The 57671-nt window shown below is 60.2% G+C and carries 48 protein-coding genes and 3 pseudogenes (1 of these 51 running past the window's edge); 28 read left to right on the plus strand and 23 right to left on the minus strand.

Features of this window, described 5'->3' with window-relative positions; genetic code table 11:
• Positions 1-21: 21 nt before the first annotated feature.
• Both fadD1 and fadD2 read right to left on the minus strand, forming a co-directional pair.
• Positions 22-1722, minus strand: coding sequence for a long-chain-fatty-acid--CoA ligase FadD1 (gene fadD1 / locus ACM6IT_RS00060; protein ID WP_056725937.1), 1701 nt, complete (start codon positions 1720-1722; stop codon positions 22-24).
• A 356-nt stretch (positions 1723-2078) separates the two neighbouring features.
• On the minus strand, positions 2079-3767 hold the full coding sequence (gene fadD2 / locus ACM6IT_RS00065) for a long-chain-fatty-acid--CoA ligase FadD2 (RefSeq protein WP_056725939.1): 1689 nt from the start codon (positions 3765-3767) through the stop codon (positions 2079-2081).
• 245 nt (positions 3768-4012) lie between these two features.
• Between fadD2 and ACM6IT_RS00070 the strand changes: the two genes are divergently transcribed.
• Together ACM6IT_RS00070 and ACM6IT_RS00075 are read left to right on the plus strand one after the other, a co-directional pair.
• Positions 4013-4957, plus strand: a complete 945-nt coding sequence (locus ACM6IT_RS00070) for a lysophospholipase (RefSeq protein WP_414917229.1) — start codon at positions 4013-4015, stop codon at positions 4955-4957.
• A gap of 42 nt (positions 4958-4999) precedes the next feature.
• Positions 5000-5470 carry a MaoC family dehydratase gene (locus ACM6IT_RS00075; RefSeq protein ID WP_056725943.1) on the plus strand — a complete coding sequence of 157 codons (471 nt, stop codon included), beginning with the start codon at positions 5000-5002 and terminating at the stop codon, positions 5468-5470.
• A 129-nt stretch (positions 5471-5599) separates the two neighbouring features.
• On the opposite strand, the gene ACM6IT_RS00080 is transcribed toward ACM6IT_RS00075, so the two are convergent.
• A complete protein-coding gene (locus tag ACM6IT_RS00080; protein ID WP_056726325.1) occupies positions 5600-6067 on the minus strand; it encodes a ferritin-like domain-containing protein in 468 nt (155 codons plus the stop codon).
• 202 nt (positions 6068-6269) lie between these two features.
• Here ACM6IT_RS00080 and ACM6IT_RS00085 point away from each other — a divergent pair, with 202 nt between their 5' ends.
• Together ACM6IT_RS00085 and ACM6IT_RS00090 are read left to right on the plus strand one after the other, a co-directional pair.
• The gene (locus ACM6IT_RS00085; RefSeq protein ID WP_003227425.1) at positions 6270-6506 is read left to right on the plus strand and encodes a DUF3820 family protein; all 237 of its coding nucleotides are present in this window, start codon (positions 6270-6272) and stop codon (positions 6504-6506) included.
• 18 nt (positions 6507-6524) lie between these two features.
• Positions 6525-7706 carry an aminotransferase class V-fold PLP-dependent enzyme gene (locus ACM6IT_RS00090; protein WP_414913162.1) on the plus strand — a complete coding sequence of 394 codons (1182 nt, stop codon included), beginning with the start codon at positions 6525-6527 and terminating at the stop codon, positions 7704-7706.
• Between the two features lie 2 nt (positions 7707-7708).
• Here the strand turns inward: ACM6IT_RS00090 and ACM6IT_RS00095 are convergent, their stop codons facing one another.
• The 4 genes from ACM6IT_RS00095 to zwf form a co-directional block, all read right to left on the minus strand.
• The gene (locus ACM6IT_RS00095) at positions 7709-8434 is read right to left on the minus strand and encodes an intradiol ring-cleavage dioxygenase (RefSeq protein WP_056725946.1); all 726 of its coding nucleotides are present in this window, start codon (positions 8432-8434) and stop codon (positions 7709-7711) included.
• Positions 8435-8633: 199 nt separating this feature from the next.
• A complete protein-coding gene (locus tag ACM6IT_RS00100; protein WP_414917230.1) occupies positions 8634-9299 on the minus strand; it encodes a bifunctional 4-hydroxy-2-oxoglutarate aldolase/2-dehydro-3-deoxy-phosphogluconate aldolase in 666 nt (221 codons plus the stop codon).
• 17 nt (positions 9300-9316) lie between these two features.
• Positions 9317-10030 carry a 6-phosphogluconolactonase gene (gene pgl, locus ACM6IT_RS00105; protein ID WP_414917231.1) on the minus strand — a complete coding sequence of 238 codons (714 nt, stop codon included), beginning with the start codon at positions 10028-10030 and terminating at the stop codon, positions 9317-9319.
• Positions 10017-11486: a glucose-6-phosphate dehydrogenase gene (gene zwf / locus ACM6IT_RS00110; RefSeq protein WP_056725950.1), complete on the minus strand. Its 1470-nt coding sequence runs from the start codon at positions 11484-11486 to the stop codon at positions 10017-10019. Before zwf ends, pgl begins: the two co-directional genes overlap by 14 nt.
• A 228-nt stretch (positions 11487-11714) precedes the next feature.
• Between zwf and ACM6IT_RS00115 the strand changes: the two genes are divergently transcribed.
• Positions 11715-12575, plus strand: a complete 861-nt coding sequence (locus tag ACM6IT_RS00115) for a MurR/RpiR family transcriptional regulator (RefSeq protein WP_170948639.1) — start codon at positions 11715-11717, stop codon at positions 12573-12575.
• Positions 12576-12613: 38 nt separating this feature from the next.
• Here ACM6IT_RS00115 and ACM6IT_RS00120 read toward each other — a convergent pair whose 3' ends face one another.
• The 12 genes and pseudogenes from ACM6IT_RS00120 to edd form a co-directional block, all read right to left on the minus strand.
• On the minus strand, positions 12614-13534 hold the full coding sequence (locus ACM6IT_RS00120) for a D-hexose-6-phosphate mutarotase (RefSeq protein ID WP_414913159.1): 921 nt from the start codon (positions 13532-13534) through the stop codon (positions 12614-12616).
• Between the two features lie 113 nt (positions 13535-13647).
• A complete protein-coding gene (locus ACM6IT_RS00125; protein WP_414913158.1) occupies positions 13648-14994 on the minus strand; it encodes a carbohydrate porin in 1347 nt (448 codons plus the stop codon).
• Positions 14995-15086: 92 nt separating this feature from the next.
• Positions 15087-15176 (minus strand): annotated as a pseudogene (locus ACM6IT_RS00130) (metal ABC transporter ATP-binding protein); the annotation flags it as partial.
• 12 nt (positions 15177-15188) lie between these two features.
• Complete coding sequence (locus ACM6IT_RS00135; protein ID WP_056725954.1) at positions 15189-16349, minus strand: ABC transporter ATP-binding protein; 1161 nt, start codon at positions 16347-16349, stop codon at positions 15189-15191.
• 4 nt (positions 16350-16353) lie between these two features.
• On the minus strand, positions 16354-17199 hold the full coding sequence (locus tag ACM6IT_RS00140) for a carbohydrate ABC transporter permease (RefSeq protein WP_007995997.1): 846 nt from the start codon (positions 17197-17199) through the stop codon (positions 16354-16356).
• Complete coding sequence (locus ACM6IT_RS00145; protein WP_008032969.1) at positions 17192-18100, minus strand: carbohydrate ABC transporter permease; 909 nt, start codon at positions 18098-18100, stop codon at positions 17192-17194. Before ACM6IT_RS00145 ends, ACM6IT_RS00140 begins: the two co-directional genes overlap by 8 nt.
• A 146-nt stretch (positions 18101-18246) precedes the next feature.
• Entirely contained in the window at positions 18247-19545 is a 1299-nt protein-coding gene (locus ACM6IT_RS00150) for an ABC transporter substrate-binding protein (protein ID WP_414917232.1), read from the minus strand.
• Between the two features lie 117 nt (positions 19546-19662).
• Positions 19663-20922 carry an AGE family epimerase/isomerase gene (locus ACM6IT_RS00155; RefSeq protein WP_056725959.1) on the minus strand — a complete coding sequence of 420 codons (1260 nt, stop codon included), beginning with the start codon at positions 20920-20922 and terminating at the stop codon, positions 19663-19665.
• 188 nt (positions 20923-21110) lie between these two features.
• Entirely contained in the window at positions 21111-22538 is a 1428-nt protein-coding gene (locus tag ACM6IT_RS00160) for an ATP-binding protein (protein WP_201783892.1), read from the minus strand.
• 31 nt (positions 22539-22569) lie between these two features.
• Positions 22570-23301 (minus strand): response regulator, encoded by a 732-nt coding sequence (locus ACM6IT_RS00165; protein ID WP_056725962.1) that lies wholly within the window; start codon positions 23299-23301, stop codon positions 22570-22572.
• A 178-nt stretch (positions 23302-23479) separates the two neighbouring features.
• On the minus strand, positions 23480-24439 hold the full coding sequence (locus ACM6IT_RS00170; protein ID WP_056725964.1) for a glucokinase: 960 nt from the start codon (positions 24437-24439) through the stop codon (positions 23480-23482).
• Positions 24436-26262, minus strand: coding sequence for a phosphogluconate dehydratase (edd, locus tag ACM6IT_RS00175; protein ID WP_056725966.1), 1827 nt, complete (start codon positions 26260-26262; stop codon positions 24436-24438). The genes ACM6IT_RS00170 and edd overlap by 4 nt, the downstream gene beginning before the upstream one ends.
• 220 nt (positions 26263-26482) lie before the next feature.
• Between edd and gap the strand changes: the two genes are divergently transcribed.
• From gap to ACM6IT_RS00215, 8 genes are all read left to right on the plus strand, one after another.
• Positions 26483-27484: a type I glyceraldehyde-3-phosphate dehydrogenase gene (gap, locus tag ACM6IT_RS00180; protein ID WP_056725969.1), complete on the plus strand. Its 1002-nt coding sequence runs from the start codon at positions 26483-26485 to the stop codon at positions 27482-27484.
• Between the two features lie 144 nt (positions 27485-27628).
• Entirely contained in the window at positions 27629-28093 is a 465-nt protein-coding gene (locus ACM6IT_RS00185) for a methylglyoxal synthase (protein WP_056725971.1), read from the plus strand.
• A gap of 77 nt (positions 28094-28170) precedes the next feature.
• Positions 28171-28689 carry an RNA polymerase sigma factor gene (locus tag ACM6IT_RS00190; RefSeq protein ID WP_056725973.1) on the plus strand — a complete coding sequence of 173 codons (519 nt, stop codon included), beginning with the start codon at positions 28171-28173 and terminating at the stop codon, positions 28687-28689.
• A 121-nt stretch (positions 28690-28810) separates the two neighbouring features.
• Positions 28811-29776 carry a FecR family protein gene (locus ACM6IT_RS00195; protein WP_223541249.1) on the plus strand — a complete coding sequence of 322 codons (966 nt, stop codon included), beginning with the start codon at positions 28811-28813 and terminating at the stop codon, positions 29774-29776.
• 122 nt (positions 29777-29898) lie between these two features.
• Entirely contained in the window at positions 29899-32463 is a 2565-nt protein-coding gene (locus ACM6IT_RS00200; protein ID WP_414917233.1) for a TonB-dependent receptor, read from the plus strand.
• Between the two features lie 114 nt (positions 32464-32577).
• Positions 32578-33186 carry a biliverdin-producing heme oxygenase gene (locus tag ACM6IT_RS00205; RefSeq protein WP_056725978.1) on the plus strand — a complete coding sequence of 203 codons (609 nt, stop codon included), beginning with the start codon at positions 32578-32580 and terminating at the stop codon, positions 33184-33186.
• A 188-nt stretch (positions 33187-33374) separates the two neighbouring features.
• Positions 33375-33764, plus strand: coding sequence for a YbaN family protein (locus ACM6IT_RS00210; protein ID WP_056725980.1), 390 nt, complete (start codon positions 33375-33377; stop codon positions 33762-33764).
• Positions 33765-33911: 147 nt separating this feature from the next.
• Positions 33912-34646 (plus strand): hypothetical protein, encoded by a 735-nt coding sequence (locus ACM6IT_RS00215; protein WP_414917234.1) that lies wholly within the window; start codon positions 33912-33914, stop codon positions 34644-34646.
• A 61-nt stretch (positions 34647-34707) separates the two neighbouring features.
• On the opposite strand, the gene ACM6IT_RS00220 is transcribed toward ACM6IT_RS00215, so the two are convergent.
• Positions 34708-35574, minus strand: a complete 867-nt coding sequence (locus ACM6IT_RS00220) for a hypothetical protein (protein ID WP_156385801.1) — start codon at positions 35572-35574, stop codon at positions 34708-34710.
• A gap of 645 nt (positions 35575-36219) precedes the next feature.
• Here ACM6IT_RS00220 and ACM6IT_RS00225 point away from each other — a divergent pair.
• The 3 genes and pseudogenes from ACM6IT_RS00225 to ACM6IT_RS00235 all read left to right on the plus strand — a co-directional run.
• Positions 36220-37188: pseudogene (locus ACM6IT_RS00225) on the plus strand (chemotaxis protein); the annotation flags it as partial.
• A 375-nt stretch (positions 37189-37563) separates the two neighbouring features.
• A pseudogene (locus tag ACM6IT_RS00230) lies at positions 37564-38094 on the plus strand (methyl-accepting chemotaxis protein); the annotation flags it as partial.
• 81 nt (positions 38095-38175) lie between these two features.
• Positions 38176-39522 carry a CoA transferase gene (locus ACM6IT_RS00235; protein ID WP_414917235.1) on the plus strand — a complete coding sequence of 449 codons (1347 nt, stop codon included), beginning with the start codon at positions 38176-38178 and terminating at the stop codon, positions 39520-39522.
• Between the two features lie 103 nt (positions 39523-39625).
• On the opposite strand, the gene ACM6IT_RS00240 is transcribed toward ACM6IT_RS00235, so the two are convergent.
• Together ACM6IT_RS00240 and arcD (ACM6IT_RS00245) are read right to left on the minus strand one after the other, a co-directional pair.
• Positions 39626-40489, minus strand: coding sequence for a DNA-3-methyladenine glycosylase family protein (locus ACM6IT_RS00240; protein WP_414914652.1), 864 nt, complete (start codon positions 40487-40489; stop codon positions 39626-39628).
• Positions 40486-41913: an arginine-ornithine antiporter gene (gene arcD / locus ACM6IT_RS00245; RefSeq protein ID WP_414914651.1), complete on the minus strand. Its 1428-nt coding sequence runs from the start codon at positions 41911-41913 to the stop codon at positions 40486-40488. Before arcD (ACM6IT_RS00245) ends, ACM6IT_RS00240 begins: the two co-directional genes overlap by 4 nt.
• 440 nt (positions 41914-42353) lie before the next feature.
• Between arcD (ACM6IT_RS00245) and arcD (ACM6IT_RS00250) the strand changes: the two genes are divergently transcribed.
• The 12 genes from arcD (ACM6IT_RS00250) to ACM6IT_RS00305 all read left to right on the plus strand — a co-directional run bounded on the left by arcD (ACM6IT_RS00250) (position 42354) and on the right by ACM6IT_RS00305 (position 56999).
• Positions 42354-43781, plus strand: coding sequence for an arginine-ornithine antiporter (gene arcD, locus ACM6IT_RS00250; RefSeq protein ID WP_056725997.1), 1428 nt, complete (start codon positions 42354-42356; stop codon positions 43779-43781).
• A gap of 51 nt (positions 43782-43832) precedes the next feature.
• A complete protein-coding gene (gene arcA / locus ACM6IT_RS00255) occupies positions 43833-45089 on the plus strand; it encodes an arginine deiminase (protein ID WP_056725998.1) in 1257 nt (418 codons plus the stop codon).
• Between the two features lie 81 nt (positions 45090-45170).
• The gene (locus ACM6IT_RS00260; RefSeq protein WP_056726000.1) at positions 45171-46181 is read left to right on the plus strand and encodes an ornithine carbamoyltransferase; all 1011 of its coding nucleotides are present in this window, start codon (positions 45171-45173) and stop codon (positions 46179-46181) included.
• Between the two features lie 136 nt (positions 46182-46317).
• Positions 46318-47247, plus strand: coding sequence for a carbamate kinase (gene arcC, locus ACM6IT_RS00265; protein ID WP_414917236.1), 930 nt, complete (start codon positions 46318-46320; stop codon positions 47245-47247).
• Between the two features lie 63 nt (positions 47248-47310).
• Positions 47311-47673: a DUF5064 family protein gene (locus ACM6IT_RS00270; RefSeq protein ID WP_056726002.1), complete on the plus strand. Its 363-nt coding sequence runs from the start codon at positions 47311-47313 to the stop codon at positions 47671-47673.
• A 174-nt stretch (positions 47674-47847) separates the two neighbouring features.
• Positions 47848-49356 carry a sigma-54-dependent transcriptional regulator gene (locus ACM6IT_RS00275; protein WP_414917237.1) on the plus strand — a complete coding sequence of 503 codons (1509 nt, stop codon included), beginning with the start codon at positions 47848-47850 and terminating at the stop codon, positions 49354-49356.
• Between the two features lie 456 nt (positions 49357-49812).
• Positions 49813-50196 (plus strand): glycine cleavage system protein GcvH, encoded by a 384-nt coding sequence (gene gcvH, locus ACM6IT_RS00280; protein WP_008047373.1) that lies wholly within the window; start codon positions 49813-49815, stop codon positions 50194-50196.
• 11 nt (positions 50197-50207) lie between these two features.
• The gene (gcvP, locus tag ACM6IT_RS00285) at positions 50208-53075 is read left to right on the plus strand and encodes an aminomethyl-transferring glycine dehydrogenase (RefSeq protein WP_414917238.1); all 2868 of its coding nucleotides are present in this window, start codon (positions 50208-50210) and stop codon (positions 53073-53075) included.
• A gap of 186 nt (positions 53076-53261) precedes the next feature.
• Positions 53262-54638, plus strand: a complete 1377-nt coding sequence (locus tag ACM6IT_RS00290) for an L-serine ammonia-lyase (RefSeq protein WP_414914650.1) — start codon at positions 53262-53264, stop codon at positions 54636-54638.
• Positions 54639-54674: 36 nt separating this feature from the next.
• Positions 54675-55799 (plus strand): glycine cleavage system aminomethyltransferase GcvT, encoded by a 1125-nt coding sequence (gene gcvT, locus ACM6IT_RS00295; protein WP_414914649.1) that lies wholly within the window; start codon positions 54675-54677, stop codon positions 55797-55799.
• Positions 55800-56202: 403 nt separating this feature from the next.
• Positions 56203-56415 carry a cold-shock protein gene (locus tag ACM6IT_RS00300; RefSeq protein ID WP_007977299.1) on the plus strand — a complete coding sequence of 71 codons (213 nt, stop codon included), beginning with the start codon at positions 56203-56205 and terminating at the stop codon, positions 56413-56415.
• Positions 56416-56510: 95 nt separating this feature from the next.
• Positions 56511-56999 (plus strand): RDD family protein, encoded by a 489-nt coding sequence (locus ACM6IT_RS00305; RefSeq protein WP_414917239.1) that lies wholly within the window; start codon positions 56511-56513, stop codon positions 56997-56999.
• A gap of 97 nt (positions 57000-57096) precedes the next feature.
• Here ACM6IT_RS00305 and nadA read toward each other — a convergent pair whose 3' ends face one another.
• Positions 57097-57671 carry the 3' portion of a quinolinate synthase NadA gene (gene nadA, locus ACM6IT_RS00310; RefSeq protein ID WP_056726017.1) on the minus strand. It continues 484 nt past the right edge of the window, so 575 of the gene's 1059 nt are visible here — the last part of the coding sequence; the start codon falls outside the window, past its right edge; its stop codon occupies positions 57097-57099.

The raw sequence follows: 57671 nt of genomic DNA on the forward strand, positions 1-57671 counted from the left end.
ATCTGCGGGGCTTTTTGTTGATTACGCGGTGGCTTTCTTCGCGTTGATCTTCTTCAGCTCTTCATCGCGCAATTCACGACGCAGGATCTTGCCGACGTTGGTGGTCGGCAGTGCATCGCGGAACTCCACGGAGCGCGGGACCTTGTAGCCGGTGACGTTGGCGCGCATATGCTCCATCACCTGTTCCTTGGTCAGGGTAACGCCCGGCTTGGCGACGATGAAAATCTTGATCGCCTCGCCCGACTTCTCGTCCGGTACACCGATGGCCGCGCATTGCAGCACGCCCGGCAGTGTCGCCAGCACGTCTTCGAGTTCGTTCGGGTACACGTTGAAGCCGGACACCAGGATCATGTCTTTCTTGCGATCGACAATGCGCATGTAGCCATCGGTCTGGATCAGGGCGATGTCACCGGTCTTCAACCAGCCTTCGCTGTCGAGGATTTCATCCGTGGCTTCCTGGCGCTGCCAGTAACCCTTCATGACTTGCGGCCCCTTCACGCACAGCTCGCCGATTTCGCCCAGCGGCTGCTCGACACCGGCATCGTTGATGACTTTGCACAGGGTCGACGGCACTGGAATGCCGATGGTGCCGATCTGGATGTGCTGGATCGGGTTCACCGTCGCCACCGGGCTGGTTTCGGTCATGCCGTAGCCTTCGCAGATAGCGCAACCGGTCACCGCTTTCCAGCGTTCGGCCGCGGCCAGTTGCAGGGCCATACCGCCCGACAAGGTGACTTTCAGCGCGGAGAAATCCAGCTTGCGGAAGCCTTCGTTGTTGCACAGGGCCACGAAGAGCGTGTTCAGGCCGACGAAGCCGCTGAACTTCCACTTTGACAGTTCCTTGACCATCGCCGGCAGGTCGCGCGGGTTGCTGATCAGGATGTTGTGGTTGCCGATCAGCATCATCGCCATGCAATGAAAGGTGAAGGCATAGATGTGGTACAGCGGCAGTGGCGTGATCAGGATCTCGCAACCTTCATTGAGGTTGGAGCCCATCAGCGCCTTGCACTGCAGCATGTTCGCCACCAGGTTGCGGTGGGTCAGCATCGCGCCCTTGGCCACGCCGGTAGTGCCGCCGGTGTATTGCAGTACCGCGACATCGCCACTGGCCGGACTGGCTTCCGCCACTGGCTGGCCCATGCCTTTGCTGAGCACGTCGTTGAACTTGACGGCCTTGGGCAAGTGATAGGCCGGCACCATCTTCTTCACGTACTTGATGACGCTGTTGATCAGCAGACGCTTGAGCGGTGGCAACAGGTCGGCGACTTCGGTGACGATCACGTGCTTGACGCCGGTTTTCGGCACAACGGTTTCCGCCAGGTGCGCCATGTTGGCCAGGCAGACCAGGGCCTTGGCACCGGAGTCGTTGAATTGGTGTTCCATTTCCCGCGCGGTGTAGAGCGGGTTGGTGTTGACCACGATCAGCCCGGCGCGGATTGCACCGAAGACGGCTACCGGGTACTGCAACACGTTGGGCAGTTGCACGGCGATTCGATCGCCAGGCTGCAAATCGGTATGCTGTTGCAGATAAGCGGCAAACGCACCGGACAATTCGTACAGTTCACCGTAGGTGAGTGTCTTGCCCAGGTTGCTGAATGCCGGCTTGTTGGCGAAGCGTTGGCAGGATTGCTTCAACACTGCCTGAATATTCGGATACTCGTCTGGATTGATGTCGGAAGCAATCCCAGCTGGGTACTTATCCTTCCAAAAGTCTTCGATCATGGAAGCCCACTCCTCAGCAACGCGAATTCAGCACCGCATTTGATGCGATTATTATTGGTGTTTGGTCATTGGTGAATCTGGCTGATAGAAGGCCGAGAAGTCACAAAGCGCGCCGAGAGTAGCAGCTTTGCCAAGGGTCGACTAGAGCCAAAAGCGGCCTCTACGGTCACAATTGTGACTCAAGACTTGCAAGCAGTCATTTTAGAGCAAAAAACCTATAAAGCCCTGTAGCCCGCTAAAACCGGGGCTCAAAGCAAAAGATCGCAGACTTCGACAGCTCCTACAAAGAAATGCGTTCCCTGTAGGAGCTGCCGAAGGCTGCGATCTTTTGGAGCCGCGCCGGTCCCTACGACCTGCTACGCGATATCACGCAACTCCCGCCGCAAAATCTTGCCCACCGGCGTCATCGGCAGCGACTCACGCAGCACGATGTGCTTCGGGACTTTGTACGCCGTGAAGTTTTCCTTGCAGTAAGCCTTCAGCTCTTCAAGGCTGACCCCTGCTTCACGGGCCACCACGAACAACTTCACCGCCTCCCCCGACCGCTCGTCGGGCACACCGATGACCGCACAGTTGGCGACATTCGGGTGAGCCATCACCACGTCTTCGATCTCGTTCGGGTACACGTTGAAGCCCGAGACAATGATCATGTCCTTCTTGCGGTCAACGATGCGCACGAAACCGTCCGGGTCGATCACCGCAATGTCACCGGACTTGAACCAGCCCTCGGCATCCAGCACTTCGGCCGTGGCATCGGGTTTCTGCCAGTAGCCCTTCATGATCTGCGGGCCCTTGATGCACAACTCGCCGCGTTCGCCCAAAGGTTGCTCGACACCGTCATCATTGATGACTTTCAGCGTGGTGCCCGGCACTGGCAGGCCGACCGTGCCGATCCGCGACTGGTCGCCATAGGGGTTGGTGCAGGCCACCGGGGAAGTTTCGGTCAGGCCGTAACCTTCGGTGATGCGGCAACCGGTCAGTTGCTCCCAACGCTCGGCGGTGGCCTTGACCAGCGCAGTGCCACCGGAGTTGGTGAGCTTGAGGCTGGAGAAGTCCAGGGTCTTGAAGTCCGGATGATCCATCAGCGCGACGAACAGTGTGTTCAGCCCCAGCAACGCCGAGAACCGCCAGTTCTTCAGTTCCTTGATGAAGCCGGCGATGTCCCGCGGATTGGTGATCAGCACGTTGTGGTTGCCGGTCACCATCATGCACATGCAGTTCGCTGTGAAGGCATAGATGTGGTACAGCGGCAGCGGCGCGATCATCACCTCCTGGCCTTCGCGCAGCAGCGGTTGCCCGTCGCTGGCCGACTGACTGAGGCAGGCCCGTGCCTGTTGCATGTTCGCCACCAGGTTGCCGTGGGTCAGCATCGCGCCCTTGGCCAGGCCCGTGGTGCCGCCGGTGTATTGCAGCACGGCGATGTCGTCGAGGCCGACCTTCAGTGGCTTGATACCCAGGCCACGGCCCATGCGCAGCGCACTCTTGAAGGAAACGGCCTGGGGCAAAGAGTAGTCCGGGACCATCTTCTTGACCTTGCTCACCACCGTGTTGACCAGCCACCCCTTGGCGGTGGGCATCAGGTCGCCCATCTTCGCTTCGATCAGGAACTGGATATCGGTGTCGGGCAGCACTTCCTGGACTTTCTGGCCGAACATGTTCAGGTACACCAGCGCCCGGGCACCTGAATCCTTGAACTGATGACGCATTTCCCGCGCGGTGTACAGCGGGTTGGTGTTGACCACGATCAATCCGGAGCGCAAGGCTCCGAACACGGCAATCGGGTAATGCAGGACGTTGGGCATCTGCACCGCAATGCGGTCACCCGGTACCAGGTCGGTGTGGGCTTGCAGGTAGCCGGCGAAGGCTGCGCTCTGGCGTTCCAGCTCGGCGTAGGTCAGGGTCACGCCCATGTTGCTGAACGCAGGGCGGTCAGCAAACTTCTTGCAGGAACGCTCGAACACCTCGATTACCGACTTGTAGGCTCCCAGATCGATATCCAGGGGGACGCCGGCCGGGCGTTTGTCATTCCAGAAATCAGGTTGCATTGTTGTTGTCCTCTTTACCTGAATCTATCCGGGGCCACTTCTCTGTCACTTTTCAAAAAAAATGCAAAAAGCGGAGCTTCACGGACACTAGCAGTTATGACGTAGCAGGCAAATATGCCCACGGCCGTCATTGACCGTATGAATCTACTCGCCGTGGCGTAGGCTGATCAGACGCCCGGCCAAGGATGCGCTATAAACTGCAACGAGCTGTTTCAGACCAAGCAGCCTCATGCAAAGGAACCGCCATGATCCATGACACTTTCTGGCTGACCACGAGCGACCACAGCCGCCTCTTCGTCAACCAGTGGCTCCCCGACGGCAGCCTCAAGGCAATGATTCTGCTGGCCCACGGCATGGCCGAACACAGCGGTCGCTATGGTCCCCTGGCGGAAAAACTCTGTGAGCAGGGCTATGGCGTGTGTGCCCCTGACCTGCGGGGACATGGCAAAACTGCCGAAAACGGGACACTCGGACATTTCGCCGATGACGATGGCTGGTGCAAGGTCGTGAGCGACCTGGCCAGCCTCAACCAGCACATCGGCCAGCAGCACCCTGGCGTCCCGATCGTGCTGCTCGGTCACAGTATGGGCAGTTACATCGCCCAGGCCTATCTGCTGCACCACAGTGCCAGCCTGCATGGGGCAATTCTCAGCGGCTCGAACTTCCAGCCTGTGGCGCTTTATCGTGCGGCAAGGCAGATCGCCCGTCTCGAACGCCTGCGCCAGGGCCGCAAAGGACGCAGCGCCTTGATCGAATGGCTGTCGTTCGGCTCGTTCAACAACAAATTCAAACCGGTACGCACGCCGTTCGACTGGCTCAGCCGTGATCCGGCGCAGGTCGATCTGTACGTCAAAGACCCGCTCTGCGGCTTTCGCTGCACCAATCAACTGTGGATCGATTTGCTCGGCGGCTTGCAGCAAATCAGCAAAGCGTCCAATCTCGCGCAGATCGACCCGGGCCTGCCGTTGCTGGTGATTGGCGGCGAATGTGATCCGGTGAGCGAAGGCAAACGTCTCAAGGATCTGGCCGACGCGTTGCGGGCGGCCGGCAGCCAGCACCTGCAACTGACCGTTTACCCGCAGGCGCGGCACGAACTGTTCAATGAGAGCAATCGCGATGAAATCATCGCCGATTTGCTGAACTGGATCGCACAGGCCTTGAGCGCTCCTCGGCCGCACCGGTCCGAATAGTTTTTTTGTGGATTTTTTAATTCGTCACAGGAATTGAGACAGATGACCCAGGTTACCAACACCCCTTACGAAGCCCTCGAAGTCGGCCAGACCGCCAGTTTCAGCAAGACGGTCGAAGAGCGCGACATCCAGTTGTTCGCTGCGATGTCCGGCGACCACAACCCGGTACACCTGGATGCCGATTACGCCGCCAGCACCATGTTCAAGGAGCGCATCGCCCACGGCATGTTCAGCGGTGCGTTGATCAGCGCTGCGGTCGCCTGCGAATTGCCTGGGCCGGGGACCATCTATATCGGCCAGCAAATGAGCTTTCAGAAGCCGGTGAAGATCGGCGACACCCTGACCGTGCGCCTGGAGATCCTCGAAAAACTGCCGAAGTTTCGCGTGCGCATTGCCACTCGCGTGTTCAACCAGCGAGATGAACTGGTGGTCGATGGCGAGGCGGAGATCCTCGCGCCACGCAAGCAACAGAGCGTGACGTTGACGGAACTGCCGGCCATCAGCATCGGCTGATTGACGGGGCAAAAACAAACACTGTGGGAGCGAGCTTGCTCGCGATGAGGGCCTGACATTCAACATTGATGTTGACTGAACTGGCGCTATCGCAAGCAAGCTCGCTCCTACAGTTGTTTCAACCAGGCATTACGAACGCGCACGCGCCTGGTTACGCAGAGCCTTGACCTGATCGTGATTTCGTTGCGCGCCGTGGTACTGACGCTCAACCAGATCGCGAATGCCCACCAGGTTGTGCTTGTTGATTTTCTCCATGGCGTCCCGGTAAGCCTTCAGCGCATGGTCTTCACCGCGCTCGGCTTCATTGAGTACAGCCTCCTCGCCCTTGCCGGTGAACATCGACTTCACGTCGACCCAACGACGATGCAGGTCACCGCTGACACTGGTGGAGGTTTCCGGATCGCCACCCATCGAGCGTACGGCAGACTGCAATTCCGCAGCGGCTGTCGCACAATCGGCCGAACGCTTGATGAACAGGCTCTTGAGTTCAGGGTGCTTGATGTCTTCAGCGCAAGTCTTGAACCCGGCCTGACCGTCCTTGCTGGTTTCAATCAGGTCGTTGAGTACAGAAATCGCTTCTTTATTCATGTCGGTCATTTTCAGTTCCTCGCGGTTGATGAAAGATGCAATGAGTCGTGCACCCTGCATGCCAGCCTGGAACTGTTTACTTATTCATTATTTTTCAATCAGTTAGCCATTATCAGAAAATCTGTATCCGTTTTATTTGCATGATCTGTCATTTGGCCTGCATGCAGAATGCCTGTATTTTCCAGACTGACTGAATCAAGACGACCGATTGATGAATCCTGAAAAGCTCGAACTGCTGATCACCCGCGAAATGCCCTTTGGCAAGTACAAGGGTCGAATCATTGCCGACCTGCCCGGCCCTTACCTGAACTGGTTCGCCCGGGAAGGCTTTCCCCATGGCGAGCTGGGTGGCCTGCTGGCCCTGATGCAGGAGATCGACCACAACGGTTTGTCGGACTTGCTCGAACCGCTGCGCGCCAAACACGGCAAACCTGCCCCGCGCCACTGAACACCTACCGAGTCCCCCATGCCCGACAACACCCGCCGCGCCCGTGATGAAGCCTTCTGGCAAACCTTTGCCGACCGCTACGATGTCGAACCCGGCCCGCTCAACCTGGAGAACGGTTACTTCGCACGCATGTCGCGCACGGTGGTCGAGGAATACCAGCGCAACATCGAGCTGATCAACCGCAGCAATTCGGTGTACGTGCGCCAGCGTTTCGAACAAGGCGACAGCCTGAAGATCCGTGCGCAACTGGCCAGGTTGATTGGCGTCCCCGCCGACAGCATCGCCCTGACCCGTAACGCCTCGGAAGGTTTGCAGTCACTGATCCGCAACTACAACCGGCTGCAGCCCGGCGATCAGGTACTGATTTGCGATCTGGAATACGACACGGTCAAAGGCGCCATGCGCTGGCTGGCGCGTAGTCGCGGCGTTGAAGTGATCGAGATCGAACACGCACACCCGGCCACCTTCGACAGCCTGCTCGATACCTATCGGCAAGCCTTCGCGCGGTATCCGCGGCTCAAGCTGATGGCCCTGACCCACGTCACCCATCGCACGGGCCTGGTGATGCCGGTGCAGGCGATTGCAGCGGCTGCGAAGGAGCATGGCATCGACGTCATCCTCGACGGTGCCCATGCCCTCGGCCAGCTTGAATTCGACCTGACCGAGCTCGGTATCGCCTTCGCCGGCTTCAATCTGCACAAGTGGATCGGCGCACCGCTGACCCTGGGTTTTATCTACATCGCCCCCGAACGCCTGGCCGACATCGATCCGGACATGGGCGAGATGCATTTTCCGCCCACTGACATTCGCGCCCGTACCTCGTACAGCACCCCCAATATCCCGGCGCTGATGACTCTACCGCTGGTGCTTGAAGAACATTGGGCGATGGGGGGTGCCGCGGCCAAGGGCGCGCGGCTTAACTATCTGCGCAACCGCTGGGTCGCGGCGGCGCGGCAGTTGCCGGGTGTCGAAGTCCTGACACCGGATGATCCGCGCCTGTATTGCGGTATCACTTCGATGCGTTTTACCCGGCATGCCGACCAGCAACTCATGGTCGAGCGCCTGCTCAATGAATACAACCTGTTCACCGTGGCCCGCAGTGGCGCCGCATGCGGTCCGTGCATCCGCATTACACCGGGGCTTACCACCACCGCATCTGACATGGATGTGCTGGCCAGGGCACTGACCGAACTGGGCTGACGTCAGACGGTGTATTTGTCAAAGTCCTCGGGCCTGATCTGTGTCGACACGGCGAACGTGTCGATGCCGATGGTCATCTGCCCGAAGTAGCCGTCTTCAGCCGAATCCCGCCCCAGGGTGTGCACGCTCAAGGTCGATTTTTCACCGCCCATGGTTGTATAGATAAAGTCCTGGTCGTTGGCCAGGACCGGCACCGTTCGGCCGCTGTACGGGCGACTGCCGAGTACCGAGCGCGAGGCCACCTCAGGCAGGTAAAGCTGCCCGACCCAGGCGACATGCCGTTCTTGCAGATAGTTGTTGCCGGCCGTGATGCGCACGGCGACGTGAATGTGCAAGGCGCGGCCGGCGTAAAAACCCGGATAGATCGTGGTGAAGCGCACGATGCCCGACTTGTCGGTGAACTGCCCGCCGCGCAGGTAGGTATCGTCATCGGTGCGCGGCACGGCGCCGATGTCTCCGGTATCGACCTCGACGTCCGGGTTGATCTTGCTCCAGCCCGAATAGGCACCGCGGGCATTGCAGTGCCAGATGTCCACCAACGCATCGGGGACCGGCTCACCGGTCATGGCATCGACAATGGTCAACCGCAATACCAACGGAACGCCTTCGGCGCCTTCGCTGATGTTCCTGCGGATCAGTTTGGGGTTGCGGAAATACGGGCCGGCAATCTGCTCGGGAGACAGCAGGCAGACCGGTGCCGGGGGTGCAACTGAGGTGTTGGCGTCCATGACGTTCTCTCTTCCATAAGATGAACGCAGGCTAGCACCGGTCAATTTTCGTTATGCGGTAACTATGTATCGCAGGATGTCCTTGTCCCTGTGGGGATATGAGTCGATCCAGGCAACTTTCTTCAGGCAAAAAAAACGGTGCACCGACCAAGCGCACCGTAAAGCCGTAGAACACACAACGAGGTGTAGGGTGAAGCGATCAGTCCAGCAGCGCCAAAGCCTCGGCGGTGCACTCCTGAATGCGGGCCCAGTCGCCGTTCTTGATCCACTCCGGATCAAGCATCCAGCTACCGCCCACGCACATGACGTTTTTCAACGCCATGTAGCTCTTGATGTTGGCAGGTCCGACGCCGCCGGTCGGGCAGAATCTCACTTCGCCGAACGGACCGCCCAAAGCCTTGATGGCCGCGACGCCGCCGCTGACTTCCGCCGGGAACAGCTTGAAGCGGCGATAACCCAGGCCGTAGCCTTCCATGATGCCCGAGGCATTGCTGATGCCTGGCAACAGTGGAATCGGGCTGGCGACACTGGCTTCCAGCAGGTCACGGGTGATGCCCGGGGTGACGATGAATTGCGAGCCGGCCGCTTCCGCCGCCACCAGCATATGGCGATCCAGCACGGTGCCGGCACCGGTCACCAGCTCCGGACGCTGCTCGCGCAGAATCTGGATGGCCTTGAGGCCCAATTGCGAACGCAGGGTCACTTCCAGGGCTGTCAGGCCACCGGCCGCAAGGGCGTCGGCCAGCGGCAGAACGTCTTGCTCGCGGGCGATGGTGATCACCGGCAGGATCCGCGCTTTCGCACAGATGCTGTCGATCAGGGCAACTTTATCCGCCATGGAAACGGTCGGGGATGGGTTTGTCATAGCGGCTGTTCCTTGGCTCATGGGCACCAGTAAATCTCTAACGTGGGTTGCAGAAACGCGCGAATCGGCATTGCGGCGACATCATCACCGGCCAGTGCGGTACTCAGGGTGGTCAGCTTGGACTGACCGGAAATCGATAGAACCTTGTGCTTGGCCGAGGCCAGCAGCGCACGGCTCATGGTCAGGCGCTGATGCGGCACGGTCGGCGCCAGCATCGGCCAGCAGCGACGAACGCCATCGGCCTGCAATGCCTCGGCAAGGTTCGGGCTGTTGGGGAACAGCGACGCGGTGTGGCCGTCATCGCCCATGCCGAGAATCAGCACGTCGATCACCGGCAACTCCGACAGCAAGCGGTCGGCCTGCTCGGCCGCCTGTTCCAGGTTGGCACTGGCGCTGTACAGGCTCAGGAACTGCGCCTTGGCCGCCGGGCCTTGCAACAGATAGCGCTTGATCAGGCCGGCGTTGCTGTCGGCGTGCTCCACCGGTACCCAGCGCTCGTCGGCCAGGCTGATCACCACGTTCGACCAGTCCAGCGTCTGCTTGGCCAGGTGCTGGAAAAACGCCACCGGGCTGCGGCCACCGGACACCACCAGGGTCGCAGTGCCCTGGGCTTCGATTGCGTCGCTCAGTTGTTTCGCCACGTTCAGTGCCAGGCTTTCAGCCAGCAGCACCGGGCTCTTGAACCCATGGGCGCTGACGCCCTGGGGCAGTTTCAAATCAGATATCGCCATACCACGACCTCCCGTCCCGCGTGATCAGAGCAATGGAGCTCATCGGCCCCCAGGACCCGGCCGCGTACGGCTTGGGCGCATCACCGGATTTTTTCCACCCGGCGATCAACTGGTCACACCACTTCCACGCGGCTTCGATTTCATCTTTACGGACAAACAGGTTCTGATTGCCGCGCATCACTTCCAGCAACAACCGCTCGTAGGCATCGGGAATCCGTGCGCTGCTCCAGGTGTCGGAAAAATTCAGCTGCAACGGACCGCTGCGCAGCTGCATGCCCTTGTCCAGGCCTTGGTCTTTGGTCATGACACGCAAGGAAATGCCTTCGTCCGGCTGCAGGCGGATAATCAGCTTGTTGCTGATTTGCAGGCGCTGCTCGGGAGCGAAGATGTAGTGCGACGGTTCCTTGAAATGGATGACGATCTGCGACAGCTTCTGCGGCATGCGCTTGCCGGTACGCAGGTAAAACGGCACGCCGGCCCAGCGCCAGTTGCGGATGTCGGCACGCAGGGCGACAAAGGTTTCGGTGTCGCTCTGGGTGTTGGAATTGGGTTCTTCCAGGTACCCCGGCACCGCTTTGCCTTCGCTGTAGCCAGCGATGTATTGGCCGCGCACCACCTGGGTGGTCAGGCCTTCCGGGCTGATCGGCGCCAGGGCCTTGAGCACTTTGACCTTCTCGTCGCGGATGCTGTCGGCGGACAGGTCGGCCGGCGGGTCCATGGCGATCAGGCAGAGCAGTTGCAGCAGGTGGTTCTGGATCATGTCCCGCAGCTGGCCGGCCTTGTCGAAGTAACCCCAGCGGCCTTCGATACCGACCTTCTCGGCCACAGTGATTTCCACGTGGGAAATGTAGTTCTGGTTCCACTGGGTTTCGAACAGACTGTTGGCGAAACGCAAGGCGATCAGGTTCTGGACGGTCTCTTTACCCAGATAGTGGTCGATGCGATAGGTGCGGTTCTCCGGGAAGAACTGTGCCACGGCGTCGTTGACCTTGCGCGAGGATTCCAGGTCCGAACCGATGGGTTTTTCCAACACCACGCGGGTGTTTTCCGCCAGGCCGACCTTGGCCAGGTTCTCGCAAATTGCGCCGTACACGGCGGCCGGGGTCGCAAAGTAGGCGATGACCCGCTGCGAACTGCCGGCGGATTCGGCCAGGGCCACATAATCATCGGGATTGAGGAAGTCGACGTGCAGGTAGCTCAGGCGCGCCAGAAAACGCTCGACCACGGCTTCGTCCAGCTCTTTGGCGCCCACATAGCGGCGCAGCTCGGAGGTGATGAACGCCAGGTGTTCCTGCTCGCTGCCCGGCTCACGGGCCAGCGCGATGATCCGCGTATCCTCGTGCAGGAGGCCTGCACCATCGAGTTGATAGAGGGCAGGAAACAGCTTGCGCAGGGCGAGATCGCCAAGAGCGCCGAACAAGGCAAAGGTGCACGGTTCAACCGTAATCGAGAGCATGATGTTTGTTCTTTTATCAAGTTAAGCTACAAATACCTTTTTTCAAGGCATCACTCAAGGGAAAATGTAGTAATAACCACAACATTTTCGCAAAATACAGATTCCGAGTGGTGGTCGGTCGGAGCCATCAGTAGGATAGGCCACCGTTACGGGCCTCACCAAAGGCCCTTTTTGCATTAGCCGCGCGCTTATCGGCGCCGGTGAATCAAGGAAACTTATATGGACCGCGTGCGAAATTTACTGGAGCAAATCCAGAATCGCCTTGAAGAGCTGAACAAGGCCGAACGCAAAGTCGCCGAGGTGATCCTGCTCAACCCGCAGCAGGCCACCCGCTTCAGCATCGCCGCCCTCGCCCAGGCCGCTTCGGTCAGCGAACCGACGGTCAACCGTTTCTGCCGTTCGTTCGGCGTCAGCGGCTACCCCGAGCTCAAACTGCAACTGGCCCAGAGCCTGGCCAGTGGCGCCGCCTATGTCAGCCGCGCGGTGGAGGCCGATGACAATCCGGAGGCCTACACCCAGAAGATCTTCGGCAGCGCCATCGCCTCCCTGGACAGCGCCTGCCAGGCACTGGACCCGAACCTGATCAGCCGTGCCGTCGACCTGCTGATCCAGGCGCGGCAAATCCACTTCTTCGGCCTCGGCGCCTCGGCCCCGGTGGCACTGGATGCGCAGCACAAGTTCTTCCGTTTCAACCTCGCCGTCACGGCCCACGCGGATGTGCTGATGCAGCGCATGATTGCCTCGGTGGCCCATACCGGCGAGTTGTTCGTGATCATTTCCTACACCGGCCGCACCCGCGAACTGGTGGAAGTGGCCCGCATCGCCCGGGAAAACGGCGCCTCGGTGCTTGGGCTGACCGCCGAGAACTCACCACTGGCCAAGGCCAGTACCCTGAGCCTGAATATCCCGCTGCCGGAAGACACCGACATCTACATGCCGATGACGTCGCGGATCATCCAGCTGACCGTGCTCGACGTGCTCGCCACCGGCATGACCTTGCGTCGCGGGGTGGATTTCCAGCCGCATTTGCGCAAGATCAAGGAGAGCTTGAACGCCAGCCGGTATCCGGTGGGTGACGAGTTTAATTAGGACGCTTCGCGCAAAAGATCGCAGCCTCGTTTCACTCGTCAGCTCCTACAGGTATACGCGCTTGTGTAGGAGCTGCCGAAGGCTGCGATCTTTTGATCTTCTTTACACCCCCCCACCCGCGCCTGCAAACTCAAATGCGCCCGCTCCCCCGGTTTCAGGCACAGGCTGTCGGTGCCTCCACTCGCCGCTTCCACACAGACAAATTCGGATATCTCGTTCCAGGTCACGCCGAGCAGCGGACGTGAACCGGGATGCCACACCACGGTGTCGGCCGTATCCCCGGTATCGATGCACAACGCCCGGTCCCAGGCATGGTCGTTCAACTGCAATTCGCCGTCGTGCTGGAACACCCGCTGGCATCCGCCGTCCACGCGTAACTCGCCTTCCTGCTGACAAACCTGCCGGCTCAACTGGTCGTAACCCTGCGCGCCTTCGAGCCCAGACAGCGCTATCTCACTGACATCGCCAATACGCCAGTAAGCATGCAAAGCCTGGCTCAACTGGCACGGCATGTCGTCCTGATGCTCGGTGCTCAGGCGCAGTTCCATGCGTTCACCCAGGTGCGCGTGCAGGTCCACCTGCCAGTCGCACAGCTTCAGTTGCCAGTGCAATCGCACGCCATCGTCGTCACTGTTGCTGTCGAGCAGCTTCCAGTCGAGCAACCGCGCCCAGCCATGGGACGGCCAGGCGTTCTCGCTCGGATGCCGGCCATACCAGGGCCAACACACCGGCACGCCGCCACGAATGGCGCCGACCTGCGGCCACTTTGCCGCGCACCACAGCCAGGGTTTCTGGCCCTTGGGCTGGAAGTGCAGCAACTGCGCGCCCTGACGGCTGAACACCGCCTGACACAGCGGATGGTCGATCACCAGCACGTCGCGCGTCTGATAGCGCTCCCACGCGAACACCGGACGTTCGCGCAAGGATTTGAAGAAGCGTTGTAGCGGATGCTCAAGCATGTGCCACGGTCCTGAAATCAACTGTCACCGGGGTGCGCGGCCCGCAAAAAAAAGCGGACAGCCATGGCTGTCCGCAAATATGCGCACATGGAGAGAAGCTTATCGCAGACGCGTTAGAACACCGACTGAATTTTCAGGCCGGCCACCAGCGCGTTGTCGACTTCATCCACACCACCCGGGTGCGTGACGTATTGCAGGTTGGGACGTACGGTCAGCCAGTTGGTCACGTGGAAGCCGTAGTTGATCTCGTAGTTGTATTCGGTTTCACGAATCGGCGAGAACAGCGGATTGTCGTATTCCGAAACACCGTTGGCCACGTTGGTCAGCTCGGCGTTTTTCTTCACGTCATCGTTGACATGGATACGGGCGAAACCGATGCCCACGTCATCCTTCGGACGCGCGTCGAACGGGCCCTTGTACACGAACATCAGCGACTGGTAGTTGTCGATGAAGTTGGTGTCCTTGTCGTGGAACGTGGCGTTGGCCGCGATGTTCAGACCACGGGAAGCATCGCCATTGTGGCTGGTGAGTTGCTGCTGCGCGACGAACCAGTAGCCGTGCTTGCTATCGTGGACGCGATAAGGGTTGCCGCTAGTCGCTGCGTTCTGGCCGTTGTCGTCTTCGAGAACGTCGTCTGCCGGGGCTGTGCTTTTGTAGTAACCGACACGGTACTCGCCCGGCAGGTTGTTGACCCTCGGCGACCAGACCAGTTCGACCGGCAACACGGTGCCCTCAGTGCCACTGCCGCTGAGTTTGAAACCGTTACCGTGTTCCAGTTGCGTCGGGTTCTGGTTGTACGCACCAATCTGAGCGTAGAGCTCGTCATTGATGTTGTACTTCACGCGGATCGCCGCCTGGCTGACCGGCCAGTTGTACCAGATGTTGGTGGCCCAGTTACCGACCTGGGATCCGCAGAACGCCAGGTTCTGGAATTCGCACGGGAAGGTGTTGAAGTCTTCACCTTCACCGAAGTAACCGGCCTTGACGTCCAGCTTGTTGTCGAAGAACTGGTGCTGAATCCACAGCTGGGTCAGACGGACCATGTGGCCGCGACCATAGACTTCCTGGGAGGAACTCAAGGTGCCGGCACGTGGATCGCCAATACGGTCGTTGGAGATGTTTTCACCGTTACGGTTGGTGAGCTGGATCTTGGCCTGGGTGTTATCCCAGCCGAACAGTTTCTCCAGGTCCAGCGCCGCGCCCAGGCCAAACTGGTCGGCATAGCGCGCGGTCTTGTCATCGTTGAACCCGCCATGCAGGTTGCCACCGACTTCACCAACGTAGTCCATCTTGATGTCGATACCCTGCTCGATCAGCTTGGTACGCTCGCCACCCCAGTCGCCCGTCATCCATTTGGAGTCTGAGCTGAACGCTTCATCGGCCATCGCATTGCCGGCCAGAACCAGTGCTGCCGCTGCTGAAACCTGGCAGATCAACCGGGCCTTGTTCTTCATCTTCATCCCTACTTCCTCGTTTTATTGTTATTAACTTTTCTTCTTTAACGCGGTTACATCAGTTGCGATGCGCGACAGGCCGCGCACCACGGATTCCCCTGTGGGAGCGAGCTTGCTCGCGAATGCGGTGTGCCATTCAACGCAGATGTCGACTGATCCACCGCTTTCGCGAGCAAGCCCGCTCCCACATTTCTTGATCTTCAGCGGCCTTTGAACTGTGCGACGTTGGCAGCGTGTGATTCGGTTTTCGCTACGCCAGCGACCCCCAGTCGCTCACCCGTTTTCGCATCGAACAGCAGCACTTTCGCCGGATCGAATTGCAGGGTCAGGGTCTCGCCCACCGCTGGCGCCACATCCGGTGCCAGGCGGCAGCAGACCTTGGTGTCGTTGAGGTTGACGAAGACCAGGGTGTCCGGCCCGGTCGGTTCGGTGACCTGGACTTCGGCGCGAATGGTCGGCAAGCCATTCGCTTCGCCATTGGCCAGGATGATCTGCTCAGGGCGCATGCCGAGGATCACTTCGCGGTCCTCAAGACCGGCGTCCTGCATGCCCAGCGGCAGCTCGCAACGGGCCTGGCCGCTGTCGAGCAGCGCCAGCAGGCGACCGTCCTTGCGCTGCAGGCGCAGCGGGATGAAGTTCATCGGCGGCGAACCGATGAAGCTCGCCACGAACAGGTTGGCCGGGTTGTTGTAGATGTCCTTCGGCGTACCGAACTGCTGGATGATCCCGTCTTTCATCACCGCCACTTTGTCGCCCAGGGTCATGGCTTCGATCTGGTCGTGGGTCACGTAGACCGTGGTAGTTTTCAGGCGCTGGTGCATCAGTTTCATTTCGGTGCGCATCTCGACCCGCAGCTTGGCGTCGAGGTTGGACAGCGGCTCGTCGAACAGATAGATCTTCGGCCGCCGCGCCAGGGCACGGCCCATCGCCACGCGCTGTTGCTGGCCGCCGGAGAGCTGGCCGGGCTTGCGGCTGAGCAGGTGTTCGATCTGCAACAGCTTGGAAACCCGAGCGACTTCTTCGTCGATTTCGGCGATCGGCATTTTGCGGATCTTCAGGCCGAAGGCGATGTTGTCGCGCACGCTCATGGTCGGGTACAGCGCGTAGGACTGGAACACCATGGCAATGTCGCGATCCTTGGGGCTCATGCCGCTGATATCGGCATCGTCCACCAGGATCGCGCCGCCGCTGATGGTTTCCAGGCCGGCGATGCAGTTCATCAAGGTCGACTTGCCGCAGCCCGACGGGCCGACCAGGATCAGGAACTCACCGTCATCGATCTTCAGTTCGATGTTTTTCAGGGTGTCCGGCAAGCCGGGGCCGTAGGTCTTGTTGACGTTGCGTAATTCGAGAGTTGCCATGTTTCTACCCCTTGACCGCGCCGGACGTCAGCCCACGCAGGAAATACTTGCCAGCGAATATGTAGACCAGCAGTGTCGGCAGCCCGGCGATCATCGCGGCGGCCATATCAACGTTGTATTCCTTGGCCCCGGTGCTGGTGTTGACCAGGTTGTTCAGGGCCACGGTAATTGGCTGGGCGTCGCCACTGGCGAACACCACGCCGAACAGGAAGTCGTTCCAGATCTGGGTGAACTGCCAGATCAGGCAGACCATCACGATCGGGATCGACATCGGCAGCAGGATCTTCAGGAAGATCGTGAAGAAGCCCGCGCCATCGAGCCTTGCGGCCTTGACCAGCGCATCCGGAATGCTCACGTAGTAGTTGCGGAAGAACAGCGTGGTGAACGCCAGGCCGTAGACCACGTGCACCAGCACCAGGCCGGTGGTGGTGTTGGCCAGGCCGAACTTGCCGAGGGTGAACGAGGCCGGCAGCAGCACGGTCTGGAACGGCAGGAAGCAGCCGAACAGCAGCAGGCCGAAGAACAGCTGTGAACCACGGAAGCGCCACATCGACAGCACGTAGCCATTCATCGCACCAATAAACGTGGAAATCAGCACCGCTGGCACGGTGATCTTCACCGAGTTCCAGAAGTAGCCACCGACCACGTCCCAGGCCTTGATCCAGCCGATGCCGTCGATCACGGTCGGCCAGCTCAACAGGTTGCCGGTACGGATGTCTTCCGGGGATTTGAAACTGGTCAGCAGCATCACCACCAACGGAATCAGGTACACCGCCGCTGCCAACAGCAGGGTGGCGTAGATCGCGATGCGGCTGAAGCTCAATGCTGGTTTGCCGAGTTGATTAGTCATGGCGTTTGCCTCGCAGCTCGGAGTACAGGTACGGCACGAGGATGGTCAGCACGGCACCGAGCATCAGCATGGCGCTGGCCGAACCGATGCCCATCTGGCCACGGCTGAAGGTGAAGGAATACATGAACATTGCCGGCAGGTCGGAGGAGTAACCCGGACCGCCCGCGGTCATCGCCGCGACCAGGTCGAAGCTCTTGATCGCGATGTGCGCCAGGATCATGAAGGCACTGAAGAACACCGGGCGCAGGCTCGGCAGGACGATCTTCAGGTAGATGGTCGGCAGGCTCGCACCGTCGACTTGCGCGGCACGGATGATCGATTGATCGACACCGCGCAGACCGGCAAGGAACATCGCCATGACAAACCCGGAGGCTTGCCACACGGCGGCGATCACCAGGCAGTAAACGACGCGATCCTGATCCACCAGCCAGTCGAGACGAAAGCCCTCCCAGCCCCAGTCACGCAGCATCTTGTCCAGGCCCAGGCCTGGGTTGAGCAGCCATTTCCACGCGGTACCGGTGACGATCATCGACAGCGCCATCGGGTACAGGTAGACGGTGCGGATGAAGCCTTCCTTACGAATGCGCTGGTCCAGCAGCACCGCGAGGAACACGCCCAGCACCAGGCTGATGCCGATGAACATGCCGCCGAACAGCGCGAGGTTCTTGCTCGCGACCCACCAGCGGTCGTTGTCCATCAAGCGCATGTATTGCTGCAGGCCGACCCACTTGTAGCTCGGCATGAAGCTGGAGTTGGTGAAGGACAGAATGAACGTCCAGATGATGTAACCGTAGAAACCAACCAACACGATCAGCATGCTCGGCGCGAGTACCAACTTGGGTAGCCAGCGTTGCAGCGCATCGAACGGTGAGGCTTTGCTGAAAACCGCCACAGAGCTCATCGGGATAATCCAGGTTTAGATGTAAGGATCGGAGTGCGATCCCTTGTAGGAGCTGCCGCAGGCTGCGATCTTTTGATCTTGATTTTAAAAAACAAAATCAAAAGATCGCAGCCTGCGGCAGCTCCTACAGGGGGGATGCCAGGGAATTACTGGGCAGCTTTGACAGCCGAGGCCAGTTGGGCGCTGGCCTTGGCCGGGTCAGCATCCTTGTCGTTCATGAAGTTGGTGACCACGTCGAAGATCGCGCCTTGCACCGCCAGGGAAGTGGCCATGTTGTGCGCCATGCTCGGTTGCAGGCCGCCGGTCTTGTCGTCCGCGATGAAGTCCTTGGCCGCCTTCTGGGCGCACTCGTCGAAGCCGAGCTTGTCCATTTCGTTCAGCATGTCGTTACGCACCGGGATCGAGCCCTTGTTCATGCTGAAGACTTTCTGGAAATCGGTACCCAAGGCGACCTTGGCCAGGTCTTGCTGGGCAGCGATGTCGCCCTTGCGATCGGCCTTGAGCTTGAACACCGCCAGGGAGTCGATGTTGTAGTTGAAGGCTTTTTCAGTGCCCGGGAACGCTACGCACAGGTAGTCCTTGCCCGCGACTTTCTTCGCCGCCGTCCACTCGCTTTTCGCCCAGTCGCCCATCATCTGCATGCCGGCCTTGCCGTTGATGACGTCGGCGGCGGCGATGTTCCAGTCACGACCGGCGCGGTTCGGGTCCATGTAGCCGGTGATCTTTTTCAGCTCGGCGAACGACTTGGTCATCTCCGGGCCGGACAGGGTTTTCTGGTCCAGGTCCACCAGGGCTTTCTTGTAGCCGTCAGCACCCATGACCGAGAGCACGATGTCTTCGAACACGGTGCTGTCCTGCCAAGGCTGACCGCCGTGGGCGAGCGCGATGAAGCCGGCGGCCTTGAGCTTGTCGCCGGCGGCATAGAATTCTTCGAGGGTGGTCGGGGCTTTTTCGATCCCGGCTTTCTTGAACACCTGCGGGTTGATCCACAGCCAGTTGACGCGGTGGATGTTCACCGGCACGGCGACGTAGTCACCTTCGTACTTCACGGTGTCGGAGACTTTCTTCGACAGCAGGCCATCCCAGTTTTCGGACTTGGATACTTCTTTCAACGCGTCGGTGCTGAGCAGGCCGGTGCTGCCCCACTCCTGGATGTCCGGGCCCTTGATCTGTGCAACGCCCGGCGGGTTGCCGGCTACGGCGCGACTCTTGAGTACGGTCATGGCCGTGGAACCGCCACCGCCGGCGACTGCGCCGTCCTTCCAGGTGAAGCCGTCTTTTTCGACTTGAGCCTTCAGGACATCGACCGCTGCTTTTTCACCACCGGAAGTCCACCAGTGAACGACTTCAACGGAACCTTTGGATTCGGCGGCCAGGACACTGAGGGGAAGTGCAGACAGGGAAGCGAGAGAAATGACAGTAGCGAGGCGAGAAATCGCATTCATCTAGGAGCACCTTTCTTGTTGTTATGCATGCAAGTCTGTTGCTTGCGCTGCATAGGATTCTAAACAGGGGATATCCCTTCGCAGGTAACGAAGGGATGCGCGAATGTCACCGCATGGTTACATAGAACCGCTCTGGGACAACTGCGCCAGCGCCGTAGCCATGCTTGGCGCCAACGCCAGGCGCGGAATCAGCACGGCTTGCCAGGCGTGGTAAAGGTCAGGCTTGCCGGGCCAGATATCGGCACTCGGGCGGTTCAGCGGATCGAGTTCGTGATGCCAGCTGCCGCCTTCGCGGTCGATGAAATGACTGTCAGAGAATTCCCAGAACAGTCGGTACCAGTGTTCGTATTGTTCATCGCCGGTGCGCTTGAGCAAGGCACTGGCGGCGGCGCTGGCTTCGCAATGGGTCCAGTGCAGGCGATGGCGGACCACCGCTTTGTTGTCCCAGTCCAGGGTGTAGACGATGCCCGGCGCGCCATCGACATCCCAGCCGTGGAGGCAATTGTGCTCGAACAGTTTTTGCGCATCGGTGACCAGCCAGCCCGGCGTGAGCATCCCCGCTCTCACCCGCGAAGCTTCGAGGTGCAGCAACAGCCGCGCCCACTCGAAACCATGGCCAGGCGTGGTGCCGTAAGGGCGGAAGCCGTCGGCCGGATTGTCGTGGTTGTAGTCCCGCAGTGGCTGCCAGGCGCGGTCGAAATGCTCGATCACCAGGTAATCGTTGGCGGCGGCGTGGCCATGGATCACTCGTTCGACAATCCGTTGGGCGCGGCTCAGCCAGCGGTTGTCATCGGTGACATCGGCCAGGGCGAGGAAGGCCTCGGTGGCGTGCATGTTGCTGTTGGCGCCCCGGTACGCCTCCTCTTCGCTCCAGTCGCGCCTGAAAGACTCGCGCATCGCGCCTTCTTCTTCGCACCAGAAATAAGTGTCGATGATATCGATCGAGTCATCGAGCAAGGCTTGCGCACCGGGACGCTGCGCGACCACCGCAGAACTGGCGGCCAGCGCGACGAAAGCGTGCAGGTAGGCATTCTTGCCGGTATTGCCGTCGCGGTGTTCGGCAGTCGCGAACCAGCCGCCATGCAGCGCATCACGCAATGGTCCGCGCAGGGCGGCAACACCGTGATCCACCAGCTCGGCAAAACCCGGCAAGCCCTGAATATGGGCCATGGCAAAGCTATGGGTCATGCGCGCGGTGTTCATGGTGTGGGCTTGCGCATCAGCTGGGAGACGGCCTTTTTCATCGAGGTTGCCGAAGCCTTCAGGCAGTTTCGAAGCCTTGGCAAAGGCCAGCAGGCGCAAGCCTTCGGTGGCGAGCCATTGCTGATGGGCAGGTGCATTCAGCCAACTGCTGAAGGCCGGTTGGAAGGTGTCCATGGCGTACCTTTTTTGTTGTTATGACTGAGGGGCAGCATAAACAACGGACGAAGGCGGGCTTGTAACGAAGGGGGTGGGTTATGTCACCAGGCTGTGACAATTGCATAGCAAGATCAAAAGATCGCAGCCTTCGGCAGCTCCTACAGGGATCCATGCAGGAGCTGCCGAAGGCTGTGATCTTTTGACTTTCAATCCATCGAGCGGGGTAACTGCAGGGTCACCCGCAACCCGCCCTCACGCAAATTCTGCAAGCTGACCTCACCGCCATGGCTATGGGCAATGTTGCGGGCAATCCCCAGCCCCAAGCCATAACCCTGCTGCTGCCCGGCCAGGCGGAAGTGCGGTTCGAACACCTGCTCCAGGCGCTGCTCCGGCACGCCCGGCCCCTCATCATCGACATGCAGGATGAACGCGCTTTCATCGTCATCGATGTGCAGGTGCGCGTTCTGCCCGTACTTCAACGCATTGTCGATCAGGTTGCCGATGCAGCGCTTGAGCGCCAGCGGCTTGCCCGGATAGGACGCCAGCGCCCGCCCCTGCTGGGTAACGCGGCCGTTGCCGTTCGGCGCGAGATAGGGTTCCACCAGGCAATCGAGCACATGGTTGAGGTCCACCGGCTCGATGTTCTCGTGGATGTCGGTGTCTTTCACGCATTGCAGCGCACCCTTGACCAGCAATTCGAGCTCGTCCAGGTCGCGCCCGAACTTGGCTTGCAGTGTTTCGTCTTCGAGCAATTCAACCCGCAGGCGCAAGCGGGTGATCGGCGTGCGCAGGTCGTGGGAAATGGCGCTGAACAACTGGCTGCGCTCGGTCAGGTAACGACTGATGCGCTCGCGCATGGTGTTGAAGGCGCGCCCGACCTCGACCACTTCGCTGCCACCGCCCTCGGCCACCGGTTCCACATCGGCCCCCAGCGACAGGTCCCGCGCCGCCCGCGCCAGGCGCTTGAGCGGACGACTCTGCCAGTGCACCAGCAGGCCGATGAACAACAGCAAAAAGCTGCTGGTCAGGACAATGAACCACACCTGCTGCGCCGGCAGGCCCTGCTCTTCAAGGCTGGTGTAGGGCTCGGGCAACAGCGAGGCGATGTACAGCCATTCGCCCGGCGCCATCTGGATCTGTGTGACCAGCACCGGCGGATTCACCGGCTCCAGGGTCAGCGCGTAGTGCGCCCAGGAGCGTGGCAACTCATCAAGCTTGAGGCCGCCATTGAAGATGCGCAGGTCTTGCGGGCTGACGAAAGTCACCGAGATGTCGGTGTCCTGGCCGAGAGACTGGCGCAGCACTTCGTCCACCGCCTTGAGCACCGCCTCTTTGCGTGGAGTAATGGGTAACACTTCCATGCCCAGCGGCTTGTCGTTGAGCGTCACCACGAACCGGGTGCCGCCCATGCTGCGCAACTGATCGAGCACCAAGGGGCGAAACGCCACCGGCAACGAACGGAAATAACTGACGCTGGCGGTCATTGAATGGGCCAGGCTGCGGGCGCTGGTGACCAGGCCCTCGAGTTGCGTGGCACGCAGTTGCGACACCCAGATCACACTCGACAGTGCTTGGGCGAACAACACCGCCAGCAGGGTCAACAGCAACATCCGCCCGAGCAGCGAACGCGGCATCGGCACCTTGTCGGCGAGCTTGCGTAAAGTCTCAGTGACCATTGCTGGCAACCACGTTGGCTGCCAGTTGGTAACCGCTGCCACGCACGGTGCGGATCAGCCGTGGCGGTTTCTCGGTGTCACGCAGGCGCTGGCGCAATCGGCTGACCGCCATGTCGACGATGCGATCCAGGGGCATCAGATCACGGCCACGGGTGGCGTTGCCGATGGTGTCGCGGTCGAGGATTTCCTGCGGATGATCGAGAAACAACTTCAGCAGCGCAAAGTCGGCGCCCGAGAGAATCACCTCTTCGCCGTCGATGTGGAACAGCCGATGGCTGACCATGTCCAGCCGCCAGTCATCGAAGGCCAGCACCTCACCGCCACTGCGCTCCTGACCGAACTGCGCGCGGCGCAGCAACGCCTTGATCCGCGCCTGCAATTCCCGTGGGCTGAAGGGCTTGCCGAGGTAATCGTCGGCACCCAGTTCCAGGCCGATGACGCGATCGGCTTCATCGGAACTGGCGGTGAGCATGATGATTGGCACCTGCGCCTGACGCGGATGCTGGCGAATCCAGCGGCACAGGCTGAAGCCGTCTTCGTCGGGCAACATCACATCAAGGATCACCAGATCACTCGGCGCCTCGTTCAGCGCCTGGCGAAAGCCGGCACCGTCGGGCGTGGTACGGACCTGAAATCCGGCGCGGGTCAGGTAGGTATCCAGCAACTCGCGTATCTCTTGATCGTCATCGACCAACAAAATCGACTTGTTGACTGAGCTCACAGGAAGGCGTCCTTGTTGTTTGAATTGGGCGGATTATGCCTTAAGCACTGATTTTACAAACACCACAGAAACAACTGTGGGAGCGGGCTTGCTCGCGAAGGCGTCGTAACATTCAACATATTGGTTGACTGACACACTGCTTTCGCGAGCAAGCCCGCTCCCACATTTTGATCGTATTTCAGGCTGGGAGAGATTGCTCCAAAGCCACACCCGCACCCATCAATCCCGAATACGGCGCCGTCACCAGCCACACCGGAATCCCCTTGAAGTAATCGCTCATGCAACCCTTGTCGGCGAAGCAGCGGGCGAAACCGCTTTCGAGGAAGAAATCGGCAAACCGCGGAATCACCCCGCCCACGATGTACACGCCACCGCGTCCACCGGTGGTCAGCACGTTGTTGCCGGCCACGCGACCGAGCCAGCAGCAGAACTGCTCAAGCACTTCCACGGCAATCGGGTCGCCCGCCAGCCCGGCAGCAGTAATCGCTTCCGGCGTATCGAGCACAGGCGTGTGCCCGTCCACCGCACAGATCGCCCGATAGACACGGGGCAAGCCGCCACCGCTCAGGGCTGTTTCCGCACTGACATGGCCGATTTCGTTGAAGATGTGCTGCCAGAGCTGGGTTTCACGTGCACTGCTCAATGGCAGATCGACGTGACCACCCTCCCCCGGCAATGCGGCAAAACGGCCCTCGCCCAGATCGAGCAAGGTGCCGACGCCCAGGCCGGTGCCCGGGCCAATCACCACCGCCGGGCGCAACGGCTCGGGCGTGCCCGCGCAGACCACGCGGAATTCGCCGGGCTGCAAACGGGTCATGCCCAGGGCCATGGCCGAGAAGTCGTTGACCAGCAACAGCTGATCCACCTGCAAGGTCTGGCAAAAGCCCTTGCGGCTCAGGCGCCAGTGATTGTTGGTGAATTTGAATTCATCACCGCTCACCGGGCCTGCCACCGACAGGCACACCGAACCGATCGCACCCGGCGCCAGCCCCAGGCCATTCAAATAGAAGCTGATCGCATCGATAGGGCTGGGGAAATCTGCCGTTGCCAGCACCTGGACCGATTCCAGTTGCTGGTTTTTCCACAACGCGAAACGTGCGTTGGTCCCACCGATGTCACCGACCAAAGCCAGTTTCAATTAAGCGTCTCCAGGGCAGAAGTGAAGGCGCTGGCGCCCTGCTCCGCCGAGCTGAAGGCCATGCGCATGAAACCGAACAGCTCGCGACCGGTGCCGATGTTGTTGCCCAACAGGCCTTTGGCCGGCGTGCGCGCTGCGAATTCTTCGGCGTCCACCATAAGCTCCAGGGTGCCTTTGACGCCATCGACGCGGATGATATCGCCCTCTTGCACCCGCGCCAAAGCGCCACCGACATAAGCTTCGGGGCTGACATGAATGGCCGCCGGGATTTTCCCCGACGCACCGGACATGCGCCCGTCGGTCACCAGCGCGACTTTGAAGCCGCGATCCTGCAGCACGCCGAGGAACGGCGTCATCTTGTGCAGCTCCGGCATGCCGTTGGAGCGCGGGCCCTGGAAGCGCATCACCGCGACAAAATCCTTCTCCAGCAAACCGGCCTTGAACGCATCGGCCAGGTCCTGCTGATCCTGGAACACCATGGCCGGCGCTTCGACGATCTGGTTTTCCACGGCCACGGCGGAGACTTTCATCACGCCACGACCGAGATTGCCTTCCATCACCCGCAAGCCACCTTCGGCCGAGAATGCACGGGCGACCGGACGCAGGATGCTTTCATCGAGGCTGTCGGTCACGCCTTCGCGCCAGACCAGTTGGCCATTGTCGAGGAACGGCTCCTGGGTGTAGCGGCTCAGGCCATGGCCCATCACGGTATTGACGTTTTCATGGAGCAACCCGGCTTCCAGCAGCTCACGGATCAGGAACGACATGCCCCCCGCGGCCTGGAAGTGGTTGATGTCGGCTTTACCGTTCGGGTAGACGTGGCTGAGGGTCGGCACGACTTCGGAGAGGTCGGCCATGTCCTGCCAGGTCAATTGAATGCCCGCTGCCATGGCGATGGCCGGCATGTGCAGGGTGTGGTTGGTCGAGCCGCCGGTGGCGTGCAGCGCGACAATCGAGTTGACCAGCGAACGCTCATCGACGATTTCACCGATCGGGATGTAGTCACCGTTCTGCTTGGTCAAACGCGTGACCTGATGCGCCGCTTCGCGGGTCAAGGCATCGCGCAACGGCGTGTTCGGGTTGACGAAGGACGCGCCCGGCAGGTGCAAGCCCATGACTTCCATCAGCAACTGGTTGGTGTTGGCGGTGCCGTAGAAGGTGCAAGTGCCAGGGCTGTGGTAGGACTTCATTTCCGATTCCAGCAACTCTTCGCGAGTTGCCTTGCCTTCGGCGTACTTCTGGCGCACGTCGGCTTTCTGCTTGTTGGAAATGCCCGAGACCATCGGCCCACCCGGCACGAAAATCATCGGCAGATGGCCAAAGCGCAGCGCGCCCATCATCAGGCCCGGCACGATCTTGTCGCAGATGCCAAGCAGCAGTGCGCCGTCGAACATGTTGTGGGACAGCGCCACGGCCGTGGACAACGCGATCACTTCGCGGCTCGGCAGGCTCAGTTCCATGCCCGGCTCGCCCTGGGTCACGCCATCGCACATGGCCGGGGTGCCGCCGGCGAACTGGCCGACGGAGCCGATCTCGCGCAGAGCCTTTTTGATCATCTCAGGAAAGACTTCGTACGGCTGGTGCGCCGAGAGCATGTCGTTATATGACGAAACAATCGCAATGTTGGCGGAGTTCATCATCCGCAGGCTGTGCTTGTCGTCGCTGCCGCATCCGGCCACGCCGTGGGCGAAGTTGGCGCATTGCAGCTTGCCGCGCATCGGACCGTCGCTGGCCGCACCGCGAATCAATGCAAGGTAAGCCTCACGCGTGGCGCGGCTGCGGGCGATAAGCCGTTCGGTGACCTCAAGGACGCGGGGATGCATGTGTAGAACTCCAGGCTAACGGATGTGGCGACCTGATTGTCTATGCTGATCAAAGCCCGGTGTCGATGGGATGACAGACGGTTTTCTTGATCGGTTGGACCAGTTGATTCAGGTCACTCGTTGTAGATTGAACAAAATATTGCCATTAAAAAGGCTTGTTTTCTATTTTTTTGCGAATAATCTTGTAATTCCAACAACAAAACGACGGTAGCGCCGCACTATGACTCTTCGAATCGCAATCAATGGTTTTGGCCGCATCGGCCGTAATGTCCTGCGAGCACTCTATACCCAGGGCTACCGTCAGGATCTGCAGATCGTCGCCATCAACGACCTGGGCGACAGCGCGATCAATGCTCATCTGCTCAAGTACGACACCGTTCACGGCACGTTCGATGCCGATGTCCAGCATGACCAGGAGAGCCTGACGGTCAACGGCGACCGCATTTCGGTCAGTGCCATCCGCAACCCGGCCGACCTGCCCTGGGCCGCGGAAAAGATTGATGTAGTGTTCGAATGCACCGGTCTGTTCACCGACCGGGCCAAGGCCGCCGCGCATATTACGGCGGGCGCGCGCAAAGTGATCATCTCGGCCCCGGCCAAAGGCGCCGACGCCACCGTCGTTTACGGGGTGAACCACGACATTCTGCGCCAATCGCACCAGATCATTTCCAACGCGTCGTGCACCACCAACTGCCTGGCTCCGGTGGCCCAGGTGTTGCATCGCGAGTTGGGCATCGAAAGCGGTCTGATGACCACCATTCACGCCTACACCAACGACCAGAACCTGACCGACGTCTACCACACTGACCCGTACCGTGCCCGTTCGGCCACCCAGAACATGATCCCGAGCAAGACCGGTGCCGCCGAAGCGGTCGGCCTGGTGCTGCCGGAACTGGCAGGCAAACTGACCGGCATGGCGGTGCGCGTCCCGGTGATCAACGTGTCGCTGGTGGACCTGACCGTGCAACTGAAAAAAGAAGCCAGCGCAGAGGAAGTCAACGCGCTGCTCAAGCAAGCCAGCCAGCACTCTAAGATCCTTGGCTATAACACCCTGCCGCTGGTTTCCAGTGACTTCAACCACAACCCGCTGTCGTCGATCTTCGATGCCAACCACACCAAGTCCAGCGGCAAGCTGCTCAAGGTACTGGCCTGGTACGACAACGAATGGGGTTTCTCCAACCGCATGCTCGATAACTGCCTGGCGCTGTGCAACGCCGAGTAAGCGAAGCTTACGACTGTAGGAGCTGCCGGAGGCTGCGATCTTTTGATTTTGCTTTTTAAGAACAAGATCAAAAGATCGCAGCCTCCGGCAGCTCCTACAGATGTGTGCAATGCACAGCATCGTATTCATGTCCTGGAGCCCCCCATGATCGGCATCAGCTTTACGCAAAAGACCATGGCGGCGCGCAAGCGTATCGCCCTGGTCGCCCATGACCACTGCAAGGTGTTCTTGCTGGACTGGGCCGAACGGCAAAAAGACAGGCTGGCCCGGCATGATCTGGTCGCCACCGGCACCACGGGGTTGTTGTTGCAACAACGCCTCGACCTGCCGGTGCAAAGCATGATCAGCGGGCCACTGGGCGGCGACCAACAGCTCGGCGCGCAAATCGCCGAGCAGCGGGTCGACATGCTGGTGTTTTTCTGGGACCCGTTCGAACCCCAGCCCCACGACCCGGACATCAAGGCGTTGCTGCGGGTCGCGGCGGTGTGGAACATCCCGGTGGCGTGCAACGAATGCAGCGCAGACTACCTGCTCAGCAGCCCGCTGATGGATCAGGCGCACCCCCATCGGATTCCCGATTACGCCACCTACTTGCAGGGCCGCGCATAAAGCTTCACAAATCAGGACTTGACCACTCGAGTAGATGATAAGCATTATCATCTACTCGAAATGGATCAGGTTCTCCCGTGAGTCAGTCGCGCTTCAACCACGTTTTCCTCACCCAGCGCACCTCCCTGCTGCGCACGCTGGAACGGATGGTCAACAATCACAGCACTGCTGAAGACCTCTTGCAGGAAACCTACCTGCGGGTGACCCGTGCATTGAGCGAACGGGCCATCGATCATCTTGAGCCCTTTGTCTTCCAGACGGCACGCAACCTGGCGCTGGACCATTTGCGCGCGCGGCGCATCCATTCGCGCACCATGGTCGATGACGTGCCGCAGGAGTTGGTGCACAGCATCGCCGCCCCCACCAGCAGCGCCGAAGACGCCGCCCATGCCGAACAATTGCTGGAGCGCCTGAACGTGAGCCTCGGTCAACTCAGCGCCCGCCAACAGCGAATTTTCATCCTCAGCCGCCTGCACGGGCACAGCTACCAGGAAATCGCCGAGGAGCTGAACGTGTCCCTCAGTACTGTGCAGAAAGAACTCAAACTGATCATGTCGATCTGCATCGGGGTTGCCGATCGCTTGAACGCCAACTGAGCGCCAAGGCCCTGCGTTTATCTGGACCGACTGCGCTGATCATCGGGCTTTGCTACCCTTGGCCCACTTTCTACGCTTCACTAAAAAAACAGCCGTGCACAGACACTGCCGAGGAAACGCCGTGACGGACAACCACCGCTCCCCAGAGCCTTCATCGGCGCAGGACCCCGCAAGCGCGATGGACCAGGCCCTGGACTGGCTGATCGTGCTCGACAGTCCCGACGAGGAGCAGACCCGCCAATTCCATGCATGGCTTGACGCCGATCCGTTGAATGCCCAGGTGTTCGCCAAGGCCCAGGCGATCTGGGACGGCCCACAAGTGGCGCAGTGCGCGCAAAGCCTGGCTGCGCGCCCCGCGAAAGTCACTGCCATTGCCCGTCTGCGTCCGCACTGGAAACCACTGGCCACCGCCGCCGTGCTGCTGCTCGGGCTGTTCAGTTTCAGCAGTTTGCCGATGCGCCTGCAGGCCGATCACCTGACCGTGGTCGGCGAGCGCCAGCGCCTGCAATTGGAGGACGGCTCCAGGGTCCTGCTCAATACCAATTCGGCGTTTTCAAGCACCATCAACGACCAGCAACGTGTTGCCCGCCTGTATCAGGGCGAAGCGTTTTTCGAAGTGCAGGCCAATCGCGGCCAACCCCTGGAAATCGATGCCGGACCGGTCACGGCCAGCGTTCGCGATACCGCGTTTGCCGTGCGTTACCTCGACGGCGTGGCACAGGTGCGGGTACAGCGCGGCGACGTCGACTTGCGCGCCACCCGCAACGACGCCCGGGTGCGCTTGTCCGCCGGGGAAAGCATTCGCATCGGCCCCAACGGCTTCGACCGCCCGGCCAAGCTGGATGCCGCCACCGACCTGGCGTGGGTCCAGGGACGTCTGGTGTTCGAAAACTGCCCGTTGAACCAGGTGCTGGCAGAACTTCGCCGCTACTACCCGGGCTGGATCATCAACAACAACGAGCAGTTGGCCGATGTCACCGTGACGGGCAACTACCGCCTCGATCAGCCGCTGGACGTGGTTCGCTCCCTGGCCCATATCACCTCGGCCCGGCTCCAGGAATTCCCGGCGCTGGTCATCCTGAACTGAATGAGAATTATTTTTACTCGATAGCCAAACCCCGTACGTCTCGTTATAGCCAATGCAATTGATTCGCATCTAACCCTGCCAATCAGCACCTATAAAGATTCGTGCGACACGGAGCGCTATCGATGTCCCCTCGCCTTACCCGCCAAGCCCCTACACCTTCCCGCGTGCTGTCGCTGCTGACCGCCGCCATCCTGATGGCCGGTACCGCACCGCTCATGGCCGCCACCGCCACCGAGCAGTCGACCCGCAAAATGGGCGACTACGCATTCGCCATTCCCCAGCAATCACTGGTGTCGGCACTCAATGCCTTTACCGCCGTGACGGGCTGGCAAGTCGGCGTGTCGTCGGAGCTGGCGCAAGGTGTGGCCTCGCCGGGAGTCCGCGGTTCCCTGTCGCCGGAGAACGCCCTGGATCGCCTGTTGGTGGGGACCAACCTGGGCTATCGCAAACTGGGCAACAACAGCATCGTCCTGGAAAAGCGCAGTGGCAGCAGTACGCTCAACCTGCAACAGGTGACCATCAGCGCCACCCGTAACGAGCAGGATGTGAACAGCGTACCGAGCACGGTCTCTGTCTACACCCGCGAAGATCTGGACCGAAACAACGTCAACACCATCAAGGAACTGGTGCGTTACGAGCCCGGTGTTTCGGTGGGTGGTTCAGGCCAACGCGCCGGCATCACGGGCTACAACATTCGCGGCATCGATGGCGACCGCGTGCTGACCCAGGTCGATGGCGTGCAGGTACCCGACGGTTTCTTCAACGGCCCCTATGCCCAGACCAACCGCAACTATGTCGATCCGGAAATCGTCAAGCGTGTGGAAATCCTCCGGGGCCCGGCGTCGGTGCTGTATGGCAGCAGCGCCATTGGCGGTGCGGTCAGCTACTACACGCTGGACCCGGACGACATCATCAAGCCAGGCAAGGATGTCGGCGCGCGCCTGAAAACCGGCTACAGCTCCGCCGACGACAGCTGGCTGACTTCCGGCACCGTCGCCGGCCGCACCGGCGAGTTCGATGGCCTTTTGCATCTGAGTCAACGCAACGGCCATGAAACAGAGTCCTATGGCGATACCGGCGGCACTGGCCTGAACCGCACGGAGGCCAACCCCCAGGACGCGCGCACCACCAGCGTGCTGGCCAAACTGGGCTGGAATTACGCCGACGACGCGCGTTTTGGCCTGACCTACGAGCATTACAAGGACGACCGCGACACCAATCAATTGAGCGCAGTGGGCGGCCCGTTCAATGCCGGACGCGGGTTCGGCTACTACAAGTCCCGTACCGGTAACGACACGATCACCCGCGAACGCTTTGGCCTGGAACACAGCTTCGGTCTGGACAGCACTCTGGCTGACAACATCAAATGGACGCTGAACTACCAGATCGCCAAGACCGACCAGACCACCGAAGAAATCTACGCGCCGTCGCGGACTGTGCTGCGTAACCGTGATACGACTTACAAGGATCGCCAATGGGTATTCGATGCCCAGGCTGACAAGTCGTTTGCCATCGCCGATACCGATCACTTCGTCACCTATGGCACCACCATCAAGCAGGACAAAGTCACCGGCCTGCGTACCGGTACCGGCACCTGCCTGACCGTGGCCGGTGCCTGCCGGGTCATTGGCGCCCCTAGCGCCAGCGACACGCTGACACCCGCCAGTGACTTCCCGGACCCGACCATCAATAGCTACGCCCTGTTCGCCCAGGATCAGATCAGCTGGGGCAACTGGACCTTCCTGCCCGGTGCACGCTACGACTACACCCAGCTCAAGCCGCATATCACCGACGAGTTCCTGGCCACCGCCGACCAGAGCGGCAACGGCACGGTGAGCGACGAGACCAAGACCTGGCATCGCCTGTCGCCGAAATTCGGCACCACCTACAGCTTCAACGATCACTACACCTGGTACGGCCAATACGCCGAAGGCTTCCGCACCCCGACCGCCAAGGCGTTGTATGGTCGTTTCGAAAACATCGCCGGCGGCTATCGGGTCGCGCCTAATCCGGACCTCGAACCGGAAAAGAGCAAAAGCTACGAAACGGGTTTGCGCGGCAACTTCGAGCAGGGCTCGTTTGATGTGGCGGTGTTCTACAACAAGTACCGCGACTTCATTAACGAGAACGCCATCACTCCGGGCTACACCGAGACCACGTTCCAGAGCAACAACATCAAGCACGCCACCATCAAGGGGGCCGAGGTCAAGGGCCGCCTGAACCTCGACGCCTTCGGCGCGCCGCAAGGCCTCTACACCCAGGGCTCGGTGGCCTATGCCTACGGTCGCAATGACGACAACGGCGAGCCGCTCAACAGCGTCAACCCGCTGACCGGTGTATTCGGCCTCGGCTACGACCAGGACACCTACGGCGGTTTGCTCAGCTGGACCCTGGTGAAGAAGAAGGACCGCGTCGACAGCACCAGCTTCAAGACCCCGGACGGCACCAGCACCCAGTTCAAGACCCCCGGTTTCGGCATTCTGGACCTGAGCGCGTTCTACAAAGTGACCGACGACGTGACCGTCAGCGGCGGCGTCTACAACCTCACCGACAAGAAATACTGGCTGTGGGATGACGTGCGCGGCTACGACAGCGTCGGCGAGGCCTCGGTGACCCAACCGGCCAACCTCGATCGCCTGACCCAGCCGGGTCGCAACTTTGCGGTCAACCTGATCTGGGATATCTGATCCGCACATCCCGCTGGGCGGTTTCATCAAGCCGCCCGGTGAGGTTTTTTTACTGTCAGGCGCCTTGCTGTTCGTCTCGTTACCAAGCGCCTCTTCTTTCTCCAAGGAATTGCCATGACTACCCAGGCCACCGAACAACGCCCCAACCTGCGCTCACAGCGTTTGAACCAGATCACCAACGAGCCGCACAGCAAGCTCGATGCCCTGGTCAAGGCCCACTCCCCGTTTGAAACCCCGGCCAATTTCGCCCGCTTCGTGGTAGCGCAGTACCTGTTCCAGTCGGAACTGGTGTCGCTGTACAACGATGCCGAACTGACCGCCATCGTCCCGGATCTGCCGGCCCGCTGCCGTGCCGATGCCGCCAGGGCCGACCTCGCGGACCTGGACACCGACGTGCCGACACCTGTGGCCGGCGCACTGAAGAACCCGACCAAGGCTGAAGCCCTGGGCTGGATCTTTGTTTCGGAAGGCTCGAAGCTCGGTGCGGCGTTCCTGATCAAGCGTGCCGTGGGCCTTGGCCTGAGCGAAACCTTCGGCGCCCGCCACCTCGGCGAACCGGCCGGTGGCCGCGCTGAAGGTTGGAAGCGCTTCGTCCAGACCCTGGACGGCCTGGCATTCAGCACCCAGGAAGAAGCCGAAGTGGAAAAAGGCGCCATCGACGCGTTCAACCGGTTTACCGTGTTGCTGGAGCAGGCTTACGCCAGCGCGCCGGAAGTCGCCTGACACACCGCTGTCCCTATGGGAGCGGGCTTGCTCCGGGCGGCGTTCCGACGAAAGCGGAGTATCAGTCGACATGTTTTTTGAATGTCAGACCGCCTTCGCGAGCAAGTCGGATCGCTGCACCGCCGCTCTCACATTGGACGAAGCAAGTCTTCAGGATTTCGATTCGCCTCACGTGTTGCCTTGAACCCATGCCTGCCTCTTCAAAACTCTCCCGCCTCCTCTTCGGCCTGCTGGCCTATGTCAGCCTGGGCATCGGCCTGATCGCCATCGTCATACCCGGCCTGCCAACCACCGAGTTCATCCTGCTGGCCGCCTGGGCCGCGACCCGCAGTTCGCCGCGCCTGAGCGCCTGGCTGGAAAACCACCGGCTGTTCGGCCCTATCCTCCATAACTGGCGCAACGGCAAGATCATCGCGCGTCGGGCAAAAGTCAGCGCCACGGTCAGCATGCTGTTGTGTGCCGGTCTGATGCTGGTGATGCTCGATCACGGCTGGCCGATTTACCTGGCGATTGCCGGGATGGGGCTGGGCAACCTGTGGATCTGGTCACGGCCGGAATCACTGCCGCAAGTCACCTGAAGCCTCTTCAAGTCGCCCTGTAGTTGCCAACAACAGCGCACTTGAAAGTACCTACTTCCTGTTCGGATTTCTCCTACGTGTTTATCAGGTCATCCATTTCCGGGGTTGGCCGTTAAGCACTATGAAACCCCACGACGAGAAGCTGACATGAATGTAAGTGCCGCTGCATCTTTTCAAGTTCCGTATCCGCAAACATTGAAAGCGAACACGGAAAAAGCCCAGCCTGAGAAATTCGACATTTCGGTAATGGATGACAGGTTAAGGTTGACCATCGAGAAACTCCGAGCGCCTCAAGGTGTAGCTAGAAATCTCAGCAGCGAAAAACTGAATGAGGTGGATGATTTTTTGAATTCGCTCGAATCACTTAGCGGGTTCTATGACCTACCCCCTCTGATAGAAAGCTTTAGAAATTCAATGATTAGACATCATGCATTCCAGGCAGATCTGGTGCTCAAAAGAATGGAAGGGATTTACTCCGACTTCAAAAAAGACCTGCAAAGCAAATGGTCTGGTCTGGCCCATAACGTATTGGGCTTCACCGTGGCCGAAGACGGGCAGTTGAAAGTCACTTCGCCCCCCGACACCCTGACTGCCAGGGATGAGGAAATATTGAATACCCTGTTGAACGAGGCCAAAGGCTTGCAACCCCTGACCCTCAAGCACGCCAAGGCCGTAATCGAGTTGACTCAGCTGGATAAGCCACAGTTTGAGGGCAAGGTAAAACTGGACCTGAGCAACTTCCACAAGATGATTGACTATGGATTACTGCTGAATAAAGGTGCGCTGGACCTGGGAAGTCCAGACTCCTGGCTGGATCAATTGCATAAAAAGGCCGAGAAGAATCCGATCGAGAAAAAACAGGGCCTGCACATCGAGGCCTGATCGTTCGATAAAACCCGGCAAAGCGAACATATATGTGCGCTTTGCCGGGGACCTGACAGGCTTAGTTACGCAACATATTCTGATAACATATATGTGCGAATGAAACATTCGGTACGTTGTGTCCTCCCACCCCCGACGCCTCTTTGCCTTGAATCTGGATCAACCAATGTCCCAGGTTATATTCAACTTCCCACTTATATCGATACTTGCCACTGCTGGTCCAGAAAGGCTCAGACTTCAGCTGCCCATAACACCCGCCCAACTGAACGACACCCATGGCATTACCGGTAACATCCGTTACAAGGTCGTATGGGGTCTTATCCGTCCCTTTGTCCAACTTCAAAGTGGCGGTAGCACCTTCGACCGGCTGTCCTGTCGAATCACTCAACCGGACCGACCAATTCAAGACTCGGTAGGCCTGCGTAGTCGCCCAGTAGTGCCGCAGATCACCGGTATCGCCCTGGACACGACTGTCGGTGTAGTAAGGCGCTGAGCCAAACTCGAGCTTGTAGATATCACCCGCTACGAAGGGAGCAGACGGCTTTTTCGAGATGCGAACCTGAACTTCCTCATTCGGCTTCAGGCCAGACACCGTGAAAGGTGCCCCCCAAGGAATAGCAGCCCAGCGTCCGTTGCGATTGTATTCCAACATCAATGGCCCGCCTTTCGTGTCACCCGCATGGATCAACACATCTTGGCCCCGCACAGCCACGAAGCTGTAATGTTTCACATCCGCTTCGTCAGCCAGACTTTCCTTGAGGGTGTTCAGTTTGTCCGGCAGTACCGTGGCCGCCGGGGTTATTTGGGACGCGATACCCGAAACTGCGGCCGAGTTCAGAAAAGACATCGCAGGTGCCGTCCCTGCCGCCAATAACATCCCCCAAAACAATGCTACCGAGCGAAACCCTATCCCTTTAAAACAAGTCATACACATGAAGTCCTTCTCATTATTTTCTGTCAGATGCCGGATCCGAAAACTTCCGCAATCGTTCCACCGAGGTGGCCCGCGTATTTAAGCGGTCTGCCCTTAATGAGAAGCGGTACATATGTATTTCGAGAGTTTCACTCAGGGCGGCTCGAAGCCGGAATCCTTGGCGTAACCACCCTGAGCGCTCCCGCGCTTTTTTCTCTTTTTAGCCCAATTTTCGGCACATTTTCCTGCGCAAACGTTCAACCATTACCGTTCGTCGGGATGCCCCTCATGTAACCTCATCGCCACGCCGATGTGCATTGATCGGCGCTAAATGGATTTAGCGAGTGAGCCGCGACGGCCCACAGCCAACACTTCATCCATTCGCGAGCTCGCCCTATGTTCGACTCACTGTCCATCCGCCTGAAAATCGTCCTGCTGTCCGGTCTGTGCCTGCTGGGCGTAGTCGCCTTGATAGTGGGCATGAACATCTATCAGACCAATCAGAACGATGACCTGGTCAGCGATTCCAGCAGCAGGATGCTCACCGCCAGTGTGCAGGACCTGCTCCAGGCCAAGGCCGCCGAGCAAGCCGTGCGGGTGCAGAAGACCTTCGGTGAAACCCTGACGGTGGTGACTGCTCTCGCGGACCAGATCCAGGACATGCGCAACCTGGCCGCCAAGCGCGCCCTCGAACCCGGCGCCCTGCGTGAAGAGTTGAACCAGAGCCTGAAAACCGCGTTCGAGCGCAACAGCAAGGTGCTGGGGATCTGGCTGGCGTTCGAACCCAACGGCCTGGATGGCAAGGACAGCGAGTTCGTCAATGACGCCGCCCGCCAATCCAACGAGATCGGACGTTTCGCCACGTACTGGAGCCGCGCCGGGGGTGATGCCCTCAACACGATCATGGTCGAAGAGGACATGACCAAGACTACCCTGAACCTCAGCGGTACGCCGTACAACGTCTGGTACACCTGTCCGCGGGACAGCAAGCGCATCTGCCTGCTCGACCCCTATGCCGATACGGTCGGCAACAAGGAAATGTTGATGACCACCATTTCCGTACCGCTGCTGGTGGATGGCAAGTCCATCGGCGTGGTCGGTATCGACATCGCCCTCGACGCCCTGCAAGCGGCGGCGGTCGACTCCCAGCGCGACCTGTTCAACAGTGCCGGGCACATGCTGATCGTTTCCGGCACTGGCGTGCTGGCCGCCTACAGTGTCGATGCCGGCAAAGTCGGCAAGAACATCGGCGACACCCTGGGCGGCGATGGCAAGGACATCCTGCAATTGCTCGGCAATGGCGCGCCGAAGATTCTCCAGCAAGGCGAGTTGATCCGCGCGGTGTACCCGGTCAGCCCGATTGCCGACGCCAAGGCCTGGGCCGTGGTGATCGACCTGCCCCGGCAAGTGCTGCTGGCCGACTCGGTGAAGCTGCAAGCGGTACTCGACGATGCCCAGCAAAGCGGCACGCTCAAGGCGCTGTCGGTGGCAGTGATTGCCGGTCTGCTCGGGCTGTTGCTGATGTGGCTCACCGCGTCCGGCGTGACCCGCCCGATCAACAGCGTGGCCGACATGCTCAAGGCGATTGCCAGCGGCGACGGCGACCTGACCCAGCGCCTGCACTACAGCAAGAAAGACGAACTGGGCGAACTGGTGAGCTGGTTCAACCGCTTCCTCGACAAGCTGCAACCGACCATCGCGCAGATCAAGCAAAGCATCACCGATGCCCGAGGCACCGCCGACCAGTCTTCGGAAATCGCCCGCCAGACCAGTGAAGGCATGCAGGTGCAATTCCGCGAAATCGACCAGGTCGCCACCGCGTCCAACGAAATGAGCGCCACCGCCCACGACGTCGCCAACAGCGCCTCGAACGCGGCCAACGCGGCGAAGGGTGCCGACCAGTCGGCCCGCGACGGCATGTCGATCATCGAACGCAGCACCCGCGACATCAATCAACTGGCCGAAGAGGTCAGCAAGGCCGTGACCGAAGTCGAAGCCCTCGCGGCCAACAGCGAGCAGATCGGTTCGGTGCTGGAGGTGATTCGCAGTATCGCCGAACAAACCAACCTGCTGGCGCTCAACGCCGCCATCGAAGCCGCCCGTGCCGGTGAAAGCGGCCGGGGATTCGCGGTGGTCGCCGATGAAGTGCGCAACCTGGCCAAGCGTACCCAGGACTCGGTGGAAGAAATTCGCCTGGTGATCGAACGCATCCAGTCCGGCACCCGCGGCGTGGTCGCCACCATGCACTCAAGCCAGACCCAGGCCCACAGCAACGCCGGACAGATCCAGCAGGCGGTCCAGGCCTTGGGCAAGATCAGCGACGCGGTCACCGTGATCAGCGACATGAACCTGCAAATCGCCAGCGCCGCCGAACAGCAAAGCGCCGTCGCCGAAGAGGTCAACCGCAATGTCTCGGCGATCCGCACCGTCACCGAAACCCTGACCGGCCAGGCCACCGAGTCGGCGCAGATCAGCAGCCAACTCAACGCCCTGACCACCCACCAGATGAAGTTGATGGATCAGTTCCGCGTTTAGGAAGCACCACCGATAAATGTGGGAGCGGGCTTGTCACCTGATTTGATCTAAGATCGGGCTCTCGCTCCGGAGGGCCCTTCGATGACTGATCTGCTCACGTCCATTCAAGCCGCACTCGGTTTGCCTCACACCCCGATTCCATTCACGTCCAGCGGCGCCCTGCCCTCGGCGTTTGCCGTCACGGATCTGGCCTGCGCCGGCATCGCTGCCGCAGGCCAGGCCGTCAGCGAACTGCTGCACCAGCAAACCGGGCACCTGCCCGACCTTGAGGTCGACCGACGCCTCGCATCATTCTGGTTCGCAACCTCGATTCGTCCGCTTGGCTGGAGCATTCCGCCGTTGTGGGACCCGGTGGCCGGTGACTACGCCACCCGCGATGGCTGGATTCGCCTGCACACCAACGCACCCCATCACCGCGCCGCTGCCGAAAGCGTGCTCGGCCACTGTATCGACCGCGCAGCGATGGCCGACAAAGTGGCTCGATGGGCGAACAGCGAGCTGGAGCAGGCGGTGGTCAATGCCGGTGGTTGCGCTGCCGAAATGCGCACCTGGGAACAATGGCAGGTCCATCCTCAAGGCCAGGCAGTGAATGCCGAACCCTTGGTTCTGTTCGCCAACCATCCAATCCAGAGCCGCAAACCCTGGACTGGTTCAGTGGCTCGCCCGCTGGCCGGCATCAAGGTGCTGGACTTGACCCGAGTACTGGCAGGTCCCATCGCCAGTCGCTTTCTGGCAGGCCTGGGCGCCGATGTCTTGCGCATCGATCCGCCGACCTGGAACGAGCCCGGGGTGGTACCGGAGGTCACCTTGGGAAAACGTTGCGCGCGTCTTGATCTGAACGACAGCTCCGATCGCGCTGTATTCGAGTGTCTGCTCAAGGACGCCGACATTCTGCTCCACGGCTATCGCGCCGATGCGCTGGAGCGACTTGGTCTGGGCATGGATGAACGCCGGCAACTGAACCCCGACCTGATCGATGTTTGCCTCAACGCCTATGGCTGGAGCGGCCCTTGGCAAAACCGACGGGGCTTCGATAGCCTGGTGCAGATGAGCAGTGGCATTGCCGAAGCGGGCATGCGCTGGAAGCAGGCGGACAAGCCGACGCCACTGCCGGTGCAAGCCCTCGATCACGCCACCGGGTACTTGATGGCGGCCAGTGCGATCAGGTTGTTGGCGCAGCGGTTGAATGACGGTATCGGGGGTTCGGCGCGATTGTCGTTGGCGCGTACGGCGAGGTTGTTGATCGAGCATGGGCCGGGGACGATTGAAGCGTTACGTGCGGAAGATGAGCAGGATCAGGGGGTGATGGTGGAGCAGACTCCGTGGGGGCCAGCGCATCGGTTGCACGCCCCATTGAAGATGACTGGGACACCGTTGCAATGGGCGCTATCGGCAACCGAATTGGGTTCACATTGCGCGCAGTGGTAGTGAGTTTTAGATAGCCATCGTCGGAACGCCGCCCGGAGCGAGCTTGCTCCGGGCGGCGTTCCGACGATGGCGCCAGAAACAGCAACACAAAAACCAGATCAGCTCAGTCCACCCGACTCAAGGAAGTCCACAACACCTGCGCCGCATACCCTCGATAAGGCCGCCACCCTTCAGCCCGCAACAGCAACTGCTTCGCTGTCACCGGCCCACCCTCCAGTGCCGCCATCGCATTGATCAGCCCCACATCACCATTGGGAAACCCGTCCATCTCTCGCAACTGACGCAAGGCAATGTATTGCGCCGTCCAGTCACCAATCCCGTGCAAGGCCAGCAACCGCGCTATGCCCCCTTCCCGGCCGGGCTCAAACAATCGCGGATCATCGAGCAATGCCTGAGCCACCCCCGACAAGGTCCGGCCTCGGCTTTTCGGCATGCCCAGCGTCGCCAGATCTGCGTCTGCCAAAACCCTGGCCTGGGGAAAAACATGGGTCACTCCCGGCAATGCTGAATTTAACGGTGTGCCGTACCGCGCTACCAGTTTGCCCGCCAACCGGATCGCCGCCACCACCGTAATCTGCTGCCCCAGTACCGCGCGGATCGCCAGTTCCAGCCCATCCCACGCTCCCGGTACGCGCAGGCCCGGGCGTTCGGCAATCAACCGCGCCATCAGCGGATCAACCGCCAGGTGCCGGTGAATCGTGGACAGCTCGGCATCCAGGTCGAACATTCGCCGCACTCGCGCAACGATCTCGGGCACGGCACCAGCATCCGGAAAGTCCAGGGTCAGCTCAAGCGCATCGGATGCGGCAGGCTGGATCGAAAACGTACCGTGTACGCCATGCAAGTCGATGCTGCGCGAGTAGACACCCTCGACCACCCTTTCCAGACCCACGATCGCCCGCGCCGACAAGAACCCCAGCAACGCCGGCCAGTCAAAAGGCGGCTGGTATTCCAGCAACACCCTCACAGGCTGAGCACCCCGCTGTACAACCCATAAGCCGCCAACCCCGCCCCCCCGATGACACAGGTGAAAATGCCTTTCTCGACCACCGTGAACAGCGGCTTGCCCTGCTCGTTACGAGCCTTGGCGAACAGGATCACACCCGGCGCATACAGCAACGCCGACAGCAGCAAATACTTCAGGCCGCCGGCATACAGCAGCCACACCGCGTAGCCCAGGGCGATGCCACCGATCAGCAGGTCCTTGATCCGTTCGGCGGGTGCCTGTTGGTAGGTTTCACCCCGTGCGCACAACAACACTGCATAGGCCGCCGACCACAGGTACGGCACCAGAATCATCGAGGACGCCAGATAAATCAGGCTGGTGTAGGTGCCGGCGGAAAACAGCGTGATCAGCAGGAACAACTGGATCATCGAGTTGGTCAGCCACATCGCATTGACCGGCACACGGTTGGCGTTTTCCTTGGTCAGGAATGCCGGCATGGTCTTGTCTTTCGCCGTGGCGAACAGGATTTCGGCGCACAGCAGCGCCCAGGACAACAAGGCCCCCAACAGCGAAATCGCCAGGCCGACGCTGATCAGCAACGCCCCCCAAGGGCCGACGATATGTTCAAGCACCGCCGCCAGCGAGGGGTTCTGCAATTTCGCCAGTTGCGGCTGGGTCATGATCCCCAGCGACAGCACGTTCACCAGCACCAGCAGCGCCAATACCCCAATGAACCCGATCACCGTCGCGCGGCCCACGTCGGAGCGTTTCTCTGCCCGGGCCGAATAGACACTGGCGCCCTCGATACCGATGAACACGAACACGGTGACCAGCATCATGTGTCGAACCTGATCCATCACACTGCCGAATTCCGGATTGTTGCGTCCCCAGATATCGAGGGTAAAGATGTCCGCCTTGAACGCCACGGCGGCGATCACAATGAACATGATCAGCGGCACGATCTTCGCCACCGTGGTCACCTGGTTGATGAACGCCGCCTCCTTGATCCCGCGCATCACCACAAAATGCACGGTCCAGAGCAGCACCGAAGCGCAGACGATGGCAATCGGCGTGTTGCCTTCACCAAAGACCGGAACGAAATAACCGAGGGTGCTGAACAGCAGCACGAAGTAGCCGACGTTGCCCAGCCAGGCGCTGATCCAGTAGCCCCAGGCCGAAGAAAAGCCCATGTAGTCGCCAAACCCGGCCTTGGCATAGGCGTACACCCCGGAGTCCAGTTCCGGCTTGCGATTGGCCAGGGTCTGGAACACGAACGCCAGGGTCAGCATGCCGACGGCGGTGATTGCCCAACCGATCAGGATCGCCCCGGCATCGGCCCTGGCCGCCATGTTTTGCGGCAGGGAAAAAATCCCGCCACCGATCATCGAACCCACCACCAACGCGATCAAGGCGCTCAGGCGAAGCTTGTTCGGTGATTGCGCCATCGTTGCATCTCCATTTTTCTGAGGGGCGACAACTGCCGCGAGATCGTCACATAACGGGCGTCAATTAAACTGTTGAAGAGTAATAACGTTTATTGGATAACGCCAACATAGGTCTTTTACTTGCACAAAACGGCTATTAGAGGCGCCGATATAATCATTTGTTGTATAGGTTTTTCCAATACATCAATTTTGTACAAAAAACCCGCGAGGAAAAGTTGCGATTTTTGAAAAACCAACTAGCGTCATAATTCGAAACAAATTCTAAAAGTACTTAAATAATCCACAAAAGGCTCTAGAACAAGCATTACAGACAGCCGCCCTGCAAATGATGGCACTTCGCTAAAAACTGGAAAAGCTCTCATTTTGTGATCTAAGTCAGCTGATTTGATATTCAACGGAATTAGTCTGTTGTTTCTCTTCTCCTGCATTGGAGTCATGCAATGTCTGAAGCTCCCGGAAAACTCAAACTCGGCGCGCTGGTCGCGTTAGTCGTGGGTTCGATGATTGGTGGCGGGATCTTTTCCCTGCCACAAAACATGGCCGCCAGCGCGGATGTCGGCGCCATTCTGATCGGTTGGGCGATCACTGCCGTTGGCATGCTCACCCTGGCATTCGTGTTCCAGACCCTGGCCAATCGCAAACCCGATCTTGATGGCGGGGTCTACGCCTACGCCAAGGCCGGTTTCGGCGACTACATGGGCTTCTCGTCCGCCTGGGGGTACTGGATCAGTGCCTGGCTGGGCAACGTCGGTTACTTCGTCTTGTTGTTCAGCACGCTCGGCTATTTCTTTCCGCTATTTGGGGAGGGGAATACCCCTGCTGCCGTGATCGGTGCCTCAGTGCTGCTCTGGGCCGTGCATTTCCTCGTACTGCGAGGAATAAAGGAAGCAGCGTTCATCAACCTGGTGACCACCGTCGCCAAGATCGTGCCGCTGCTACTGTTCATGCTGATCGCCTTGTTCGCCTTCAAACTGGACATCTTCACCGCTGACATCTGGGGCCTGAAGAACCCGGACCTGGGCAGCGTGATGGACCAGGTGCGCAAGATGATGCTGGTCACTGTGTGGGTGTTCATCGGCATCGAAGGCGCGAGCATCTTTTCGGCCCGGGCGGAAAAACGCAGCGACGTGGGTAAAGCCACCGTGATCGGCTTCGTCACCGTGCTGCTGTTTTTGGTCCTGGTGAATGTGCTGTCGCTGGGGATCATGACCCAGCCGGAACTGGCCAAACTGCAGAACCCGTCAATGGCCGCCGTGCTGGAACACGTGGTCGGTCACTGGGGCGCGGTGCTGATCAGTGTCGGTTTGATCATCTCGTTGCTGGGGGCGCTGCTGTCGTGGGTGCTGCTGTGCGCGGAGATCATGTTCGCCGCCGCCAAGGACCACACTATGCCGGCGTTTTTGCGCAAGGAAAACGCCAACCATGTACCGGTCAATGCCCTGTGGCTGACCAACGCCATGGTCCAGGTTTTCCTGATCATCACGCTGTTCTCGGCCAGCACTTACCTGTCGCTGATCTACCTCGCCACCTCGATGATCCTGGTGCCGTACCTGTGGTCGGCGGCCTATGCGTTGCTGTTGGCGGTGCGTGGCGAAAGCTACGAAGGCGCGGCGGGCGAGCGGCAGAAGGATCTCATCATCGGTGCCGTGGCCCTGATCTACGCGATCTGGCTGCTGTACGCCGGCGGCACCAAATACCTGTTGCTGTCCGCCCTGCTCTACGCCCCCGGCGTGATCCTTTTTGCAAAGGCCAAGCTGGAAATCAACAAACCGGTTTTCACCAACGTCGAGAAGCTGATTTTCGCTGCGGTGGTCGTCGGCGCCGTGGTGGCGGCCTACGGCCTCTATGACGGCTTCCTGACCCTTTAACTCCTGTTTCTAGAAGCACAACCCTGTTTTGTCATCTGGAGGATCACTGTAATGACCACGGAAAAAGTTAAGTACGGCGTCCATTCCGAAGCCGGCAAACTGCGCAAAGTCATGGTTTGCTCCCCAGGCCTGGCCCATCAGCGGCTGACCCCGAACAACTGCGATGAACTGCTGTTCGACGATGTGCTGTGGGTGGCCCAGGCCAAGCGCGACCACTTCGACTTCGTTACCAAGATGCGCGAACGCAACGTCGATGTACTGGAAATGCACAACCTGCTGACCGACATCGTCGCCATTCCCGAAGCCCTGGACTGGATTCTGGAACGCAAGATCACCGCCAACTCGGTGGGCCTGGGCCTGATCAACGAAACCGCTTCGTGGCTGCGCAGCCTGGAGCCACGTCACATCGCCGAGTTCCTGATCGGCGGCGTATCGGGTGACGATTTGCCCACCAGTTTCGGCGGCAAGGCCATCGAGATGTTCCGCGACTTCCTCGGCCACTCCAGCTTCATCCTGCCGCCGCTGCCCAACACCCAGTTCACCCGCGATACCACCTGCTGGATCTACGGCGGCGTCACCCTCAACCCGATGTACTGGCCGGCGCGCCGTCAGGAAACCCTGCTGACCACCGCCATCTACAAGTTCCACCCCGAGTTCACCAACGCCGACTTCCAGATCTGGTACGGCGACCCGGACAAAGACCACGGCAACTCCACCCTTGAGGGTGGCGACGTGATGCCGATCGGCAACGGCGTGGTGTTGATCGGCATGGGCGAGCGTTCGTCGCGCCAGGCCATTGCCCAACTGGCGGTGAACCTGTTCAAAAACAAGGCGGTCGAGAAAGTGATCGTTGCCGGCCTGCCGAAATCCCGCGCGGCGATGCACCTGGACACCGTGTTCAGCTTCTGCGATCGCGACCTCGTCACGATCTTCCCGGAAGTGGTGAACCAGATTGTCGCCTTCACCCTGCGTCCCGATGAAAGCAAGGCCGGTGGCATCGACATCCGCCGAGAAGAAACCAACTTCCTCGACACCGTGGCCCAGGCCCTGAACCTCAAGGCGTTGCGCGTGGTGGAAACCGGCGGCAACAGTTTCGCCGCCGAACGCGAGCAATGGGACGACGGCAACAACGTAGTGGCCGTGGAACCGGGCGTGGTCATCGGCTACGACCGCAATACCTACACCAACACCCTGATGCGCAAGGCCGGTGTGGAAGTGATCACCATCAGCGCCGGCGAACTCGGCCGGGGACGGGGCGGCGGCCATTGCATGACCTGCCCGATCATCCGCGACCCGATTGACTACTAACCTATTACCTTGGCCCGCGCGGCCCTCTACCCAAGGGCATGCGCAGGCCAAGGGGATAACCGACACCTTAGGAGATCCAAAATGGCGTTCAATATCCATAACCGCAATCTGCTGAGCCTGGAACACCACACCCCTCGCGAATTGCGTTACCTGCTCGACCTGTCCCGCGACCTCAAGCGTGCCAAGTACACCGGCACCGAACAGCAGCATCTCAAGGGCAACAACATCGCGCTGATCTTCGAAAAAACCTCGACCCGCACCCGCTGCGCGTTCGAAGTTGCAGCCTATGACCAGGGCGCCAACGTCACTTACATCGACCCGAACTCCTCGCAGATCGGCCACAAGGAAAGCATGAAGGACACCGCCCGCGTACTCGGGCGCATGTACGACGCTATCGAGTACCGTGGCTTCAAACAGGAAATCGTCGAGGAGCTGGCCAAGTTCGCCGGCGTACCGGTGTTCAACGGCCTGACCGACGAGTATCACCCGACACAAATGATCGCCGACGTGCTGACCATGCGCGAGCACGCCGACAAGCCGATCCACGAGATCAGCTACGTCTACCTGGGCGACGCGCGCAACAACATGGGCAACTCCCTGCTGCTGATCGGCGCCAAGCTTGGCATGGACGTGCGCATCTGCGCGCCAAAAGCCCTGTGGCCGGCGGACGACCTGGTGGCTCGCTGCAAACAGTACGCCGAAGAAAGCGGCGCGCGCATCACCCTCACCGAAGACCCGAAAGCCGCGGTCAAGGGCGTGGACTTCATCCACACCGACGTCTGGGTGTCGATGGGCGAGCCGGTCGAAGCCTGGGCCGAGCGCATCCAGCAACTGCTGCCGTATCAGGTCAACGCCGAACTGATGAAAGCCACCGGCAATCCGCGCACCAAGTTCATGCACTGTCTGCCGGCGTTCCACAACAGCGACACCAAGATCGGCAAGCAGATTGCCGAGCAGTACCCGTTCCTGAACAACGGCATCGAAGTGACCGATGACGTGTTCGAGTCGCCGGCCTGCATCGCCTTCGAGCAAGCGGAAAACCGCATGCACACCATCAAGGCGATTCTGGTGTCGACGCTGGCGGATCTATAACGGCTGATCATGTCCTCTTGATCGCTCACTGACCCGTAGGAGCTGCCGAAGGCTGCGATCTTTTGATCTTTGAAGATCAGTAGCAAGATCAAAAGATCGCAGCCTTCGGCAGCTCCTACTCTAGAAGGACTGCACCATGCGTATCGTCGTTGCTCTGGGCGGTAATGCCCTGCTCCGCCGGGGCGAACCCATGACCGCTGACAACCAGCGCGCCAACATCCGGATCGCCACCGAACAGATCGCCAAGATCCATCCCGGCAACCAATTGGTCATCGCCCACGGCAATGGCCCTCAGGTCGGCCTGCTGTCTTTGCAGGCGGCGGCCTACACCTCGGTTTCGCCCTACCCGCTGGACGTGCTCGGTGCCGAAACCGAAGGCATGATCGGCTACATCATCGAACAGGAACTGGGCAACCTGCTGGACTTCGAAGTGCCCTTCGCGACCTTGCTGACCCAGGTCGAAGTCGATGCCAATGACCCGGCCTTCAAGAACCCCACCAAACCCATCGGCCCTGTCTATACCAAGGATGAGGCCGAAGCACTGGCCGCCGAGAAAGGCTGGGCCATTGCCCCGGACGGCGACAAATACCGTCGCGTGGTCGCCAGCCCGAAACCGAAGCGCATCTTCGAAATCCGCCCGATCAAATGGCTGCTGGAAAAAAGCAGCATCGTGATCTGCGCCGGCGGTGGCGGCATTCCGACCATGTATACCTCGCCCGGCAAACTCGAGGGCGTCGAAGCGGTCATCGACAAGGATCTGTGCTCGGCGCTGCTGGCCGAACAGCTTGAAGCCGATCTGCTGGTGATCGCCACCGACGTCAACGCCGCCTTCATCGACTTTGGCAAACCCACGCAGAAAGCCATCGCCCTGGCCCACCCCGACGAAATGGAAAAACTCGGCTTCGCCGCCGGCTCCATGGGACCGAAGGTGCAGGCAGCCTGCGAATTCGCACGCCATACTGGGAAAGTCGCAGTGATCGGTTCGCTCGCGGACATCGAAGCGATCGTCCAGGGCAAGGCCGGCACGCGCATCAGTATGGCGACACCGGGCATCAGCTATCAGTAAACGAAACTGCGGGGCAGGCCTGAGGCTTGCCCTGATTCAAGATCTTTTGAAGGAGAGTCAACAATGGCAACGTTCGAGCCGGGTCACCTGCACATCGAGCGACACGCGCTGAACAAGGATGACGTCAGCTACAACATCTGCATCGACTATGAAATCGCCCAGGATCCCAAGGAAGGCAAGGGGATGCAGTTCAAGATGCACGGCAACATCCAGGGCAAGGACATGAGCGAGACGTTCTTCCTGCCCAAGGACATGGCCTACAACTTCGCCAGCAACGTCACCAAGATTGCCGAGAAGCATGGCATCCCGAAAACCCATAGCAACATCGGTTCGATCCACAAACATTACGACGCAATGTTTGAAGACGTGCGGGTGCAGTTGAACATGAAATCGGGCGACCCGGTCAAACCCGAGCACCTGGAATAACGTTTGGAAGATCAAAAGATCGCAGCCTTCGGCAGCTCCTACAGGGGAATGCGTTCGGCGTAGGAGCTGCCGAAGGCTGCGATCTTTTCAAGCCATACCCCATCGACATTTCACCTGCCCCCTCCTCCAAGGCATACTTGCCACCCTTCGCACTGCAGACCCCAAGACCGCCCCATGCGTATCCACGTCAGCTTCATCGACCGCGTCGGTATCACCCAGGAAGTCCTGGCCCTGCTCGGCGGGCGCAATCTGAACCTGGATGCGGTGGAAATGGTCCCGCCCAATGTCTATATCGACGCCCCGACCCTGAGCCCGCAAGTCCTCGAGGAACTGCGCGATGCCCTGTTCAGCGTGCGTGGCGTGCAAGCGGTGACGGTGGTCGACATCCTGCCCGGCCAGCGCCGGCACTTGCAGCTCGACGCCTTGCTGGCAGCCATGACCGACCCGGTGCTGGCACTGGACAGCGACGGCAAGGTGCTGCTGGCCAACCCGGCCCTGATCGCCCTGTACGGTCGCGAACCGGACGGTGAAAGCGTGGGCGACCTGTTTGCCGACCCGGCGTTGCTCGACGCCCTGCTCGAACACGGCTTTCGCCTGCCGCTGCGGGAAATTACCGTCAACGGCCAGACCCTGTTGCTCGACGCCACGCCGATCACCGACGCCGGCGCCCTGCTGACCCTGTACCAACCGAACCGCATCGGCGAACGCCTTTCCGCGCTGCACCATGACCACGCCGAAGGTTTCGATGCCTTGCTCGGCGAGTCCCCGGTGATCCGCACCCTCAAGGCGCGCGCCCAGCGGGTGGCGACCCTCGATGCACCGCTGCTGATCCAGGGCGAAACCGGCACCGGCAAGGAGCTGGTGGCCCGCGCCTGCCACGCCATCAGCGCCCGGCACAGCTCCCCCTTTCTGGCGTTGAACTGCGCGGCATTGCCAGAGAACCTCGCCGAAAGTGAACTGTTTGGCTACGCCCCCGGCGCCTTCACCGGCGCACAACGGGGTGGTAAGCCGGGGCTGATGGAACTGGCCAACCAGGGCACGGTGTTTCTCGACGAGATCGGCGAGATGTCGCCGTACTTGCAGGCCAAATTGCTGCGTTTCCTCAACGACGGCAGTTTTCGCCGGGTCGGCGGCGACCGTGAGGTCAAGGTCAACGTACGGATCCTCAGCGCCACCCACCGCGACCTGGAGAAGATGGTCAGCGAAGGGCTGTTCCGCGAAGACCTGTTCTACCGCCTCAACGTCCTCAACGTCGAAGTGCCGCCCCTGCGCGAGCGCGGCCAGGACATCCTGCTGCTGGCCCGCTACTTCATGCAGCAGGCCTGTGCGCAGATCCAGCGCCCGACCTGTCGCCTGGCGCCGGGCACTTACCCGGCGCTGCTGGGCAACCGCTGGCCGGGCAACGTGCGGCAATTGCAGAACGTGATCTTCCGCGCCGCGGCGATTTGCGAAAGCAGCCTGGTGGACATCGGCGACCTCGACATCGCCGGCACCTCGGTGGCCCGCCAGGGCGACCATGACGTCGACAGCCTGGAACAGGCCATGGACGAGTTCGAGAAAACCCTGCTGGAAAAACTCTACGCCAGCTATCCCTCGACCCGGCAACTCGCGACCCGCCTGCAAACTTCCCACACGGCGATTGCCCATCGGTTGCGCAAGTACGGGATTCCCAACAAGACTTGAAGCCTTGCGTCGACAGATGGTGGGCTGTGTACACCAACCTGTGTAGGAGCTGCCGCAGGCTGCGATCTTTTGACTTTGATCTTATGGTGCCTGCGACAAGATCGCAGCCTGCGGCAGCTCCTACGGAACGGATTGTCACTTCGAAAACTTCTTCACCTGTTTAAAAACGACCTCCACCTGTACTGAAAGCGCTACAGCGGAACGATATCGCTACACCCCTCTCCGATCACGGCTGTGCAAGGCTTTGATCCACCTCGGCTTTTATCATTGACATATGCCGTATCGATTTCGCTACAACGATTGATTTTCAGCCTTTGTCGAAACCACCTAAATCATTGATCAATAACAATAAAAACAACATTGGCCGCGTTCTTGCTATGTACTCCCGCATAAACCGGGCATTGCCCAAGCATTCAATCGCGTCCACCAGACGAGTCTGGCCCCTTAGGAGTTTCCATGAGCGAGTTGCGTTTTACTGAAGATCACGAATGGCTGCGCACCGAAGCTGACGGCAGCGTCACGGTCGGCATCACCGCTTTCGCACAGAACGCCCTGGGCGACGTGGTTTTCGTTCAACTGCCTGAGCTGCAGTCCTACGACAAAGGCGCCGAAGCCGCCACCGTGGAATCGGTAAAGGCTGCCAGCGGCGTGTACATGCCGCTGGACGGCGAAGTGCTGGAAGTGAACCCGGCGCTGGACAGCAGCCCTGAACTGGTCAACGAAGATCCGCTGGGTGAAGGCTGGTTCTTCCGCTTCCAGCCAAGCGACGCCTCGGCAGTCGCCCAACTGCTGGATCAGGACGCCTACGACCGTCTTATCAAAGCCCAAGCCGAAGCCTGAGGAGCACTGACATGACCCAGATTAATCCTGCCGTTGTAAACATAAGTACCGCCAACGAATTCATCGCACGTCACATCGGCCCGCGCGCCGGTGACGAGCAAGCCATGCTCAACAGCCTCGGTTTCGACTCCCTGGAAGCCCTGAGCGCCAGCGTGATTCCCGACAGCATCAAGGGCACCAGTGTCCTCGGCCTGGAAGACGGCTTGAGCGAAGCCGATGCCCTGGCCTTGATCAAGTCCATCGCGACTAAAAACCAGTTGTTCAAGACCTTCATCGGCCAGGGTTACTACGGCACCCACACGCCGTCGCCGATCCTGCGCAACTTGCTGGAAAACCCGGCCTGGTACACCGCCTACACCCCGTATCAGCCAGAAATCTCCCAAGGCCGTCTCGAAGCGCTGCTGAACTTCCAGACGCTGATCAGCGACCTCACCGGCCTGCCGATCGCCAACGCCTCGTTGCTGGACGAAGCCACCGCCGCGGCCGAAGCCATGACCTTCTGCAAGCGCCTGAGCAAGAACAAGGGCAGCCACGCCTTCTTCGCCTCCGTGCATTGCCACCCGCAAACCCTCGACGTACTGCGCACCCGTGCCGAGCCTTTGGGCATCGACGTGGTGGTTGGCGACGAACTCGAACTGACTGACGTAACGCCTTTCTTCGGCGCGCTGCTGCAATACCCGGCGAGCAACGGTGACGTGTTCGATTACCGCGAGCTGACCGAACGCTTCCACGCCGCCAACGCCCTCGTTGCCGTGGCTGCCGACCTGCTGGCCCTGACCGTGCTGGCCGCGCCGGGCGAATTCGGCGCCGATGTGGCCATCGGCAGTGCACAACGCTTCGGCGTGCCGCTGGGCTTCGGTGGCCCGCACGCGGCTTACTTCTCCACCAAGGACGCATTCAAGCGTGACATGCCGGGTCGCCTGGTCGGTGTTTCCGTAGACCGTTTCGGCAACCCGGCCCTGCGCCTGGCCATGCAGACCCGCGAGCAACACATCCGTCGCGAGAAAGCCACGTCGAACATCTGCACCGCGCAAGTGCTGTTGGCCAACATCGCCAGCATGTACGCCGTGTACCACGGTCCGAAAGGCCTGACGCAGATCGCCAATCGCGTGCATCACCTGACCGCAATCCTGGCCAAAGGCTTGAGCGCATTGGGCCTGAACGTCGAGCAAGCGAGCTTCTTCGACACCCTGACCGTGAAGACCGGTGCGCAAACCACCGCCCTGCACGACAAGGCACACGCCCAGCGCATCAACCTGCGCGTGGTCGATGGCGAACGCCTGGGCCTGTCCCTGGACGAAACCACTACCCAGGCCGACGTTGAAACCCTGTGGAGCCTGCTGTCCGACGGCAAGGCCCTGCCGGACTTCGCCGCCCTCGCCGCCTCGGTCACCAGCACCATTCCGGCCGCGCTGGTGCGTCAGTCGCCGATCCTCAGCCACCCGGTGTTCAACCGCTATCACTCGGAAACCGAGCTGATGCGCTACCTGCGCAAACTGGCGGACAAGGACCTGGCGCTGGACCGCACCATGATCCCGCTGGGTTCGTGCACCATGAAACTCAACGCTGCCAGCGAAATGATCCCGGTAACCTGGGCCGAGTTCGGCGCCCTGCACCCGTTCGCCCCGGCCGAGCAAAGCGCCGGCTACCAGCAACTGACCGACGAACTGGAAGCAATGCTTTGCGCTGCAACCGGCTACGACTCGGTATCCTTGCAACCGAACGCCGGCTCCCAGGGTGAATACGCCGGTCTGCTGGCGATCCGTGCCTACCACCAGAGCCGTGGCGAAGACCGTCGCGACATCTGCCTGATCCCGTCGTCGGCCCACGGCACCAACCCGGCCACCGCACAGATGGCCGGCATGCGTGTCGTCGTCACCGCCTGCGATGCCCGTGGCAACGTCGACATCGAAGACCTGCGCGCCAAGGCGATCGAGCACCGCGAACATCTCGCCGCACTGATGATCACCTACCCGTCCACCCACGGCGTGTTCGAAGAAGGCATCCGCGAAATCTGCGGCATCGTTCATGACAACGGCGGCCAGGTGTACATTGACGGCGCCAACATGAACGCCATGGTCGGCCTCTGCGCCCCGGGCAAGTTCGGCGGCGACGTTTCGCACCTGAACCTGCACAAGACCTTCTGCATCCCCCACGGTGGTGGCGGCCCGGGCGTCGGCCCGATCGGTGTGAAATCGCACCTGGCACCATTTCTGCCGGGCCACGCACAGATGGAGCGCAAGGAAGGCGCCGTTTGCGCGGCACCGTTCGGCAGCGCGAGCATTCTGCCGATCACCTGGATGTACATTCGTATGATGGGTGGCGCGGGCCTCAAGCGTGCTTCGCAGCTGGCGATCCTCAATGCCAACTACATCTCCCGTCGCCTCGAAGAGCACTATCCAGTGCTGTACACCGGCAGCAACGGCCTGGTGGCGCACGAGTGCATCCTCGACCTGCGTCCACTGAAAGACAGCAGCGGCATCAGCGTCGATGACGTCGCCAAGCGCCTGATCGACTTCGGCTTCCACGCACCGACCATGTCGTTCCCGGTGGCCGGCACGTTGATGATCGAACCGACCGAAAGCGAATCCAAGGAAGAACTGGACCGCTTCTGCGACGCCATGATCCGCATCCGCGAAGAAATCCGCGCAGTGGAAAACGGCACCCTGGACAAGGACGACAACCCGCTGAAAAACGCGCCGCACACCGCCAAGGAGCTGGTGGGCGAGTGGTCGCACCCGTACAGCCGTGAGCAAGCGGTGTACCCGGTTGCGTCGCTGATCGAAGGCAAGTACTGGCCGCCGGTCGGTCGCGTCGACAACGTGTTTGGCGACCGCAATCTGGTCTGCGCCTGCCCGTCGATCGAAAGCTACGCTTAAACAGATGAGGGGGCGGATTGATCCGCCCCACTCAAGAACACCGCAAACCTCCTGTAGGAGCTGCCGCAGGCTGCGATCTTTTGATCTTGATCTTGAAAAAACAGGATCAAAAGATCGCAGCCTGCGGCAGCTCCTACGCAAAGCATCTCCCGTGATACGCCTATAACAAGAAACCGGAGAACCACCATGTCGTTAAGCGTGTTCGACCTGTTCAAGATTGGCATCGGCCCCTCCAGCTCCCACACCGTCGGCCCGATGCGCGCCGCTGCGCGTTTCGTCGAAGGCTTGCGCCGTGAAGGGCTGCTGACGGCCACCACCTGCGTCAAAGTCGAGCTGTATGGCTCGCTCGGTGCCACCGGCAAAGGCCACGGCAGTGACAAGGCTGTGCTGCTGGGCCTGGAAGGCGAACACCCGGACACCGTGGATACAGAAACCGTCGCTGCGCGCCTGCAAGAGATTCGCAGCAACGGCCGCTTGAACCTGCTCGGTGAACACAGCATTGCGTTCAACGAGAAAGAACACCTGGCGATGATCCGCAAACCGTTGCCCTATCACCCCAACGGCATGATTTTTCGCGCCTTCGACGCAGCGGGCCTGCAGATCCGCAGCCGCGAGTACTACTCGGTCGGCGGCGGTTTTGTGGTCGATGAGGACGCCGCCGGCGCCGACCGCATCGTCGAAGACGCCACCCCCCTGACCTTTCCGTTCAAGAGTGCCAAGGATCTTCTCGGTCATTGCGTCAAATACGGGCTGTCGATCAGCCAGGTGATGCTGACCAACGAAAGCGCCTGGCGCCCGGAAGCGGAAACCCGCGCCGGCCTGCTGAAAATCTGGCAAGTGATGCAGGACTGCGTCGCCGCCGGATGCCGCAATGAAGGCATCCTGCCCGGCGGTTTGAAGGTCAAGCGCCGGGCCGCCGCGCTGCATCGGCAGTTGTGCAAGAACCCGGAATCGTCGTTGCGCGACCCGTTGTCGGTGCTGGACTGGGTCAACCTCTACGCCCTGGCGGTCAACGAGGAGAACGCCAACGGCGGGCGCGTCGTAACGGCGCCCACCAACGGTGCGGCGGGGATCATTCCAGCGGTATTGCACTACTACATGCGCTTTATCCCCGGCGCCAATGACGACGGCGTGGTGCGATTCCTGCTGACCGCCGCGGCCATCGGCATTCTGTATAAGGAAAACGCCTCCATCTCCGGCGCCGAAGTCGGCTGTCAGGGTGAAGTCGGCGTCGCCTGCTCGATGGCCGCCGGCGCCTTGTGCGAAGTGCTTGGCGGCACTGTGCAACAAGTGGAAAACGCCGCGGAAATCGGCATGGAACACAACCTCGGACTGACCTGCGACCCGATTGGCGGGCTGGTGCAAGTGCCTTGCATCGAGCGCAACGCCATGGGTTCGGTCAAGGCCATCAATGCCGTGCGCATGGCTCTGCGCGGCGACGGACAACACTTCGTCTCCCTCGACAAGGTCATCCGCACCATGCGCCAGACCGGCGCCGACATGAAAAGCAAATACAAGGAAACCGCCCGTGGCGGTTTGGCGGTCAACATTATCGAGTGCTGATGCGCGCTCATCTGCACCCTTCTTCAGGAGCTGAATATGTCCACCGAACAACTGTTGAAAACTCCGTTGCACGCACTGCACATTGAACTCGGCGCCCGCATGGTGCCCTTCGCCGGCTACGACATGCCCGTGCAGTACCCGCTGGGCGTGATGAAAGAACACCAGCACACCCGCGACCAGGCCGGGCTGTTCGATGTCTCGCACATGGGCCAGATCCGCCTGACCGGCGACAATGCCGCCAAAGCCCTGGAAAGCCTGGTGCCGGTGGACATCATCGACCTGCCAGTGGGCATGCAGCGTTACGCCATGTTCACTAACGAGACCGGCGGCATCCTCGACGACCTGATGGTCGCCAACCTGGGTAACGACGAACTGTTCCTGGTGGTCAACGCCGCCTGCAAGGATCAGGACCTGGCCCACCTTCGCAAGCACATCGGCGACCAGTGCAGCATCGAGCCGCTGTTCGAAGAGCGTGCCCTGCTCGCCCTGCAAGGCCCGGCGGCAGTCACTGTACTGGCGCGTCTGGCTCCGGAAGTGGCAAAGATGACCTTCATGCAGTTCGCCCGCGTGAAGCTGCTGGGCGTGGACTGCTTTGTCAGCCGTTCGGGTTACACCGGTGAAGACGGCTATGAAATTTCCGTACCCGCCGCCAACGCCGAAGCCCTGGCTCGTGCCCTGCTGGCCGAACCGGAAGTGGCCGCCATCGGCCTTGGCGCTCGTGACTCCCTGCGCCTGGAAGCCGGCCTGTGCCTGTACGGCCATGACATGAACACCGACACCACCCCGATCGAGGCAAGCCTGCTGTGGGCGATCTCCAAGCCACGTCGCGCTGATGGCGCACGGGCCGGCGGCTTCCCTGGCGCCGAAACCGTATTTGCCCAGCAACAGGCAGGCGTGAACCGCAAACGTGTAGGTCTGCTACCACAGGAACGTACACCCGTGCGTGAAGGCGCCGAGATCGTCAACGAAGCCGGCGACATCATCGGCAGCGTCTGCAGCGGTGGTTTCGGGCCGACCCTGGGTGGGCCGCTGGCCATGGGTTATGTCGACAGTGCCTACATCGCACTGGACACACCGGTCTGGGCAATCGTTCGTGGGAAAAAGGTGCCTTTGCTTGTAAGCAAAATGCCATTTGTTCCACAACGCTACTATCGTGGTTGATTGACTGTTCCTATAAGTAACGCGGTTGCGTTAACTGTGCACTAATGTGTAACGCAACCGCCATAAAATAGTGCAATGTTTGGCTCTAAGCTTCGATTATGAACTTTGCTTATAACGATCGAAAACAATTGAACGAGGTTAGAGAATAAGGCCCCACTAGTGGACTGACTTTGCCAGCAACCTGAGGAAATCCGGGGCCTTCACGGGGCTTGTTTTTTCTCCCGTAGTTGGCGTAGAGTTTGTTCACTGTGTTTGCATGGGTCGCTTGGAATCGTGACCTGGGCAGTAGCCTACAAGTTAGCTACATCCCGTTCGACGTCTTCTTACTCTCCTGCAACCAGCCCCAGTACTCTTTCATGAGAAGGAGACTGTCATTAATTTTTTGCGTCAAAGGAAATAAGAAATGTCCCAACGTCAGAGCGGTACCGTCAAGTGGTTTAACGACGAGAAAGGTTTTGGTTTTATCACTCCTGAAAGCGGTCCGGATCTGTTCGTGCATTTCCGCGCCATCCAGGGCAACGGCTTCAAAAGCCTGAAAGAAGGCCAGAAAGTGACTTTCATCGCTGTGCAGGGCCAGAAAGGCATGCAGGCTGACGAAGTACAAGCAGAAGCCTAATCTTCTGTAACGAAAAAGCCCCTGATGCTGACATCAGGGGCTTTTTTGTGTGCATAAATCCGTAAAATGGCTTCTTTTTTTGCCGAGAGCCTGCCATGTCGAAACACCTGCTTACCCCCCAGGGCGAGTTCCCCGCCGCTGGCCTGGGTCGTCGCCTGGCAGCCATGTTCTATGATTTCCTGCTGTGCACAGCCCTGCTGATCGTCACCAGCGGCATCTACAAGATGATCCAGATGGCGATCATCGGCGAAGAAAGGATGCGCATCCTGACCGAAGCGGGTGCGCTGGACGGCGATCCCCTGCTCTCCACAGTTCTTTTATTCGTACTGTTCGGCTTCTTCGCCAAATTCTGGACCTGGTCCGGTCAGACCCTGGGCATGCAGGTCTGGTGCATCCGCGTGCAGAATGCCGATGGCTCGTCCATCAGCCTGTGGCAGGCGCTGCTGCGCTTTTTGGTGTCGATTGCTTCACTGCTGTGTGTTGGCCTGGGATTCTTCTGGTCGCTGTTCGACAAGCAGAAACGCAGCTGGCATGACATCTACTCCAATACCCGGCTCGTACGTATTCCAAAGAAACAAAAGTAACGCCCATAAAAAAGATCGCAGCCTGCGGCAGCTCCTACAAGGGAATGCAAAACCCTGTAGGAGCTGCCGAAGGCTGCGATCTTTTGCTTTCTGGCCTTTAAGCGTTACCGGCCAGCTTCATCCGTGCCGCCTGGGTGAAATCAAGCATGCGCTTGAGCGGGCGAATAGCTTGCGGAATCAGCGCCGGGTCGACAAAGATCTCGTTCGACCCTTCCTTCAACGCCCTGAGCGTGCGCTCAAGGGTGTTCATGGCCATCCACGGGCAATGCGCACAACTGCGGCATGCGGCGCCGTTACCCGCCGTTGGGGCCTCGATAAAGACCTTGTCCGGGCACAGCTGCTGCATCTTGTAGAAGATGCCACGGTCGGTCGCGACGATGAGTGTCTTGTTCGGCAGGCTCTGTGCCGCCGCGATCAACTGACTGGTGGAACCCACGGCGTCCGCCAATTCGATCACCGAGGTCGGCGACTCCGGGTGCACCAGAATCGCAGCATCCGGGTACAGCGCCTTCATGTCTTCAAGCTGCTTGGATTTGAACTCTTCGTGAACGATGCAGGCACCGTCCCATAGCAGCATGTCGGCACCGGTCTGGCGCTGGATGTAGGTCCCCAGGTGCTTGTCCGGGCCCCAGATGATGGTCTCGCCGTTGTCCATCAGGCTTTCGACGATTT

Origin of the sequence: Pseudomonas sp. IT-P4, assembly GCF_949767755.1 — a bacterium.
Taxonomy (GTDB): Bacteria; Pseudomonadota; Gammaproteobacteria; order Pseudomonadales; family Pseudomonadaceae; genus Aquipseudomonas; species Aquipseudomonas monachiensis.

Coding starts and splice junctions, on each gene's coding strand:
- zwf (WP_056725950.1), bottom strand. CDS start 11,486: ATGCTCTCGATTACGGTTGAACCGTGCACCTTTGCCTTGTTCGGCGCT.
- ACM6IT_RS00150 (WP_414917232.1), bottom strand. CDS start 19,545: ATGAATGCGATTTCTCGCCTCGCTACTGTCATTTCTCTCGCTTCCCTG.
- ACM6IT_RS00305 (WP_414917239.1), top strand. CDS start 56,511: ATGTCGAAACACCTGCTTACCCCCCAGGGCGAGTTCCCCGCCGCTGGC.
- ACM6IT_RS00145 (WP_008032969.1), bottom strand. CDS start 18,100: ATGAGCTCTGTGGCGGTTTTCAGCAAAGCCTCACCGTTCGATGCGCTG.
- arcD (WP_414914651.1), bottom strand. CDS start 41,913: ATGGCGCAATCACCGAACAAGCTTCGCCTGAGCGCCTTGATCGCGTTG.
- gap (WP_056725969.1), top strand. CDS start 26,483: ATGACTCTTCGAATCGCAATCAATGGTTTTGGCCGCATCGGCCGTAAT.
- ACM6IT_RS00235 (WP_414917235.1), top strand. CDS start 38,176: ATGACTGATCTGCTCACGTCCATTCAAGCCGCACTCGGTTTGCCTCAC.
- ACM6IT_RS00090 (WP_414913162.1), top strand. CDS start 6,525: ATGCCCGACAACACCCGCCGCGCCCGTGATGAAGCCTTCTGGCAAACC.
- arcA (WP_056725998.1), top strand. CDS start 43,833: ATGACCACGGAAAAAGTTAAGTACGGCGTCCATTCCGAAGCCGGCAAA.
- ACM6IT_RS00290 (WP_414914650.1), top strand. CDS start 53,262: ATGTCGTTAAGCGTGTTCGACCTGTTCAAGATTGGCATCGGCCCCTCC.
- arcC (WP_414917236.1), top strand. CDS start 46,318: ATGCGTATCGTCGTTGCTCTGGGCGGTAATGCCCTGCTCCGCCGGGGC.
- ACM6IT_RS00140 (WP_007995997.1), bottom strand. CDS start 17,199: ATGACTAATCAACTCGGCAAACCAGCATTGAGCTTCAGCCGCATCGCG.
- ACM6IT_RS00135 (WP_056725954.1), bottom strand. CDS start 16,349: ATGGCAACTCTCGAATTACGCAACGTCAACAAGACCTACGGCCCCGGC.
- ACM6IT_RS00095 (WP_056725946.1), bottom strand. CDS start 8,434: ATGGACGCCAACACCTCAGTTGCACCCCCGGCACCGGTCTGCCTGCTG.
- gcvP (WP_414917238.1), top strand. CDS start 50,208: ATGACCCAGATTAATCCTGCCGTTGTAAACATAAGTACCGCCAACGAA.
- ACM6IT_RS00160 (WP_201783892.1), bottom strand. CDS start 22,538: ATGCCGCGTTCGCTGCTCGGGCGGATGTTGCTGTTGACCCTGCTGGCG.
- ACM6IT_RS00185 (WP_056725971.1), top strand. CDS start 27,629: ATGATCGGCATCAGCTTTACGCAAAAGACCATGGCGGCGCGCAAGCGT.
- ACM6IT_RS00270 (WP_056726002.1), top strand. CDS start 47,311: ATGGCAACGTTCGAGCCGGGTCACCTGCACATCGAGCGACACGCGCTG.
- gcvH (WP_008047373.1), top strand. CDS start 49,813: ATGAGCGAGTTGCGTTTTACTGAAGATCACGAATGGCTGCGCACCGAA.
- ACM6IT_RS00215 (WP_414917234.1), top strand. CDS start 33,912: ATGAATGTAAGTGCCGCTGCATCTTTTCAAGTTCCGTATCCGCAAACA.
- ACM6IT_RS00275 (WP_414917237.1), top strand. CDS start 47,848: ATGCGTATCCACGTCAGCTTCATCGACCGCGTCGGTATCACCCAGGAA.
- ACM6IT_RS00080 (WP_056726325.1), bottom strand. CDS start 6,067: ATGACCGACATGAATAAAGAAGCGATTTCTGTACTCAACGACCTGATT.
- ACM6IT_RS00260 (WP_056726000.1), top strand. CDS start 45,171: ATGGCGTTCAATATCCATAACCGCAATCTGCTGAGCCTGGAACACCAC.
- ACM6IT_RS00125 (WP_414913158.1), bottom strand. CDS start 14,994: ATGAAGATGAAGAACAAGGCCCGGTTGATCTGCCAGGTTTCAGCAGCG.
- pgl (WP_414917231.1), bottom strand. CDS start 10,030: ATGGCGATATCTGATTTGAAACTGCCCCAGGGCGTCAGCGCCCATGGG.
- fadD1 (WP_056725937.1), bottom strand. CDS start 1,722: ATGATCGAAGACTTTTGGAAGGATAAGTACCCAGCTGGGATTGCTTCC.
- ACM6IT_RS00210 (WP_056725980.1), top strand. CDS start 33,375: ATGCCTGCCTCTTCAAAACTCTCCCGCCTCCTCTTCGGCCTGCTGGCC.
- ACM6IT_RS00085 (WP_003227425.1), top strand. CDS start 6,270: ATGAATCCTGAAAAGCTCGAACTGCTGATCACCCGCGAAATGCCCTTT.
- ACM6IT_RS00100 (WP_414917230.1), bottom strand. CDS start 9,299: ATGACAAACCCATCCCCGACCGTTTCCATGGCGGATAAAGTTGCCCTG.
- ACM6IT_RS00070 (WP_414917229.1), top strand. CDS start 4,013: ATGATCCATGACACTTTCTGGCTGACCACGAGCGACCACAGCCGCCTC.
- gcvT (WP_414914649.1), top strand. CDS start 54,675: ATGTCCACCGAACAACTGTTGAAAACTCCGTTGCACGCACTGCACATT.
- ACM6IT_RS00205 (WP_056725978.1), top strand. CDS start 32,578: ATGACTACCCAGGCCACCGAACAACGCCCCAACCTGCGCTCACAGCGT.
- ACM6IT_RS00220 (WP_156385801.1), bottom strand. CDS start 35,574: ATGACTTGTTTTAAAGGGATAGGGTTTCGCTCGGTAGCATTGTTTTGG.
- ACM6IT_RS00075 (WP_056725943.1), top strand. CDS start 5,000: ATGACCCAGGTTACCAACACCCCTTACGAAGCCCTCGAAGTCGGCCAG.
- ACM6IT_RS00300 (WP_007977299.1), top strand. CDS start 56,203: ATGTCCCAACGTCAGAGCGGTACCGTCAAGTGGTTTAACGACGAGAAA.
- edd (WP_056725966.1), bottom strand. CDS start 26,262: ATGCATCCCCGCGTCCTTGAGGTCACCGAACGGCTTATCGCCCGCAGC.
- arcD (WP_056725997.1), top strand. CDS start 42,354: ATGTCTGAAGCTCCCGGAAAACTCAAACTCGGCGCGCTGGTCGCGTTA.
- ACM6IT_RS00200 (WP_414917233.1), top strand. CDS start 29,899: ATGTCCCCTCGCCTTACCCGCCAAGCCCCTACACCTTCCCGCGTGCTG.
- fadD2 (WP_056725939.1), bottom strand. CDS start 3,767: ATGCAACCTGATTTCTGGAATGACAAACGCCCGGCCGGCGTCCCCCTG.
- ACM6IT_RS00120 (WP_414913159.1), bottom strand. CDS start 13,534: ATGCTTGAGCATCCGCTACAACGCTTCTTCAAATCCTTGCGCGAACGT.
- ACM6IT_RS00155 (WP_056725959.1), bottom strand. CDS start 20,922: ATGGACACCTTCCAACCGGCCTTCAGCAGTTGGCTGAATGCACCTGCC.